General features: G+C 49.6%; 45 protein-coding genes, 1 tRNA gene and 1 pseudogene. 21 read left to right on the top strand and 26 right to left on the bottom strand.

The window, feature by feature from the left end; translation table 11 throughout:
* Positions 1-481 precede the first annotated feature (481 nt).
* The 6 genes from rimP (at position 482) to rpsO (ending at position 6,955) form a co-directional block, all read left to right on the top strand.
* Positions 482-940: a ribosome maturation factor RimP gene (gene rimP / locus J0A65_RS09695; RefSeq protein WP_206593971.1), complete on the top strand. Its 459-nt coding sequence runs from the start codon at positions 482-484 to the stop codon at positions 938-940.
* A 68-nt stretch (positions 941-1,008) separates the two neighbouring features.
* The gene (gene nusA / locus J0A65_RS09700; RefSeq protein WP_206593972.1) at positions 1,009-2,502 is read left to right on the top strand and encodes a transcription termination factor NusA; all 1,494 of its coding nucleotides are present in this window, start codon (positions 1,009-1,011) and stop codon (positions 2,500-2,502) included.
* 23 nt (positions 2,503-2,525) lie between these two features.
* Entirely contained in the window at positions 2,526-5,135 is a 2,610-nt protein-coding gene (gene infB / locus J0A65_RS09705; RefSeq protein ID WP_206593973.1) for a translation initiation factor IF-2, read from the top strand.
* Between the two features lie 103 nt (positions 5,136-5,238).
* Positions 5,239-5,649: a 30S ribosome-binding factor RbfA gene (gene rbfA / locus J0A65_RS09710; RefSeq protein WP_206593974.1), complete on the top strand. Its 411-nt coding sequence runs from the start codon at positions 5,239-5,241 to the stop codon at positions 5,647-5,649.
* A complete protein-coding gene (gene truB, locus J0A65_RS09715) occupies positions 5,650-6,582 on the top strand; it encodes a tRNA pseudouridine(55) synthase TruB (protein ID WP_206593975.1) in 933 nt (310 codons plus the stop codon). It abuts the gene before it with no gap.
* A 103-nt stretch (positions 6,583-6,685) separates the two neighbouring features.
* On the top strand, positions 6,686-6,955 hold the full coding sequence (gene rpsO, locus J0A65_RS09720; RefSeq protein ID WP_206593976.1) for a 30S ribosomal protein S15: 270 nt from the start codon (positions 6,686-6,688) through the stop codon (positions 6,953-6,955).
* A gap of 72 nt (positions 6,956-7,027) precedes the next feature.
* Here rpsO and J0A65_RS09725 read toward each other — a convergent pair whose 3' ends face one another.
* From J0A65_RS09725 to J0A65_RS09735, 3 genes are all read right to left on the bottom strand, one after another.
* A complete protein-coding gene (locus J0A65_RS09725) occupies positions 7,028-7,531 on the bottom strand; it encodes a TIGR00645 family protein (protein WP_206593977.1) in 504 nt (167 codons plus the stop codon).
* 111 nt (positions 7,532-7,642) lie between these two features.
* Positions 7,643-8,035, bottom strand: a complete 393-nt coding sequence (locus tag J0A65_RS09730; RefSeq protein ID WP_206593978.1) for a MerC domain-containing protein — start codon at positions 8,033-8,035, stop codon at positions 7,643-7,645.
* 82 nt (positions 8,036-8,117) lie between these two features.
* Positions 8,118-10,628, bottom strand: a complete 2,511-nt coding sequence (locus tag J0A65_RS09735; protein WP_206593979.1) for an EAL domain-containing protein — start codon at positions 10,626-10,628, stop codon at positions 8,118-8,120.
* 256 nt (positions 10,629-10,884) lie between these two features.
* On the opposite strand from J0A65_RS09735, the gene J0A65_RS09740 reads away from it, so the two are divergent.
* The 4 genes from J0A65_RS09740 (at position 10,885) to J0A65_RS09755 (ending at position 15,951) form a co-directional block, all read left to right on the top strand.
* Positions 10,885-13,248, top strand: a complete 2,364-nt coding sequence (locus J0A65_RS09740) for a TonB-dependent receptor (RefSeq protein ID WP_206593980.1) — start codon at positions 10,885-10,887, stop codon at positions 13,246-13,248.
* Between the two features lie 25 nt (positions 13,249-13,273).
* Positions 13,274-14,605, top strand: coding sequence for a YncE family protein (locus J0A65_RS09745; protein ID WP_206593981.1), 1,332 nt, complete (start codon positions 13,274-13,276; stop codon positions 14,603-14,605).
* Between the two features lie 89 nt (positions 14,606-14,694).
* The gene (locus J0A65_RS09750; protein ID WP_206593982.1) at positions 14,695-15,678 is read left to right on the top strand and encodes a CobW family GTP-binding protein; all 984 of its coding nucleotides are present in this window, start codon (positions 14,695-14,697) and stop codon (positions 15,676-15,678) included.
* 27 nt (positions 15,679-15,705) lie between these two features.
* A complete protein-coding gene (locus J0A65_RS09755) occupies positions 15,706-15,951 on the top strand; it encodes a DUF3955 domain-containing protein (RefSeq protein ID WP_206593983.1) in 246 nt (81 codons plus the stop codon).
* A gap of 20 nt (positions 15,952-15,971) precedes the next feature.
* On the opposite strand, the gene J0A65_RS09760 is transcribed toward J0A65_RS09755, so the two are convergent.
* Positions 15,972-16,427, bottom strand: a complete 456-nt coding sequence (locus J0A65_RS09760) for an SRPBCC family protein (protein WP_206593984.1) — start codon at positions 16,425-16,427, stop codon at positions 15,972-15,974.
* A 245-nt stretch (positions 16,428-16,672) separates the two neighbouring features.
* Here J0A65_RS09760 and J0A65_RS09765 point away from each other — a divergent pair, with 245 nt between their 5' ends.
* Positions 16,673-19,060: a Lon protease family protein gene (locus J0A65_RS09765; RefSeq protein WP_206593985.1), complete on the top strand. Its 2,388-nt coding sequence runs from the start codon at positions 16,673-16,675 to the stop codon at positions 19,058-19,060.
* Between the two features lie 97 nt (positions 19,061-19,157).
* On the opposite strand, the gene J0A65_RS09770 is transcribed toward J0A65_RS09765, so the two are convergent.
* The 4 genes from J0A65_RS09770 to J0A65_RS09785 all read right to left on the bottom strand — a co-directional run bounded on the left by J0A65_RS09770 (position 19,158) and on the right by J0A65_RS09785 (position 25,012).
* The gene (locus tag J0A65_RS09770; protein WP_206593986.1) at positions 19,158-20,879 is read right to left on the bottom strand and encodes an amidohydrolase; all 1,722 of its coding nucleotides are present in this window, start codon (positions 20,877-20,879) and stop codon (positions 19,158-19,160) included.
* Positions 20,880-20,969: 90 nt separating this feature from the next.
* Entirely contained in the window at positions 20,970-22,577 is a 1,608-nt protein-coding gene (locus J0A65_RS09775; RefSeq protein ID WP_206593987.1) for a methyl-accepting chemotaxis protein, read from the bottom strand.
* Positions 22,578-22,733: 156 nt separating this feature from the next.
* A complete protein-coding gene (locus tag J0A65_RS09780) occupies positions 22,734-23,351 on the bottom strand; it encodes an HvfX family Cu-binding RiPP maturation protein (protein WP_206593988.1) in 618 nt (205 codons plus the stop codon).
* A 140-nt stretch (positions 23,352-23,491) separates the two neighbouring features.
* Positions 23,492-25,012: a SpoVR family protein gene (locus J0A65_RS09785; protein WP_206593989.1), complete on the bottom strand. Its 1,521-nt coding sequence runs from the start codon at positions 25,010-25,012 to the stop codon at positions 23,492-23,494.
* Positions 25,013-25,235: 223 nt separating this feature from the next.
* On the opposite strand from J0A65_RS09785, the gene J0A65_RS09790 reads away from it, so the two are divergent.
* The 4 genes from J0A65_RS09790 to J0A65_RS09805 all read left to right on the top strand — a co-directional run bounded on the left by J0A65_RS09790 (position 25,236) and on the right by J0A65_RS09805 (position 31,065).
* Positions 25,236-26,150, top strand: coding sequence for a pirin family protein (locus tag J0A65_RS09790; protein WP_206593990.1), 915 nt, complete (start codon positions 25,236-25,238; stop codon positions 26,148-26,150).
* Positions 26,151-26,573: 423 nt separating this feature from the next.
* Positions 26,574-28,646, top strand: coding sequence for a M13 family metallopeptidase (locus J0A65_RS09795; RefSeq protein ID WP_206593991.1), 2,073 nt, complete (start codon positions 26,574-26,576; stop codon positions 28,644-28,646).
* A 106-nt stretch (positions 28,647-28,752) separates the two neighbouring features.
* A complete protein-coding gene (ushA, locus tag J0A65_RS09800) occupies positions 28,753-30,363 on the top strand; it encodes a bifunctional UDP-sugar hydrolase/5'-nucleotidase UshA (protein WP_206593992.1) in 1,611 nt (536 codons plus the stop codon).
* 132 nt (positions 30,364-30,495) lie between these two features.
* The gene (locus J0A65_RS09805; RefSeq protein WP_206593993.1) at positions 30,496-31,065 is read left to right on the top strand and encodes a YkvA family protein; all 570 of its coding nucleotides are present in this window, start codon (positions 30,496-30,498) and stop codon (positions 31,063-31,065) included.
* Between the two features lie 75 nt (positions 31,066-31,140).
* Here J0A65_RS09805 and J0A65_RS09810 read toward each other — a convergent pair whose 3' ends face one another.
* Together J0A65_RS09810 and J0A65_RS09815 are read right to left on the bottom strand one after the other, a co-directional pair.
* Entirely contained in the window at positions 31,141-32,409 is a 1,269-nt protein-coding gene (locus J0A65_RS09810; RefSeq protein WP_206593994.1) for a YeaH/YhbH family protein, read from the bottom strand.
* A gap of 16 nt (positions 32,410-32,425) precedes the next feature.
* Entirely contained in the window at positions 32,426-34,348 is a 1,923-nt protein-coding gene (locus J0A65_RS09815; RefSeq protein ID WP_206593995.1) for a PrkA family serine protein kinase, read from the bottom strand.
* Between the two features lie 299 nt (positions 34,349-34,647).
* Between J0A65_RS09815 and J0A65_RS09820 the strand changes: the two are divergent.
* Positions 34,648-34,895 (top strand): annotated as a pseudogene (locus J0A65_RS09820) (M3 family metallopeptidase); the annotation flags it as partial.
* Between the two features lie 100 nt (positions 34,896-34,995).
* Here the strand turns inward: J0A65_RS09820 and J0A65_RS09825 are convergent.
* The gene (locus J0A65_RS09825; protein WP_206593996.1) at positions 34,996-35,334 is read right to left on the bottom strand and encodes a DUF805 domain-containing protein; all 339 of its coding nucleotides are present in this window, start codon (positions 35,332-35,334) and stop codon (positions 34,996-34,998) included.
* 78 nt (positions 35,335-35,412) lie between these two features.
* On the opposite strand from J0A65_RS09825, the gene zapE reads away from it, so the two are divergent.
* On the top strand, positions 35,413-36,546 hold the full coding sequence (gene zapE, locus J0A65_RS09830) for a cell division protein ZapE (protein WP_206593997.1): 1,134 nt from the start codon (positions 35,413-35,415) through the stop codon (positions 36,544-36,546).
* A gap of 53 nt (positions 36,547-36,599) precedes the next feature.
* Positions 36,600-37,268 carry a glutathione S-transferase gene (locus J0A65_RS09835; RefSeq protein WP_206593998.1) on the top strand — a complete coding sequence of 223 codons (669 nt, stop codon included), beginning with the start codon at positions 36,600-36,602 and terminating at the stop codon, positions 37,266-37,268.
* A gap of 11 nt (positions 37,269-37,279) precedes the next feature.
* Here J0A65_RS09835 and J0A65_RS09840 read toward each other — a convergent pair whose 3' ends face one another.
* Positions 37,280-38,719, bottom strand: coding sequence for an aminotransferase-like domain-containing protein (locus J0A65_RS09840; RefSeq protein WP_206593999.1), 1,440 nt, complete (start codon positions 38,717-38,719; stop codon positions 37,280-37,282).
* A gap of 93 nt (positions 38,720-38,812) precedes the next feature.
* Here J0A65_RS09840 and J0A65_RS09845 point away from each other — a divergent pair, with 93 nt between their 5' ends.
* A complete protein-coding gene (locus J0A65_RS09845) occupies positions 38,813-39,742 on the top strand; it encodes a DMT family transporter (protein ID WP_206594000.1) in 930 nt (309 codons plus the stop codon).
* 68 nt (positions 39,743-39,810) lie between these two features.
* Positions 39,811-40,938: an HD-GYP domain-containing protein gene (locus J0A65_RS09850; RefSeq protein ID WP_232849844.1), complete on the top strand. Its 1,128-nt coding sequence runs from the start codon at positions 39,811-39,813 to the stop codon at positions 40,936-40,938.
* Here the strand turns inward: J0A65_RS09850 and lnt are convergent.
* From lnt to J0A65_RS09905, 11 genes are all read right to left on the bottom strand, one after another.
* Entirely contained in the window at positions 40,935-42,494 is a 1,560-nt protein-coding gene (lnt, locus tag J0A65_RS09855) for an apolipoprotein N-acyltransferase (protein WP_206594001.1), read from the bottom strand. The genes J0A65_RS09850 and lnt overlap by 4 nt on opposite strands.
* Positions 42,469-43,347 (bottom strand): CNNM family magnesium/cobalt transport protein CorC, encoded by an 879-nt coding sequence (gene corC, locus J0A65_RS09860; protein ID WP_206594002.1) that lies wholly within the window; start codon positions 43,345-43,347, stop codon positions 42,469-42,471. The genes lnt and corC overlap by 26 nt, the downstream gene beginning before the upstream one ends.
* Before the next feature lie 32 nt (positions 43,348-43,379).
* Positions 43,380-43,841 carry an rRNA maturation RNase YbeY gene (gene ybeY / locus J0A65_RS09865; RefSeq protein WP_206594003.1) on the bottom strand — a complete coding sequence of 154 codons (462 nt, stop codon included), beginning with the start codon at positions 43,839-43,841 and terminating at the stop codon, positions 43,380-43,382.
* The gene (locus tag J0A65_RS09870) at positions 43,838-44,890 is read right to left on the bottom strand and encodes a PhoH family protein (protein WP_206594004.1); all 1,053 of its coding nucleotides are present in this window, start codon (positions 44,888-44,890) and stop codon (positions 43,838-43,840) included. The genes ybeY and J0A65_RS09870 overlap by 4 nt, the downstream gene beginning before the upstream one ends.
* Positions 44,891-44,904: 14 nt before the next feature.
* Entirely contained in the window at positions 44,905-46,344 is a 1,440-nt protein-coding gene (gene miaB / locus J0A65_RS09875; protein ID WP_206594005.1) for a tRNA (N6-isopentenyl adenosine(37)-C2)-methylthiotransferase MiaB, read from the bottom strand.
* Positions 46,345-46,460: 116 nt separating this feature from the next.
* Positions 46,461-47,312 (bottom strand): DMT family transporter, encoded by an 852-nt coding sequence (locus tag J0A65_RS09880; protein ID WP_206594006.1) that lies wholly within the window; start codon positions 47,310-47,312, stop codon positions 46,461-46,463.
* Between the two features lie 96 nt (positions 47,313-47,408).
* Positions 47,409-49,001: a long-chain fatty acid--CoA ligase gene (locus J0A65_RS09885; RefSeq protein WP_206594007.1), complete on the bottom strand. Its 1,593-nt coding sequence runs from the start codon at positions 48,999-49,001 to the stop codon at positions 47,409-47,411.
* Between the two features lie 35 nt (positions 49,002-49,036).
* On the bottom strand, positions 49,037-51,286 hold the full coding sequence (locus J0A65_RS09890) for a TonB-dependent receptor (RefSeq protein WP_206594008.1): 2,250 nt from the start codon (positions 51,284-51,286) through the stop codon (positions 49,037-49,039).
* Between the two features lie 13 nt (positions 51,287-51,299).
* The gene (locus J0A65_RS09895) at positions 51,300-52,133 is read right to left on the bottom strand and encodes an alpha/beta fold hydrolase (protein ID WP_206594009.1); all 834 of its coding nucleotides are present in this window, start codon (positions 52,131-52,133) and stop codon (positions 51,300-51,302) included.
* A gap of 128 nt (positions 52,134-52,261) precedes the next feature.
* Positions 52,262-52,927: a TetR/AcrR family transcriptional regulator gene (locus tag J0A65_RS09900; protein WP_206594010.1), complete on the bottom strand. Its 666-nt coding sequence runs from the start codon at positions 52,925-52,927 to the stop codon at positions 52,262-52,264.
* Positions 52,928-53,089: 162 nt separating this feature from the next.
* The gene (locus J0A65_RS09905) at positions 53,090-53,380 is read right to left on the bottom strand and encodes a hypothetical protein (protein WP_206594011.1); all 291 of its coding nucleotides are present in this window, start codon (positions 53,378-53,380) and stop codon (positions 53,090-53,092) included.
* Positions 53,381-53,586: 206 nt separating this feature from the next.
* Here J0A65_RS09905 and J0A65_RS09910 point away from each other — a divergent pair, with 206 nt between their 5' ends.
* Positions 53,587-54,747 (top strand): FAD-dependent monooxygenase, encoded by a 1,161-nt coding sequence (locus tag J0A65_RS09910; RefSeq protein ID WP_206594025.1) that lies wholly within the window; start codon positions 53,587-53,589, stop codon positions 54,745-54,747.
* 12 nt (positions 54,748-54,759) lie between these two features.
* On the opposite strand, the gene J0A65_RS09915 is transcribed toward J0A65_RS09910, so the two are convergent.
* The 3 genes from J0A65_RS09915 to J0A65_RS09925 all read right to left on the bottom strand — a co-directional run bounded on the left by J0A65_RS09915 (position 54,760) and on the right by J0A65_RS09925 (position 57,287).
* Positions 54,760-55,383, bottom strand: a complete 624-nt coding sequence (locus J0A65_RS09915) for a DUF3667 domain-containing protein (protein WP_206594012.1) — start codon at positions 55,381-55,383, stop codon at positions 54,760-54,762.
* A gap of 298 nt (positions 55,384-55,681) precedes the next feature.
* Positions 55,682-57,082, bottom strand: coding sequence for an alanine/glycine:cation symporter family protein (locus J0A65_RS09920; RefSeq protein ID WP_206594013.1), 1,401 nt, complete (start codon positions 57,080-57,082; stop codon positions 55,682-55,684).
* Between the two features lie 130 nt (positions 57,083-57,212).
* Positions 57,213-57,287: transfer RNA gene (locus tag J0A65_RS09925), tRNA-Gln, on the bottom strand.
* Positions 57,288-57,378: the final 91 nt, after the last annotated feature.

Genomic DNA, 57,378 nt, shown 5'->3' on the forward strand with positions numbered 1-57,378 from the left:
CGGTTCAAATCCGGCTCCCGCAACCAACTTGAAAAGCCGACAAGTTAACCCTTGTCGGCTTTTCGCTTACTGAATCCTAGGTAGGCTATACCGGCTGGCTAAGCTAATTGGGCTTAACTTGCAAATTGAGGCGGCGAACTTTATACTTTCGCCGTCGAAATCAGGACGGGCTCCCTCTTCATTGAATAGTAACGTCCTGAATTTCAAGGGGATGAAATACATTTTATGTATTTCTCCAGCAAGCTGTGCCTATATGCAGCTTGTTTCATCATCTTGTAACGATGATGCAGAATACTTGGACTAGAATCCAGACCTGACAAGCCCCGTAAATATCGGGGCTTTTTGTTAGTCTTGGTCCTCAACGTTCGCTTTATTCCGTCAATGATGAGTAAAGGTAACGTTGGAATACATAGGTTGTAAGGGGCTTGTCCCCGAATATTGTCTGGGCTTTGCGCCCTTTTTTTGTTTTTGGAGCCTGGCTGTGTCAAAACTGGAACATGCCTTAACCGATATGCTGACCCCTGCTGTTGAAGCACTGGGGTTTGAGCTGCTTGGTATTGAATTTGTGCGCGCCGGAAGGCATTCGACCTTGCGCGTCTATATCGATCACCCAGACGGTATTTCGGTGGATAACTGCGCGGATGTTAGTCATCAGGTCAGTGCTGTTTTAGATGTGGAAGATCCGATTTCTACCGAGTATGACTTGGAAGTGTCGTCTCCCGGCATGGACAGGCCGCTATTTAAGGAAGCTCATTACCTTAGCGTAGTGGGAGAAACTGTGTCTGTGAAGCTGAGAATGCCAATGGACAACAGACGTAATTTCAAAGGAAAGGTGCTTGCTTGTGAAGACGGCACCCTGACCGTGGAAGTGGATGGCGTGTCCTATCAACTGGCCATAGCCAATATTGAAAAAGGTAATCTGGTTCCTAACTTCGACTAACGACAACAGAGTCGAAGTCGGCAGGCTGTTTAACCAGCAACGTGGAAGTATTGTGAGGCAACAGGGCAATGAATAAAGAAATTCTATTAGTGGCTGAGGCTGTATCCAACGAGAAGCAAGTACCCAGGGAAAAGATCTTTGAAGCGTTGGAATATGCTATCGCCAGTGCGACAAAGAAAAAGAATGAAGGCGAAATAGAGGTTAGGGTGAGTATCGATCGCGAAACCGGCGACTTTGATACCTTCCGTCGTTGGAGAGTCATTCCTGATGATCAGCACCAGGATAATCCTTTTGCCGAAATTACGCTGTCTGCAGCGCAAATCGACGAGCCGGAAATTCAGCTTGGCGACTATGTGGAAGAGCAAATCGAGTCCATTGCCTTTGACCGTATTACTACACAAACTGCCAAGCAGGTAATAGTACAGAAAGTACGTGAAGCAGAACGTGCTCAGGTACTGGCCGAATATGAAGACCGTGTTGGGGAATTGGTCACAGGTACGGTTAAAAAAGTTAACCGCGACAACATCATCATTGACCTTGGTAACAACGCCGAAGGTGTGATTTATCGCGAAGATATGCTGCCGCGTGAAACCTTCCGTCCAGGCGACAGGGTACGTGGTCTGCTTTATGTCATTAAGCCTGAAGCACGCGGTGCACAGCTGTTTGTCAGCCGTTCCAAGCCTGAGATGCTGGTTGAACTGTTCCGCATTGAAGTACCGGAAATAGCTGAAGAAGTGCTTGAAATAAAAGCCGCAGCCCGTGACCCAGGTTCGCGAGCCAAAATTGCGGTGAAGACCAACGACAAGCGTTTAGATCCTGTTGGTGCCTGCGTAGGTATGCGTGGTTCTAGGGTACAAGCGGTGTCCGGTGAACTGGGTGGTGAGCGTGTTGATATCGTGCTGTGGGATGAAAATCCAGCGCAATTCGTGATTAATGCCATGGCCCCTGCCGAAGTCGCCGCCATCGTGGTAGATGAAGACAACCGTACTATGGATGTTGCTGTTGAGGCAGACAATCTGGCTCAAGCCATTGGCCGTAGTGGACAAAACGTGCGTCTGGCCAGTCAACTGACGGGTTGGGAACTGAACGTGATGACAGTGGAAGACCTCAATGCTAAGCACGAAGAGGAAAACTCCAAAGTATTGCAGCGCTTTGTAAAAGGCCTGGATATTGACGAAGATTTCGCAGCCGTACTGGTGGAAGAGGGTTTCACGTCACTGGAAGAAATTGCTTATGTACCAGTCGCCGAGCTTCTGGCCATTGATGGCTTTGAAGAGGAGATGGTGGAAGAGTTGCGTGAGCGTGCTCGCGCCGCATTAACTACCCAGGCGCTGGCAAATGAAGAATCACTGGATAATGCAGAACCTAAGGAAGAACTGCTTAACCTGCCTGGCATGGAAAGACACGTGGCCTTTATTCTGGCCAGTCGCGGTATAACCGATCTGGAAGGCCTTGCTGAGCAAGGCGTCGATGAAATCAGTGATATAGAGGAACTGGGCGAAGAGAAAGCAGCTGAATTGATCATGGCTGCCCGTAACATCGTTTGGTTTAGTGAAGAGTAAGGTCAACGGGGGAACTAGCACTCATGGCAGATGTATCCATAGAAAAGCTTGCCGGTGATATTGGCACATCGGTTGACCGCCTGGTTCAGCAATTTGCTGACGCAGGTATTGAAAAGCGCCAGAACGATCAGGTGACGGAAGATGAAAAGCGCGTTTTGCTTGACCATCTGAGTCGTCAGCATGGTGGTGCAGGTACGGCTGAACCGACGCGCATGACACTTAAGCGTCGTACCACCAGTACCTTAAGCATTAATGCTGCGGGTAAGTCCAAGTCAGTAAAAGTCGAAGTGCGTAAAAAACGCACTTACGTAAAACGCAGCGAAACCGAAGAGGCGCGTTTGGCCGAAGAAGAAGCCAAACGTCGTGCTGAAGAAGAAGCGGCGCTTAAAGAAGCCCAACGGATTGCTGAAGAAGAGGCCAGAAAAGCGGCAGAAGAGAAAGCGCGTAAGGAAGCAGAAGCTAAGGCTCGCGCCGAGGCTGAGCGTGCCGAGCGTGAACGTCGTGAAGCTGAGCAGCGTGAGAAAGAAACTAACCTGAGCGATGAAGAGCGTGCTGAGCGCGAAAAAGCTCGCCAGGAAGCTGAACAGATTCGTGTTGCTCAGGAAGAAGAAAGCCAGAAAAAATTGGAAAAAGAAGCCAAGAAAGCAGCCGAAAAAGCTCGCAAGTTGGCTGAAGAGAACGAGCGTCGCTGGAAAGAAGAAGATGAGCGCCGCCGTCGCCGTGAGGCAGAAGAAGTACATTTGCATTCCAATCGTTATGCTCAGGAAGCCGAAGACGAAGAGGATATGCAGTTTGAGCGCGGCGGACGCCGTCGCAAGGCCAAAAAGAAAAAGAACGCTGGTGCTGACTTGATGCATGGCTTCAACAAGCCAGCCCAGCCGGTGGAACGTGTGGTTAAATTAGGCGAAACAATTACCGTTGGCGAACTAGCCAATAAACTGGCTATCAAGGCTACCGAAGTGATCAAAACCATGATGAAAATGGGTGAGATGGTCACTATTAACCAAGTGCTGGACCAAGACACGGCCGTGCTGGTGGTAGAAGAGATGGGCCACAAATACGAGTTGGTTAACGACAATGCGCTTGAAGACGAATTGTTGGCAGAGGATACCACTGCCGACAAGACGACTCGTGCACCGGTTGTCACCATCATGGGTCACGTTGACCATGGTAAAACCTCTTTGTTGGATTATATCCGTCGTGCAAAAGTCGCTGCGGGTGAAGCGGGTGGTATTACTCAGCATATCGGTGCCTACAGCGTAGAAACCGACCTGGGTAAAATTACCTTCTTAGATACTCCTGGACACGCGGCCTTTACCGCCATGCGTGCTCGTGGTGCAACGGCTACGGATATCGTTATTTTGGTGGTGGCTGCCGATGACGGTGTGATGCCACAAACCAAAGAAGCCGTACAGCACGCGAAAGCTGCTGGTGTGCCGCTGATTGTTGCTATCAACAAGATGGACAAAGAAAGTGCCGATCCTGATCGGGTGAAAACTGAATTGTCGCAGTTGGACGTTATTTCTGAAGAGTGGGGCGGTGAGCACCAGTTTGTACCTGTGTCTGCTAAGACTGGTATGGGTGTGGACAATCTGCTGGAAGCGATTTCTGTACAGGCTGAGGTACTGGAATTGAGAGCCGTACCTAAAGGCCCAGCTAAAGGTCTGGTTATCGAATCGCGTCTGGATAAAGGTCGTGGTCCGGTCGCTACCGTACTCGTGCAGCAAGGTGAACTTAAAGCCGGTGACATCCTGTTGTGTGGCTTTGAGTATGGTCGCGTACGTGCGATGCGCGATGAGCATGGTCAGGATGTGAAAGTAGCGGGTCCTTCAACACCGGTTGAAATCCTGGGTCTGTCAGGTGTTCCTGCTGCCGGTGATGATGCTCGTGTGGTTCAGGACGAACGTAAAGCCCGTGAAGTAGCTAGCACCCGTCGTACCAAGCAACGTGAACTGAAGCTGGCCAAACAACAGAAGGCTAAGCTGGAGAACATGTTCGCTGATATGGAAGCCGGTGATGTCAGTGAGCTGAACGTGGTACTGAAAGCAGACGTACAAGGTTCTGTAGAAGCCATCAGTGATTCCTTACTGAAACTGTCTACCGACGAAGTAAAAGTAAACATCGTAGGTAGTGGTGTAGGTGGTATTACCGAAACTGATGCCAGCCTGGCTGCCGCTTCTGGTGCGATTGTTGTTGGTTTCAACGTTCGTGCGGATGCAACGGCGCGTAAGGTGATTGAGAACGAAGAAATCGACCTGCGTTACTACAGCGTTATCTATGACCTGATTGACGAAGTGAAAGGTGCAATGAGCGGTATGCTGGCACCTGAGTTCAAGCAACAGATCATTGGTTTGGCAGAAGTGCGTGACGTCTTCCGTTCACCCAAGTTGGGTGCTATCGCTGGCTGTATGGTCACCGAAGGTATCGTCAAGCGTAGTGCGCCGATTCGCGTATTGCGTGACAACGTCGTGATCTATGAAGGCGAACTGGAGTCCCTGCGTCGCTTCAAAGATGACGTATCTGAAGTGCGTAACGGCATGGAATGTGGTATCGGCGTGAAGAACTACAACGATGTCCGCGTAGGTGACCAGATCGAAGTCTTCGAGACCATCGAGATCAAACGCGAAATCTGATTGCTGTCAGGGGCTTAGCCTCTGTTGTGTCAGAAATATAGGTAACGGGGGCCACCACTATTGGTAACAGGCCTCCGTTGCTGTCTTTACGAGAGTAAAAATCATGGCAAGAGAATTTTCCAGAACAGACCGGGTCGGTCAGCAAATCCATAAAGAAGTTGCCAGTATCTTGCAAAACGAATTTAAGAATCGTGATCCAAGATTGGGTCTGGTAACGGTTTCCGGTGCGGAGGTCTCTCGTGATCTGTCGCACGCCAAAGTGTTTGTGACGTTCTTCGATACGGATGAAGAAAAGATCAAAGAACAGCTGGCCATATTGGATGAGAATAAAGGCTTTGTGCGCACTTTACTGTCTAAGCGTATGAGCATGCGTACGGTACCGGCCATCCGTTTTGTGCAAGACGTGTCTATTACCGAAGGTATGCGTTTATCCAGTTTGCTGACGGATACCATTAATAAAGATAAAGAGCGTGCTCGTCAGGCTGGTAGAGATTTGGACGCAGAGGACAAATAGGTGGCCAGGCGTAAGAAAGGCCGTGATGTTAACGGCATATTCCTACTCAATAAGTCGCTTGGTGGTTCCTCTAATCAAGTGATGCAACAGGTGCGTCGGGTCTTTGCTGCGGCCAAGGCCGGTCACACAGGTGCCCTGGATCCATTGGCCACCGGTATGCTGCCGATTTGTTTAGGCGAAGCGACTAAGTTTTCCCAGTTTTTGCTGGATGCCGACAAAACTTACCGCGTGACCGCCAAACTGGGTATTCGTACCACCACCTCCGATGCCGATGGCGAGATTGTTGAACGTCGCCCTGTTCAGGTCACTGAGCAGCAAGTAGTCGATGCGGTGATGGGATTTAAAGGCAAGAGCAAACAGATCCCGTCTATGTTTTCCGCGTTGAAATATCAGGGTAAACCGCTTTATCACTATGCCCGACAGGGTATTGAGGTACCCCGCGAGGCTCGCGATATCGAAATTTTCGATATTCAGATCAGCCGTTTTGAAACGGATGAAGTGGATATGTTGGTACATTGCTCTAAGGGCACTTATATTCGTTCGTTGGTTGATGATTTGGGCCAGATGTTAGGCTGTGGTGCCTATGTCACTATGCTGGATCGCACCAGAGTGGCTGATTACCCCGTTGAACAAATGATGAGCTTCGATGATCTGCAAAGCTTCGCGGAAAGCTGCACGCAGGACGGGCAAACAGACTTCGACAAGTTGGATGCGTTGTTGCTGCCCATGGATACCGCGGTGGCCAGTTTGCCAACTGTCACTGTGAGCCTGCAAAAACTGGGCTTTTTCAGTAATGGCAATCAGGTTGAAGCCGAGACCGGCCAGTTAAATGGACTGGTGCGTGCTTATGCTGAAGATGACGGACGTTTCCTCGGCGTGGCCGAAGTCGAGCGCCCCGGACGCTTAGCACCCAAGCGGCTGGTGGTCTATTGATGTTATTTTACGCCGCTTGCTATTCTTTGCGGCGTCGCTATAATACCGCCTCTTTCCGACCCGCTGAATTAGTGATCGGCCGGTCTTAACTTAGGAGAAAGATATGTCACTAACTAAAGAAGAAACCGCAAAAATCATCGCTGATTACGGCGTAAAAGAAGGCGATACTGGTTCTCCAGAAGTGCAAGTAGCACTGCTGACTGCCAATATCAACAAGCTGCAAGGTCACTTTGCGGATCATAAGAAAGATCACCATTCTCGTCGCGGTCTGCTGCGCATGGTAAGCCAGCGTCGTAGCATGCTGGATTATCTGAAGAGCAAGAACCAGGACCGTTACCTGGAATTGATCAAGCGTCTGGGTCTGCGTCGTTAATCGCAGCTTCAAGAAGCTAATTAAAAGGCGCCAATCGGCGCCTTTTTTGTCTCTCAAGCAACGCTTTTAGCGTTATTTGTCGGTATATCCTTTACGGGTTAGTTTATCCAGATAGCCCATGGCGAATGCCGATAACACGAAGGTCAGATGAATAATCACATACCAGAACAACTTTTGGTTATCTATGGCCTGTGCATTCATAAAAATTTTCAGCAAATGAATTGAAGAAATGGCGACTATGGAGGCGGCCACTTTATTCTTTAAAGAGCCTGAGTCCAGTTTCCCCAACCAATCCAGTTTTTCGCTGTCACCATCAATATCCAGTCTCGACACGAAGTTCTCATAGCCGGAAAACATTACCATCACAATCAGACCACCGACCAGGACCAGGTCAATCAATGACAACACTACCAGGATAAGATCGGCTTCTTTCATCGACAGGATAATCGGCAGAATATGCAATACTTCCTGAAAGAACTTGATGCCCAGCGCCAGTAAAGCCAGGCTTAACCCCAGGTAGATAGGCGCCATCAACCAGCGCGAAGAGTAGATCAGTTTTTCAACCAGTTTTTCCATAATGGCATTCTCAAGTTGCGATGGCGCACATTATGGAGATAGTTTGTTGCATTGCAATCATCTAGCTCACTAACAGAGCGGATAGGCTTGCAGTTTTTTATGCCGAGTGGGCTAACAAGCTCTGTTGGAAGCCGAATGATAGGGTTGAAGCTGCCGTACTTTGTTAAGCAGATGGCGATTCAATAAATGCGCCACAATCAAAGATGTGCCGCCGCCAAGGCTGAATATCAGCTCCAACTCATCATGGCTGAAAAGCGACAATATCAATAAGGTGATCCCTACAACAGCCATACCCAGAGGTGCCGGACTTTTATGCTGGCAATGTGCCTTGGGTAAGCTAATCATCAATAGCAGCAGTATGGGGATGAACAGGACTAAATGAAACCATTCGGTAGTGAGACTATCGACCAGCAGCCCTGTTGCCCCAAGTGCGACAAGCAATGGCGTAAACAAGCAATGGCAAATGCATAGTGCTGAAGCGAGAGCGCCAAGTATATCTTTCACAGTGAGTCTCAAAAATTAATTGTTATGTGATAATGTATCATTTTTCGGTTGGTGTCAATTCGACTGGGGCAGATGTTATTCGTCAGGTCGTCCAGGCCTGCAGCTTTTCGGCTTCTACGGCAGGACTGTACAAATATCCCTGACCGCAATGGCAGCCTGAATCAAGCAGGAAATCGCGCTGAGCCTGCGATTCAATACCTTCAGCGATAACGTCAAGGTTGAGTGCCTTTGCCATGGCAATTATCGCCAGCGTGATCTGGCTGTCTTCATTATTGTCTGGCAGTTCACAAATAAAACTGCGGTCGATTTTAAGCGTATTGATGGGTAATCGTCGCAGATAGGAGAGGGAAGAGTAGCCTGTTCCAAAGTCGTCAATGGATAACCTAAATCCCAGGTTACGTAAATGTGTAAGCAGTCCCAACGTCGTCTCTGCTTGTTCCGGGATCAGGCAGCTCTCCGTTAACTCCAGTTCTATCTGCTCCGCAGAGACCTGGGTTTGTTCCAGTATCGCTAACAGCCTTTCGCAAAAATCCGGTGCTATGAGCTGTAATACCGAGATATTGATAGAAACCGGTACCTCTGGCAGACGCTTCGTTCGGATGTCGTCACATACGCGTACCAACACCTGCTCGCTAAGTAAGCCTATTAATCCCAGCTTTTCTGCCAGTGGAATAAAATCTTGCGGAGATACCTGTCCAAGACCGGGATCATGCCAGCGCACAAGAGCTTCAACGCCGATGAGTTGGCCAGTTCGAAGGTCAACTTTGGGTTGATACAAAACGCGTAATGTCTGATGTTGCAGGGCCAGACGGAGCCCCTGTTCCAGCCTTAACTCATCGGCTGTCTGTTGGCCTGCACTGGCTTGATAGAAGCAAAATTGGTTACGCCCGGCATTTTTGGCCTGATACATGGCAAGATCAGCATGTTTGATAAGTTGCTCAGAGCTCTGGCCGTCTTTGGGGAACAAGCTGATACCAATACTGGTGGTCAGGAAAAAGTCCTGTCCTTTTATGCGAATAGGGGCATCAAATTTAGCTACCAAACGCTTGGCAAGGCATTCCAATGAGGTAGCTTTGTCTACTTCCGGAATAAGAATAGTAAACTCGTCACCGCCGATGCGGGCTACGGATTCGCCTTCTCTGACCGTCGACATAAGTCTGTGTGCCACTTCTTTTAGAGCGTGATCACCGGCTTGATGACCCAGGGTATCATTGATACGTTTGAACAAATCCAAATCTAAGAATAACACCGCCATGTTGTGATGATGACGGTGTGCATTGGCAATGGCTAAATGCAGCCTGTCCATAAACAGTCTGCGATTAGCCAGCCCGGTTAATTCATCAATGTAGGCTAACTGGTGAATTTGTTTTTCCTGGCGTTTTCGTTCGCTGATATCGCTGAAAATGCCCGCGAACTGGCATATTTCGCCTTGCTCCCCGCGAATCGCAGTAATCGACAGCCATTGTGGGTAGACTTCGCCGTTTTTGCGCTTGTTCCATATCTCGCCCTGCCACAGCCCTTGTGATAACAAGGTTTCCCACATGTTTTTGTAGAATCGTGGCTCATGCAGGCCTGAGCTGAGCAAGTCGGGTTTTTGACCTATGGCCTCATCGGCGCTGTAGCCGGTAAGTAAAGTAAAGCTGGGGTTTACTGATTCAATGACACCCTTTACATCGGTGATCATGATCCCATCCAACGAGGCATCAATGACCTTTTGCGCCAAACGTAGATAATCGGTGGAGGTGCGCAGAGCGGCATCTCTGGCGCGCAGTGCCTGCTTGAGCTGTTCTACATAAGTATGCTCAACGTTAAGCAGGATATCTGAAAAGGAAAGCAGTCCGCACAGCTGGTCTTGTTCATCACAGACAGCCAGATGGCGGAATTTGTTTTCTTTTAGGATCTCAACAGCCTGCAGCAAGGTGCAGCTTTTTTTAACGGTCAATATTGGTTTAAGTGCCAACTCGCTTAATGAGACTTTGGCCGACGCTGTGGCGATAAATTTGACCAGGTCGCGCTCGGTGACTATGCCTTGGGCTTGTCCGTTGGTTTCCACCAAGGCGGCATCGACCCGTTGTTTGCGCATCGCTGCAACTCCTTCAGCCAGCGACTGACTGGCATTTAGCACCAGCGGAGGGCGGTTGATGGTTGAGCCCACATCTCGCAAAGCAAGATAAAACTCAATACGTTGTTGTTTGACTATGTCGGTTTGCGTGAGTAATCCCAGCGGACGGTTTTGCTTATCCGTAACCAACAAACGGCGAATCTGTTTTTGCAGCATTAAACTGGCGGCATCATTCAGCAACATGTCGCCTTGCACCTGGATTACGGGGTAACTCATCAATTCGCTGACTGGGGTTTCGTAATTCTGTGCTGAGTCAAAATCAATGGACTTGGCGTCGGCTTCGGTCCAAATACCGATAATATCCTCATGCTCTTTAACCAAGATACAGCTTACCTGATGGGTTTGCATCATCTGGGCGACGTCACGAATAGGTGTATGTGGTGGGCAGGTAATCAGATTACGACTAGCCAGCTCTGCAACAGTGGGCTCTGTATGACCAAGGTTTAAAAGTGGACCCAAAATGTCCTGCATAGAATTACCGCCTCAACAACACTGACCTTGTAGTCTACTGTAGATCTTTAACTGCATTTTTGATCCAGCACAAGTGGAATAGTGAGGCGACCAATAACAAGATAGTGCGGGTTGAATTTTTGGTATGTTATATTGTATCTTTCGTGTCTGAGAGGTAATTACTCCCTAATGGTGTAATTCTCATCTTGCTGGCTTGGAAGCTGTGCCTTGGGGGAATTATTGGTTTTTATTGATATGATATAACATTGAGGTTGCTATGATGAAGAAACACTTGATAGCCGTCAGTCTATCAAGCTTGTTCAGTGTCACTGCCATTGCGCAGTCATTGCAAGGGCAGGTGGTTGATACCAATGGGCAGCCAGTAAGCGGCGCTAACATTGAACTGCACGGTATTCACGGCACACAGACGGCCGACGCGAATGGCCAGTTTTTTTACCCGCAAGTACGCGAAGGTAAGGTGGAATTACATGTGTCGGCACCCGGCTTTGCACACAAAAGTGTCCGCCTGGATGTACAAAGCCAGGGATTGGCTGACTTACGTATTGTGTTATTGGACACCAGTATAGAAGTGGTGGATGTAACAGCCAGTCCTTTCCATGCATCGGCTATCGAGTCGGCGTTGCCTGTCACTGTGTTAAGTGGCGACAGGTTGCGTAATAAGCAGGCGTCAACTTTGGGCGATACCTTGGCGGGTGAAGTCGGCGTACACAGCAACTTTCATGGTTCGGTCGCCAGCACACCCATTATTCGTGGCCTGGATGGGCCCAGGGTGCTTATCAGTCAAAATGGCTTGGACGCCGGTGATGCGTCCAGAGTAGGCCCTGATCATGCGGTATCAGCTGAAGCCAGCACGGCGACGCAGATTGAGGTCTTGCGCGGACCCGCTACCTTGTTCTATGGAAGCGGTGCCATTGGTGGGGTGGTTAATGTGGTAGATAACCGTGTACCAACGGATAGCCAAACCCGCGGGGAGTGGCTGCTGGAAAGAGAGTCAGTGAATAATCAGAAGCTGGCCTCATTTAACCTCAATACCGGTACCGACCGCGTTGCCATCCATGCAGATGGCTATTGGCGAGAGAGTGACGATTATCATTCTGCCGGTCCAGCCGAGCAGTTTGCTGAGCCAAGTTCATCGTCTCAGGTCAAGAACTCAGCAGCAGAGTCGCAAGGCTATACCCTGGGTGCCAGCTATTTACTGGACAATGGTTACCTTGGTCTGGCGTTTGGCCGATTGGATCGAGAATACGGTATTCCCGGCCATAGTCATGGCGAAGAGGATGTCGCTGTATTTGCCGACATGCAGCAAGACCGGGTCCAGCTTATCAGCGAATTGCGTTTTGAGCAGGGACTGATAAACACGTTAAATCTGAAGATGGCCTACACCGATTATCAGCATGAAGAGATCGAGGAAGGTCTGGTTGGGACAAAGTTTGCCAACGACAGTAAAGAGGCCAGGATTGAGTTTCTGCATAATGAGATCTTAGGTTGGCATGGCGGCCTGAGCCTGCACTACAAACGCAGTGATTTTTCTGCAGTGGGCAACGAAGCCTTCACCCCACCATCTGTTACTGACAGCCTGGCGTTGGCGGTGATGGAAGAGCGGCACTTCGGCCCTGTTTTGGCGCAATTTGGTGCACGTATCGAGAGAACGACCTTAACCACCGATGAACTGCGTTTTCCCTTGGGTGTTGTGCATGATGAGCATGACCACAACGCAGAAACTGGCGATCTGATTATACGTCGTTTTGATGCCGACCATGAATTCGACCCTTACAGTCTGTCTCTGGGGTTGGTATGGGACTTCCAGGAAGGCTACAACCTGGGATTGTCATTGTCCCATTCTCAGCGTGCGCCCTCAGCGTCCGAACTATTGTCTTTTGGTCCGCATATTGGCACCGGCAGTTTTGAAGTCGGTGCACTGTTCCAACTTTATGAAGATGAGGAGGGGCATGCGAGCTTAGGGCTGACAGATAAGGCTATCGATCTGGAAACTGCCAACAATATCGATCTGACGTTGCGTAAGTTTAACGGGGATGTTGGGTTTATCCTCAACGCCTTTTATAACCAGATCGATAACTATTATTACCAGCAGGCCACCTCGCTGTTAGCCGACTCAGGGCATGGTCACGATCACGACCATGACCACGATCATGGGCACGGGGAAGGGGAATTACCTGTCTATCTGTTTGCACAAGATGACGTTCTGCTGCACGGTTTTGAATCTCAGGTGTTTTGGCAGTTTTTACCATCCTGGAAGCTCAGTCTGCAAGGTGACTATGTGCGCGCCAGGTTGCAGGATGGTGGAGATCTTCCCCGCACACCGCCACTGCGTCTTGGCGCCAATCTGAGTTATCAAAGTCAGGCTATTAGTGCTGATGTGGGGCTAACCCGTTACTTCAGCCAGGATAAAACCGCTCAGCTTGAAACTGAGACGGATGGTTACACTTTGCTGGATGCCAATCTGACCTATCACCTGAGCTTGGGAAGTCATGACTTGGCCCTTTATATCAAAGGTCACAATCTCATGGACGAAGAAGCCAGACCTCACACTTCATTCTTAAAACATCTTGCTCCACTGCCTGGACGCTCTGTGGCACTGGGCATCCGTGGATATTTCTGATCAAAGACAACAAAAAGGACACAAAATGAATTTGCAAACCAGACTAAAACATCTGAGCTTGTTTGTGGCAGCTGCCATGTTGGCTGCTTGTGGTGACGCAACCACTGAGATTGTCGAAAAAGAGCCTGTGGTCGTGCCGGGAGATGGCCATGACCATGGTGATGTCAGTGGCGCGGGGCGCCTGCTGGTAACCAGCAAGGGCAGCAATCAGGTAAACCTTTACGAGCTGGAAGACAACAAGTTGTTGGCGACATTGGGCTTAACACATGAACCTGCTTATTTGTATGCCTCTCCAACTAAACGCTACGCCATGCTGGTCGAAAGAAGCGATGATCTGGTTGAGTTTATTGATGGTGGTATCTGGCAAGAAGATCATGGCGACCATCTGCATCCTTATGAGCAAGCCCCGGCCTTGGTCGATTTTACTTTGCCCGGCAGTCGTCCTACCCATGTGACGATGGGTGAAGAACAGATTGCGGTGTTCTTTGATGGGGACGGGCAAAATGGTATCAGTGCGTCCGTCGCCATGTTTAATGAAGCGCATATCAGTGCGGATAACTCGGACTACCCGGTGCATACTTTTGATACTCATATGCACGGTGCAGCTCAGGCCCGAGGGGAGAACGTGTTTGCCACTCTCAGAGATGCCAATACCACCTCAACTCTGCCAGATCGCATTGCACGCTTTCATGCCCATGGCGATCACTTCCACCAGGAGCAGGTCTTCGACACCTTATGTCCCGCCTTACACGGCAGTGCGCAGAATCATGATGCTGTGGCCTTTGCCTGTGCAGACGGGGTTGTGGTGATAAGTGAAGAAAATGCCGAGTATAGTGCCAGTAAAATCCTTAATACTGAGGCGTTCAGCGAAGGCATGCGTATTGGGACATTGAGGGCTCACCTGGAGGGAGAGCAGTTCTTTGGTATAGCCGGTACCACGGTGTTTGTTATTAATCCAGATGCGGGGGAGATGGAGTTGCTTGACTGGCAACCCCACGCAGAGGCTAAGCTGCTTTCCCTGGAAGTCAGTCTGGATGGTGAAAACCTGATTATTCTTGATAGTCAGGGTTACCTGACGCTGCTTAGCGCTCATCAGCATGGTGATGATCTGCACTGGGAACTGGCACATAAATTGGATATTAGTGAGGCTGATGTTGCCTTGATGCCAGAAGGCAGCCGCTTTGAAATGACCCTATCCAATGAGTATGTCTACATTGCCGATCCTATTAAAAAGCATGTGGTCATTGTGGATAGGCACGAGGGCAAGATCAGTGGCGAATTAGCCCTTGGATTTACCCCTAACAAGCTTACCTGGCTGGGCATAGTGGGTGAAGCTGATGGTGGACACGTTCACTAAACCCGCCTGAAAACAGGGCCCGCCTCATTGGGCCCTGTATACCTTGCCCTTTTGACGTCATAATGGCGCAAATCAGCCTGGAATCTGCAATGCAAATCGTACGAGCCGTCCCCACTAATATCATCACTGGGTTTCTTGGCGTGGGTAAATCCACAGCCATTACTTACTTGCTAAAACACAAACCTGCCGATGAAGTGTGGGCTGTGCTAGTCAACGAGTTTGGTGAGATTGGTGTGGATGGTAATTTACTGGGAGCAGGTCAGGAGCCTGGTAAAGTTTTTATCAAGGAAGTGCCGGGAGGATGCATGTGTTGTGCATCAGGTTTGCCCATGCAGATTGCTTTGAATATGCTGCTGGCACGCAGTAAGCCTGACCGCCTGCTGATTGAACCTACTGGCCTGGGGCACCCGGCAGAAGTACTGGCCAGTTTGTCATCTGAGCATTACCGAGGCGTACTGGATATTCAGCATACCCTGACGTTGGTCGATGCTCGAAAGGTGACGGACAGCCGTTATGCTCAGCATGATATTTTCCGCCAGCAATTACAGGTAGCTGATGTGATTGTGGCAAATAAAGTGGATCTGTATGAGTCGGATTCAATAGCAAGGCTGCAAGACTATCTTCGTGACCTGTCTATTGCTTCGCCGCTTCAAGTAACCAGCCAAGGTCAGATTCCTTTTGCCTGGCTGCTGGGCCGAAGTGGCTTTCAGGCATCCCTGTTTTCGCCGCCACAACCTTCATCAACAGAGACTTTTACCGAGTTGCAGATGCCAGCAAGCGGGTTCATCAGCAAACGAGGTCAGGCTGATGGTATGCACAGCTGCGGGTGGGTCTTTGCTCCGTCATATTGCTTTCACTATGAGCGGTTAATGTCGCTGATGATGGGGCTGCAGATGGAGCGGCTCAAAGCCATTATGCATACCAATCGGGGCTGGATGTTGTTCAATCAGGTCGATGGGGTGTTAACCAGCAGTGAACTTAATGACGCCCCTGACAGTCGTATTGAATGTATCAGCAGCCAGCCGGAAGATTGGTCACAACTGGAAATGGCGTTGCAATCACTAAGCTGCTGAGCATCAGGAAAGATAAGGGAGTGCTAGATGAAGAAATCAACAGTTTGGCTGTATATCGGATTAGCTTTGTGGTTGCTGGGCGGTGTGCTTTTAGTCCTTGAACATCATTTTTATCAGTATGTGGATGTTAATGGCGTGCTGCATGAGAGCTTGTTTTTACCTCTTGGTGTGCTGAGTTTTGTACTAGGGGGCTCAGTGCTGAGTGTGACACTGTTATATCGTTTACTGAGTAATCTCAAGACGCATCCCGGTCCCTCTGATACGTCTTGCTAAGATGCAGCGCATTTTGCGCCTTAGTGAGAGGGGGCATTCAGATGGTCAGCTAGGCCTGCCAGTTGCAGTCCTTGCACATAGTCGACAATCGGAGCCAGTTCAGCAAAGCCTTCGGGGGAAAACCCATGTACCTTGTAGGTCAGAATGATCTCTGTCCCTTGTTCGTTAGCCTGAAGCGTCCAATCCAGTGCGCCATACAGGCCCATACCTTGCAAAGGCCCAAGCCCGCCTGACATTCTTAGTAACTTGCCTGGCTCGACAAAGGTGACCTGCATATGCATGGCTTGCTTGCCACCGTCTTTTTCACAAAAACATCCTCCCGCCTGGGGCTCTATACTCAGATTGGCACTTTTGCCCCACCAGGTATGATCCTCCGGCCACCATTTACTGACATCTTGTGTCAGCGCTTGCCAGGTCTTTTCAGTTGTTGAGTTTACCTGGACTCGGTTTTCCAACACAAAGCCATGGTCAGCCACAGCCACCACCTTAGCGCAGAGCGGTGTGCTAAGTAGACAACATAAAAGAGCAAAACAGGGTGATCGCATAAGTTTGTGCCGCTGGAAATATTGTTGTCAGCATAGTGTGGCCGCTTGCTTTTGCCAACTTTGTCACGATTGGTGCAAAAAAACAGCTAATGTTCAGGCTTTTAGCCACAGGAGTTTGACAGTCTGTAGGATTCAGGTTTCACTTGTGCAAGACATTCCTATCATCGCTACGTTTCATGCAAAAAGCCGTCGAACTCAATGCCCTACAACTCACCGCCAAACCCAGCCGCCGCCTGATTAATCAGGCCTTAAGTGATGAGCAGGCACTAAGTGCGACTTTTATCGGTCAGCACCGAGCCCGCGAGGCATTAAATTTTGGCTTGGGGATAGATGCGAAAGGGTACAACCTGTATGTCATGGGTGAGGTGGCGACGGGACGTTTTACCCTGGTGCATGAGTATATTGCCAAGCATGTGAACAGTGCGCCAACGCCGGATGACTGGTGTTACATCAACAACTTTGATGACGAGCGAGAGCCCTTTACGCTGCGTCTGCCTGCCGGTGAGAGCCGCAAGCTGTCAGCGGATCTCAACAGCTTGGTTGATGAGTTGTTGGATACCTTTCCTGCAGCCTTTGATAACCCAGGTTATCAGCGTAAAAAAGCCAATATAAAGCGGCAGTTTGAACAGCGTTATGAGAAAGCCATTGCCGAGGTGGAAGTCTTTGCGCAGCGCAACAGTGTCGCCTTGTACGAAGAAAACGGCACTATTAGTTTCTCACCCATAGTTAATGGTAAGCCGATTACGGATGAAGAGTTTGCAACGGCTTCGGAACAACAGCGCCAACAGTTTTATGAAATCATCGTGCAGTTGGAAGAAAAACTCAGTGAGCAATTGCTGGAGTTACCGCAATGGAAGCGCGAGACCTCTGAGCAGGGGCGTGCACTGACTCGTGAGACTGCAGAGCAGGGCATCAAACCCCTACTTAAAGAACTTGAGCATAAATACTCAGGAGATCTGGGGATCCTGAAGTTTCTGCGCCAGTTGAAACCGCACCTGATTGAGACGGTGATTGAGGTACTGGGCGAGGAAAACAAAGATGAAAAGTCAGAAGACTTTGACCGCCGCACCGTACTGGAAGAGCAGTATTTGCCGAATATTCTGGTCAGCCACGAATTAAATGGTGGGGCACCGGTGGTGTATGAGCCTAATCCAACCTATCAAAATCTGTTTGGTAGGGTGGAATACACTAACGTGCAAGGCTCGGTGTTTACCAACTACCGGATGATTCGACCTGGGGCATTGCACAAAGCCAATGGCGGTTACCTGTTGCTGGACGCCGATAAAATGATTCAGCAACCCTATGTTTGGGAAGCGCTTAAGCTGGTGTTAAAGCGCGGTGAGCTGAAAATGGATATCCAGCAACATGATATCGGCATGGTTAACTCAGTCACCCTTAACCCACAAAGCATCCCGGTAAAAGTTAAAGTGGTGCTGCTAGGCTCCCGCGACCTTTACTACACCTTGCAGGAATATGAAGACGAGTTTCATGAGCTGTTCCGGGTGCTGGTGGACTTTGATCATGAAATTCCGCTGGATAAGGACACCTTGTACGATTTTGTTGGCCGGGTACGTTGTCATGTAAAGGAGATGGGATTAAGAGGGATCTCGGCCAAGGCCATGTACCGTCTGGTGGAATATAGCCTGCGACTGGCTGAACATCAGCACCGCTTATCGGCGCGCTTCGCTGACGTTATTGAGCTTTTACATGAAGCCCAATATTTCTGTGCTAAGCAACATAGTGACGAATTGGACGTTACCCATATTGAAGCCGCTTTGGAGGCGAAAACGCAGCGTAGCGGCCGTATCAGTCAAGCCTTGCTGGACGATATCAAAGAAGGCCAGATCCTGATTGAAACCGACGGTGACGCCGTGGGTAAGGTAAATGGCCTCACAGTACTTGAAATAGGTGACAGTTTATTCGGCACCCCCGCTCGCATTACTTCAACCGTGTATGTGGGCGCTAATGGGGTGGTGGATATTGAGCGAGAAGTAGAGCTTGGGCGTTCTATTCACTCCAAGGGCGTAATGCTGTTAACTGGCTACCTCGGGCATAAATATGCGCAGCTGTTCCCCCTAACCTTGTCCGCCAATATTGCCATTGAACAATCCTATGGTCAGATTGACGGTGACAGTGCCTCTCTGGCTGAATTGGTGGCGCTCTTATCAGCGCTGACCTTAGTGCCGGTTAAGCAAGGGCTGGCGGTGACAGGGTCAATTAACCAATATGGGCAAGTGCAGAGTATTGGCGGCGTGAATGAGAAAATTGAAGGCTTCTTTAAACTCTGTGCGCATCGAGGTCTGACCGGTGAGCAAGGCGTGGTTATCCCTAAATCCAACGAAGTAAATCTAATGCTGGATAAAGAGGTGATACAGGCTGTCAAAGCTGGACATTTCCATATTTATTCGGTAGAGACCGTGGATCAGGCTGCAGAGATTCTGATGGGACGTGAAGCCGGGGCGCTCAGTCCTCGCGCCCGATTCCCCAAAGGCAGCATCAACAGTCTGGCGGTTAACCGGCTGAGCCAGATTGCCAGCATCGTTAATGGTGCCGACGAGGACTAGTGCTGATTTAGAATGGACTGGCTGATTTGCTTGGCCAGAGCCACCAGAGCAGCAATGAAGATACCAGCAGTGTCGGAAACAGATAGCGCATAAATACTTAGTGGTCCTGACCTGAGGCCATTTGGGTGCCAGCGTCGTATACCACCTTGCCATCAATTAAGGTCATGCTGACTTTTGTGTCAGCCACAGTTTGCGGATCTGAGGTATCCGTTAGCTGGCGATCCAAAATCACTATATCCGCATCCATCCCTGATTTTAACTGGCCGCTGTGTGCGGCAATGCCCATCAGTTCGGCAGAATGGCGCGTGTAAGCTTCCAGTAAAGCCGATAAGGGTAAAGCTTCCTGGCTGTTGAGACTGGGACGTGCTGGCTCTTGTAGATTTTGTCTGCTGATAGCCACGGCCATAGCGGCGAAAGGGTTGTAGTCAGAGACGTTCCAGTCGCTGCCTCCGGCGATACTGGCGCCGGCCTTTAGCAAACTGGCGGCTGGATAAATCTGGTTGTGGCGATGCTCTCCCAGATAGGGGGCCAGCGCATCGACACTGTATTCATCTGGCTGTGCCCACAACAGCTGCATAGACGCTAAGACATTAAGCTCTGAAAAGCGGGTAATGTCTTCAGGACTGATGAGCTGTAGATGGGTGATGGAGAAACGCACAACTGGGGAATCCTCTACTGCCCGGGCTTTGGCAAATGCATCCAGGCTCTCACTGATGGCGGCATCACCGATGGCATGAATATGCAGGCTAAAGCCTTCAGCTTGAGCGCGTTGTACAAAGGCATCTAAATCTGTCGGGGGGATATAGAGCTTACCGCGCCAGTTATCACCATGCTCGGAAGCATTTAAGTAAGGCGCATGTAACGCAGCTGACTGAGTGGGGTACTCCATTACACCATCGGCATACAGCTTGATGGTGTCCGCCATCAGGCCACAAGACTCAGCCTGGTTACGCAGCTTATGTAAACGGGCAAACTCCTCGTCGTCCGAGCTTCCCTTACTGCCCAGAGCAAGATTCACTTTAGCCTGCAATTGATGTTGCTGTTTGAGGGCACAAAAGAGCGCTACGCTGTCGGCGTTACTATTAGCCTCCAGAAAACTGGTGATACCATGTTGGTAAAAACCAGCCAGTGCGGCTTGCATGGCTTGTATTTTGTAAGAAAGGTCAGGTTTGGGTAAATGACGGCTGACCAAGGCTGTTGCACCGTCGACTAACATACCTGTGGGCTGCTGCTGTGTATCTTTGACAATACGGCCATCATGCGGCGCTTGCGTATCTGCTGTGATGCCGGCTCGCTTCAATGCCAAACTATTAGCCCAGCCGGTATGACCGTCGGTACTGATGATAAACAGCGGTCGGTCTGGTAAAAGCTGATCCAGCTTTTGTTTATTCAGCGCCAGGCCAACACTGGGCAGGTTTAGCACCTCCAGCCAGTCTCCGGGGTATTGGCTGGCGCACGTCTGGATATGTTCGCCGAGGGTTTTCAGATCCATGGCCTGGTCGTTCAAATTACAGGCAAGTAATGCCAGCGCCCCTTCAATACTGTGAATATGGCTGTCGATCAGGCCGGGCAATACCGTCTGCCCATTCAGGGTAAGCACCACTGTGTCGTCACCAATTAGTGGCTGCACTTGTGTATCAGAACCGACCAACAGGATTTTTCCGTCTTTTATTGCCAGCGCATTGGCCGTTGGCAAGTTAGGATCCTGGGTGAGAATATTGGCGCCCAATATGACTTTGTCGGCACTAATAATGGGGGAATTTGAGTGACCGGCACAGCCCGCCAGCAATAGGAGTGTTGCTACATATCCCAACTTCATTTTTATAATTTCCGTTATCTGATACAGCCAAAATTCACCAGGCTATTGTTATCCTGCCGATAAGTTTTTGGCAAGCGTCAGAACGAAATGTTAGAGCTTAAATTGGGCTTGGATTCCAGATAGGTTAGCAGCCAATCTGGTTAGCTGTGTGGATGCTTGTACAACCTGTTCCTTACCTTCCGATACGTCATCACCTAAGGCTTTGAAGGCTTGAACCTGATGACGTGCCGTCACGGCTTGCTCGGCACAAGTTCGCACTTGTTGTGCCGACTGGTGGCTGATATCCAGCATACTTAAAATGTTCTGCCTGCTTTGTTCCAGCGCATCAACCAGCTCGCCAGTAAGATTTACGCAGTGCTGTGTTTGTTGTTGATTGGATGCCATGCCTGTCACGGCCGATTGAATGGAATCGACTATGGTCGCCAACATGGTATTGATTTGGGTGGTGGAATCCTGTGTACGAATAGACAAGCTGCGTATTTCATCCGCGACGACCGCAAAACCACGACCGCTTTCACCGGCACGAGCTGCCTCAATCGCTGCATTCAGGGCCAGCAAATTGGTCTGAGAGGCGATATCCGCAATAGTATTAACCACGCCGGTTACTTGATTTCCTGCTTGCTGCAAGGTGCTAAGTTTGACGGCACTGGACTCAATGTCGCTGGCCAAGGTGTGAATGCTTTGAGCGGTTTCAGCCAACTGATGTTTATTCAACTGGATCTCCTCTGCGCCGTGATTGGCCTGTTGGGCTGCGAGGTCACAACTTTGTGCACTCTCATGCAGTTTGTTTTCAAGGCTCAGTATGTGTTGGCTTAATCCATCAATGTCTTGTCTTAACTGATGGATATGGCGGGAAGTCAGATTTGCGCTTTGTCCCAGTTGCTGGCTGGAATCTTCGATTTGTTCCACGGCTTGCCTGACTTCCTGAATACCCTGGTGGAATACGCCTAGTAAGCCGTTGACGCTAACAGACATAGTGGTGATCTCTGTACTGCCCTTGGCAGTCAAGCGGTTACTCAGGTCTCGTTGCCGGGCAATTCCATTTAGCTGTTTTGCCAGGTGAACAATAGGCTGCTCAATTTGCCATCTGGCCAGGAGCAAGGCAATCAGCGCTACTACGCCAAGCACCGCGACCAATAACCATACGGCAAACTGCGCTTGTTGCAGCAAGCCGGCTATGTCATGGGCGCTGTCGGTCGCACTCTGGTGAAAGTGCTCGCCAAGTTGGTAGGAGTGTTGAGCTAGCTGATTCGCAGCCTGGTGCAGCTCGGCCAGATGCTGGCGGGCTAAATCCCAATCGACCTGTTGTTTGCTCATGGCTTGGGAGAGCGCTTCTAGTCCAACTAATACTTGGCCAGAGTACTCATTCAGATCGGCAGCGGTTTTCTCTGCTGACTGCAAGCGTTGCTGCAATCCATGTATGTGTTCGCGAAGCAGGGCAACTTTGCTTTCGAATTCATCAGCTGACAATGTCAGGCCATATAATGAATACCCGGCTAACACTAACTCTTTTGTTTGCAGCTGCAATTGAGCGACGTTGTCCAGGGCGGGTAGGGTTTGACCGGTAAAGTCATCCACCTGATGCATTACCCGTTGTGTTGCTTGGCTTAACACCCATGCAGCAACTAGCGTGGCGACTAGCATAGCCAGGTAACCGAGTAAAATTCGCATACGCAAAGAAGCAAGAAGTGCAGCCATCAGGGGTCCTTTTTATTGATTGTCCGGCTTCGCACCGACATTTATTCAGCATTGACCCGCGATCATCTGATTGTCTTTCATTGTTCTTTGGTGAGGGGCTGATATCTTGAGTAAAAGACTGCTCAAATGTCGCCCCTGTTGGTTAAAACACCCTGGTTACTGGTATTCTGTGTGGGGAATTTTCATCTTCTTTGCTATCCAGTAGTCCACACTCAGATAACGACCCGCACCTACAAAAAACAACATTAACAGCATGACAAAATAGGTAATGGAAAACTCAATACCGTTGTTAAGAATAACGAAGCTTCCGCTGCTGGTTAGCCAGTCATAATTACCATATTCCTGCAACAACTGCTTGGCCATGGCGAGTTTGTCGGCAGACTCCAGAACCTGCTGGTTGGCAAACATACCATGGGGATCGGCAATGGCCTGCCAGCCGTTTTGCCAATGCGCGCTAAATGCGGCGAGCAACATGGTAATCATCAAGGGAATGCTGATGTAACGTACGCCAAACCCCAAGAGTAAGCAGGCGGCCCCAAGCAATTCTGTCCAAGTGGCGAGCCATGCCATCAGATAGGGGAAAGGTAAGCCTAAGCCCCATTCATGATTGCCAAACCACGCCACTACATCTTCAAAACCGCTTAGCTTGTTCATGCCGGCCATCCAGAATATGGGGACCAGATAGAGACGAAGGGCCAGGGGGCCGAAAAAATCTAGTTTGCGGGTTTGATTTAAGCCGCGCTGTATTTTTTGGGCATAGGAGAAGATTGGCATTCAGATTCCAGAGTCAATGTAATGCATTAGTTGTTTTGACCCGCCGTTGGCAGAAAAATGTTCAATCAATCTTGGTTTTCTGGGCATTGGCAGGAAGTTTTGCAGGCCAGTCTGCAAAACGCCTGACTAATTCGCCGCTGTCAGGCTTGCTCCAGCTGTTCCGGGCAATGGACAAGCTGATGAATGTCTCCTTGCTCATCTTCCATTTCAAGCTTGACGTCAAATCCCCAAAGTCGATGCAGATGCTTCATTACATCTTTACTGCTATCCGCCAAAGGAATTCGATTGTGCGGAACATAGCGTAGGGTAAGTGCACGGTCTCCCCGGACATTTACGTTGTAGACCTGAATGTTAGGTTCCAGATTACTCAGATTGTACTGGGCCGAGAGTTTTTCCCGCAGAATCTGATAGCCTTCGGCGTTGTGTATAGCCGCTACCTGTAAGTGACTGTCTTTGTCGTCGTCATGAATAGCGAACAAGCGAAAATCGCGCATCAGCTTTGGCGACAAAAACTGGCTGATGAAGCTTTCATCTTTGAAATTCTGCATGGCAAAGTGCAATGTTTGTTGCCAGTCGGAACCGGCAATTTCAGGAAACCATTGTTTATCCTCGGGAGTGGGTTGTTGGCACATACGTTTAATATCCATAAACATATTGAATCCCAGCGCATAGGGATTGATGCCTGAATAGTAGGGACTGTTGTATTCAGGCTGGGCCACCACACTGGTGTGGCTGTGTAAAAACTCCAGCATAAAACGGTCGGTGACTTTTCCCTCATCGTAGAGGTGATGCAGAATATGATAATGCCAAAAGCATGCCCATCCTTCATTCATCACCTGGGTTTGCTTTTGAGGATAGAAGTACTGGGAGATTTTTCTCACAATGCGCACTAATTCCCGTTGCCAGGGTTCAAGCAATGGCGCATTTTTTTCGATGAAATACAGGATGTTTTCTTGGGGTTCTGCGGGAAAACGTTTGCGCTTGGGATCTTGTTCGTTGTCATCGCGCTGAGGCAAGGTTCTCCAAAGTTCATTTACCTGAGATTGCAGATATTTTTCACGGCTTTGCTGGCGCTCCTGCTCCTGACGTAAGGATAATTTTTGGGGGCGCTTGTATCTGTCCACCCCAAAGTTAGATAGCGCGTGGCAGGAATCCAAGGTAGCTTCAACCTCCGCAATGCCGTACTTTTCCTCACAACGTGCCACATAGTTTTTGGCAAACACCAGATAGTCGATAATTGAACTGGCGTCTGTCCAGGTTTTAAATAAATAATTGTTTTTAAAGAAGCTGTTATGGCCATAGCAGGCATGAGCGATAACCAAGGCTTGCATCGTAATGGTATTTTCTTCCATTAAATAGGCGATACAAGGATCTGAGTTGATGACTATTTCATAGGCCAGTCCCATTTGCCCGCGCTTATAGCCTTGCTCGGTTTGAATAAACTTTTTGCCGTATGACCAGTGGGTGTAATTGATGGGCATACCAATGCTCGCATAGGCATCCATCATCTGTTCTGCGGTGATGATTTCAATCTGGTTGGGGTAGGTTTCCAGTTTGTAATGCCTGGCTACGCGGTCAATCTCAGCCAGGTATTGGTCAAGTAGTTCAAAGGTCCAATCGGGACCGTCAGACAGGGTATGGCCTTTACGCCGCTTGGTCATATCACTCCTCCTGAAACGCATCATGTGCTAAAGGCGAATTCACTGGATACCGCATAAAAGAACAATCTGGCGGAAATACATAAACCTATGTTTTGAGTATAGTTCAAGTTCTGGTCTGGCAAGTAAGAGCCAGTCAGGAGCTCGCATAGAGTCAATTATCAACTTTACAGCAGACACCTAGCGAGCCATAACTATGCGAGTCTGCTAAAAAAGAGGAAACGGCATGTCTGATTTAATAAAGGATGAAGGGGAATGTGCTGAACAGAGTCAACCCTGCTCTGGTGTTGAACTGATAGTGTCTCCAAAGGATAAAGACATTGGCGGCTTTTATGTTCGACGCTGTTTGCCGGTTGCCAAGCTGCGTTCGGTGGGGCCCTGGATCTTCTTTGACCACATGGGCCCGGCAGAGTTTAATGCCGGGCAGGGGATAGATGTACGGCCCCATCCTCATATTAATTTGGCAACCGTTACCTACCTGTTTGAAGGCGAGATTTTGCATCGCGACTCATTAGGGAGCTTGCAGGCTATCAAGCCAGGGGATATTAATTTAATGGTGGCGGGTGCTGGGATAGTGCACTCAGAGCGGGAACGACCCGAAGTGCGCGAAACAGCCCACCGCTTGCACGGTTTGCAGCTTTGGCATGCGCTACCCGAAGCATTTGAAGAAACGCCACCCGCTTTTTACCATTATGGTGTCGAAGCCATTCCCAGTGTAACTATTGATGAGGTGCCGGTCAGAGTCATGATGGGAAGGGCCTATGGGGTGGTATCGCCGGTGAAAACCTTCTGTGACACCTTATATCTGGAAGCTTTTCTTAAGGCCGGTCAATGCCTGACATTGCCTTTAGCGCCTGAGCGCGCAGTTTATGTGGCCAAAGGCGGATTAATCATCAATGGCAAAGACGTACCGCAGTGCAGTCTGGCGCTGCTGACTCCTGATTGTCAGATAAAAGTCACCGCCTCGTCCGAGACCCGCCTTGCGTTGATTGGCGGTGAGCCTTTGGGTGAACGTTTTATGTTCTGGAATTTTGCCTCCAGTCGTAAGGAGAGGATTGAGCAGGCTATGGCGGATTGGAAAGCACAGCGATTCGCTAAAGTGCCCGGTGATGAACAGGAGTTTATTCCCTTGCCGGAATAGCCTGTCGTCATAAAAATGCCTGACTTATATCTCGTCTACTCGGCGTTTGACGCAAAATCCGGGTTATTAGCTCAAAGCGCTGGATCTTATGGCTGATGAGTCACAGTATCCATGACGAGCAAACAACCAGCTCTCAATTATTGAGTGCTTCACCTGATGTTCGGTTGACAAGTCACGCACACAAACCTTTTAAGGTGGTTTGCAGCACTGAAATATCTTTCAGGTGCTGATGGAATACCGACAAAATCACCGAACGCAAGCTTTGCTTATGCTCAAATGAAGAAAGATTCGTGTTTCTGGCTTGACACCTAGACCTATGCCGTAATAAATGCAGTGCCTGGCTTCTGCGAGCAATTTGTCTTAAGGTCACAGGTTGGGCTAGAACGGCAAAACAACAATAACGAGAATATAAAAGAGGAACGAATGAAGAAAACACTATTGGCATCATTGATTGCTTCAACTTTTGTGTTAGCCGCGTGCGGCGACAACAAAGCGCCTCAGGTTAGTCAAGCGCCAGCCGAGCAGGTGCAAAAAGGTAAGGCAGAGCTGGGGAGCTTTGGGGTTGATCTTACCGCTCGCAATGAAGCGGTAAAACCTGGCGATGACTTCTTTATGTATGCCAGCGGCACTTGGTATGACAATTTTGAAATGCCCGCAGATAAGACCCGCTATGGTGCTTTTAGCGAACTAGCAGACAAGAGCGAAGCTCAGGTTAAAGAAATTATTGATGAACTGGCTTCTGCCAAAGAGTTAAGCGGTGAGAAAAAACTGATTGCGGATTTTTACCATGCTTATATGGATATGGATGCCATCAATGCCAAAGGGCTCAGTCCAATTCAACCCATTTTGGATGATATTGCCGCTATCGATTCAGTGAAAGCTCTGACCCAGGCATTTGGTAACGCATGGCTGACAGGCACTAATTCGCCAATTAATGGGGGATTGTGGTACAACCGCCTGGATCCCAACAAGTACCAATTGACCCTGGGCGTAGGTGGCTTGGGTTTGCCAGATCGTGATTACTATCTGGAAGACTCTGAGCGTTTCACCAAGATTCGCCAGGCTTATCTGGCCAACATTGCTCAGATGCTGAGTTTTGCCAAGGTAGACAATGCCGAGCAAAAAGCTGAGCAAATTCTGGCACTGGAAACGCGTATCGCTGAAATTCAATGGCCACGTGAAAAGCGCCGTAATCGTGATTTGACCTTGAACCAGTTGGATCGCTCTGAGCTCTCTGATGCCTATCCAAACTATGATTGGAACAGCTACTTCGCGCCAAGCGGCCTGCAAGTACCAAATCTGAATATCAGCCAGCCAGAACCGGTTAAGGCGGTCATCGGTATCATCAACGACACCCCTTTGGATGTGTGGAAGGACTATCTGACCTACCATACCATCAGTGGCAATGCAGACTATCTGCCTGAAGCAGTTTATCAGGCTAATTTTGAGTTCTTTGGTAAAACCTTGAGTGGTCAGCAGGAACCTCGTCCACGCTGGAAGCGCGCGGTGGATGAAATGTCCGGTATCGAATCACTGGGCTTTGCCATAGGTAAAGTGTATGTGGAGAAATACTTCCCTGAAAGCTCCAAACAACAAATGTCCGAGCTGGTGGAGAATCTGCGTACTGCCTTAGGTGAGCGGATTAAAGGCCTGGATTGGATGGGCGAGGAAACTAAAGTCAATGCTCAGGCTAAGCTGGAAGCGTTCCGCCCCAAGATTGGTTACCCGGATAAGTGGCAGTCATTTGATGGCCTGACAATCAATAGCTCAGATGTACTGGCCAACGTGCATAACTTGCGCAAGTTCTTTAATGCTCAGGACGTAGAGAAGGAACTGCAGCCAACGGATCGTGAGCGTTGGGGCATGCCGCCACAACAGGTAAACGCCTATTACAACAGCTCATTCAACGAAATCGTATTCCCGGCGGCGATTTTGCAAGCGCCTTTCTTCGATCCCAATGCTGACCCGGCAGTAAACTACGGCGCCATAGGTGCAGTGATTGGCCATGAAATGGGTCACGGTTTTGATGACCAAGGGTCTAAGTCTGATGCCAAGGGTATTCAGCGCAACTGGTGGACAGACGCTGACCGTGCCGCTTTTGAAGCTAAAGCTGACAGTCTGGCTGCCCAGTACAGTGCTTATGAGCCTATTGAAGGTAACTTTGTAAATGGCCGCAACAGCCTGGGTGAGAACATCGGTGATGTTGGCGGTCTGGCTATGGCTTACCATGCCTATAAGCTCAGCCTCAAAGGTAAGGAAGCGCCGGTTATCGATGGCTTGACAGGGGATCAGCGTTTCTTCCTGGCTTGGGCACAGGTTTGGAAAGAGAAGCGCACTGAACAGAGCATGCTCAATCAGTTACGCGCCGGTACTCACGCACCTGGTCGCTATCGTGCACAAGCACCTCGTAACCACGATGCCTGGTATAAGGCCTTTAATGTGCAGCCTGGTGACGCCTTGTATCTTGCACCAGAAGAGCGTGTGCGCATCTGGTAAAGTCAGTTTGACTGATATGGCCGCCTGATTTCAGGCGGCTTTTTCTTTAGGGCGCGTTGTGACTCGTCCTGATAACCTTAACTGAACTGTGTTTTTTGGATCTGATATGAGACTTTCCCGACTGCGTCTGCTGGTCATTCCCGCTGTTGTCAGTGTGCTTTTGGCTTGTGCTAATCATCAGCCTGAGCCGCCATTGCACTTCACCATACTGCATACCAATGATCACCATGGGCGTTTCTGGCGTAACGAGCAGGGTGAATATGGCATGGCTGCACGTAAAACGCTGATTGAGCAAATTCGTCAGGAAGTGGAAAGTCGCGGGGGCTCAGTGCTGTTGTTCTCTGGTGGTGACATCAATACGGGGGTACCCGAGTCTGACATGCAACAGGCCAAGCCGGATTTTCTGGGGATGCGGCTACTTGGTTATGATGCGATGGCGCTGGGTAACCACGAGTTTGATAATCCCCTTGAGGTTATAGAGCAGCAGCGCCAATGGGCTGGCTTTCCCATGCTATCTGCCAACATCTATGACCGTAAAACTGGGCAACGTCGTTACCAGGCTTATCAGGTGTTTGAGCGACAAGGATTGCGCATTGCCGTGCTTGGTTTGACAACGGAAGACACGGCTAAAATTGGCAATCCTGAATACATTCGTGATTTGGAGTTTCGTGACCCTAAAGCGGAAGCCGTAAGGCTGGTGGCTGAGCTAAAGGTAAAAGAGCAGCCGGATCTGATCATCGTCCTAACCCATATGGGCCATTATGATAATGGCCAGCATGCTATTAATGCGCCAGGGGACGTGACCTTAGCACGCACCTTACCAACCGGCAGTGTTGCCATGGTGATTGGCGGTCACTCACAAGAGCCGCTTTGCATGGAGCGAGAGAACGTTCGACAGGTTGATTACCAGCCGGGCAGCGCGTGCATACCTGATTACCAAAATGGTATCTGGATCATGCAAGCACACGAATGGGGTAAATATGTAGGCCGTGCAGATTTTGTGTTTCAGCAGGGTAAGTTGACCCTGAAGGAGTATCAATTGCTGCCGGTTAACCTCAGAAACACCACCTTACCAGTGATAGCAGAACATAGCGAAATGTTGGAATTGCTGACTCCTTATCAGGAGATCGGTCGTCAACAGTTGTCTGTGACCATAGGTGAGACATTGACACGGCTGGATGGTGACAGAGCCCAAGTGAGATTTGAGCAAACCAACCTGGGACGCCTGATTGGCGCTGCACAGTCACACAAGGTTGGCGCGGATCTGGCGGTCATCAGCGGCGGCGGGATCCGAGACTCCATCGCAGCGGGGCCAATCAGTTATAAAGACGTTCTGAAGGTTCAGCCGTTTGGTAACACCCTGGCTTACGTGGATATGAGTGGACAAGAGCTATACGACTATTTGGCACAGGTGGCCACTAAGCCCATAGATACTGGTGCTTACCCGCAGTTTTTCAGCGTCAGCATGACATTCCACAATAGTCAACCGCAGAAGGTACTTATTGGCGGTGAACCCATACAAATGGAGCGCACATATCGTTTGGCACTCAACAGCTATAACGCTTCAGGAGGTGACGGCTATCCGGTGTTGACCGGTCATGCAGGTTATGTCAATACCGGATTTGTGGATGCTGATGTGTTACGAGAGTTTATTGCAGTACATAGCCCGATAGATGGCAATACCTATCTGCCTGTTGATTCTATACGCCAGCATTGATGGATTTACATTTATTTGGTCCACACAGTGTAAATGCACGGTTGCCTTTGTGTTTGTAAAATGTTCATAATTCAGTGTTAAGGCCCGGTATCCTCCGGGCTGCTTTTTATCGATCACACAGGGAATAATAAGATGGCATTGACAATCAATTTTGATTTGCAGGAACAAGACCTGGATTACTACCGCGATATTATGCAGAAAACGCAGACGGCGGTCAGGGAGCTGGACCGCTCAGAAGTCTTAAATGCTGCACGTAAGCTGGCTGGGGAAGTACGTGAACAGGTGCCTGACTTTGTTGCCAGTCGCTTAAAGCAGTTAGAGCAACTGGTTGATATGGTTGAAGATAATGATTGGGATCTGACAGAGGAAGAAAAGCTGGATGTGCTCAGTGCCCTGGCTTATTTTTCCAAAGCCGAAGACTTGATTGATGACCGCTTGCCGGTATTGGGCTTTCTGGATGATGCCATTATGATTGAACTGGTGGCTCGTGAATTGGCGGATGATCTAAAAGCCTACGATGAGTTTTGCGTCTATCGTCGCCAGGAAATTGAGCGTCGTGGTGAAGAGGCTCATACCACTAAGGCTGACTGGCTGGAAGCTAAGCGCCAGGAACTGCATTCATGGATGCGTCGTCGCCGTGCTGAAAAACGTGGTAGTAGTGGTTCAGCCGGGTTCCGTTCGTTCTTCTCATTTCGTGGCTAAACGTTAACGCCATGCCAAAGAAAAAGGGAGCCAAATCTGCTCCCTTTTTTACACCTCGGCAACAGTAGCCTCTCCTCAGGCCGCTTGCTTTTTAAATAGCTCCCTGAATACCGGGTAGATATCCTCCACGCTACGTATATGTTTCATGGCAAAGTTGTCATTAAACTCGGCCAATGCTTCATATTCGCGCCAGAGACTCTGATGCTGACGCTGGGTTATTTCTATATAAGCATAGTATCGTACCCTGGGCAGTAAGCGATCTTGCAGCAAGCTGCCGCATTGCGGAGAGTCGTCAGCCCAGTTGTCACCATCAGAGGCCTGAGCAGCATAAATATTCCATTCACCTTGTGGGTAACGAGCCTGCACAATCTCATCCATCAATTTAAGGGCACTGGACACGATAGTTCCGCCGGTTTCCTGGGAATAGAAAAACTCTTGTTCATCCACTTCTTTAGCTTGGGTGTGGTGGCGAATGTACACTACCTCAACATTTTTATAAGTGCGGGTTAAAAACAGATACAGCAGAATATAAAAACGTTTGGCCATGTCTTTAGTGGCCTGATCCATGGAGCCAGACACATCCATCAGGCAAAACATAACTGCCTTGCTGGTGGGTAGCGGGCGTTTTTCGAAGTTGCGAAAGCGTAGGTCAATGGTATCCAGAAAAGGTACTCTGGCGATACGGGCTTTAAGCTCCGCGATTTGTTTTTCCAGCCCCAAGATTTCCAGTTGATGATCATGCTTATCGTCTTTGAGCCCTTGCAACTGAGCTTCCAGTTCACGCAGTTCCTTGCGTTTTCCACCTGTTAGTGCAATACGTCTGGCCATTGAGCCGCGTAAAGAGCGCACAATATCCAGATTGCTGGGCACGCCATCGGTTTTAAAGCCCGCGCGGTAGGTTTTGTATTCCACCAGTTTATCCAGCTGGTTTTTCTTTAAGTTAGGCAGCGCCAGGTCTTCAAATAGCAAGTCCAGGTATTCATCCTTGGATATCTGGAAGACGAACTCATCCTGTCCCTCACCGCTGTCTGAGGCCTTACCCTGACCTGAGCCACCGCCCTGACCACCTATTGGACGCTGGATGCGATCGCCTTGAGTAAACTGGTCATTTCCTGGGTGCACCGTATCCCGCACACCGCCCTTGCCGGTATGGAAGATTGGCTCCTTGATATCCCGGGTAGGGATATTGACGCTTTCACCGTTGTCGATGTCCGTTACGCTGCGTCGGGATACTGCATCCGATACCGCTTTTTTTATCTGTTGCTTGTAGCGACGGATAAAACGCTGCCGGTTAACCGTGCTTTTACCTTTGCTATTCGCTCTGCGGTCAATAAAGTGCGCCATACTACTACCTCGGGCTTCAAGATGATTTACGGACGCGTAGATACCATTCACACAATAATCTCACCTGTTTCTTGGTGTAGCCCTTCTCAGTCATGCGTTTGACGAAGTCGTCATGCTTTTTCTGATCATCAGCGCTACTCTTAGCGTTGAAGGAGATAACTGGAAGTAGATCCTCTGTATTGGAGAACATCTTTTTCTCAATGACAGTGCGTAATTTTTCGTAGCTGGTCCAGGCCGGGTTTTTACCTTTATTGTTGGCTCTGGCGCGCAGTACAAAGTTAACAATTTCATTGCGAAAATCTTTGGGGTTACTGATCCCCGCTGGCTTTTCAATTTTCTCCAGTTCGGCATTTAACGCCTCGCGGTCAAACAGCTGACCGGTTTCGGGGTCGCGGTATTCCTGATCCTGGATCCAAAAATCGGCATAGGTCACGTAGCGGTCAAACAAGTTCTGACCATACTCGGAATAAGACTCCAGATATGCGGTCTGGATCTCCTTACCGATAAATTCCACATATTTGGGTACCAGATAGCCTTTCAGGAACTCTTTATATCTGTCAGTAGTGTCCTGTGGGAATTGTTCCCGTTCCACCTGACGTTCCAGCACATAGAAAAGATGCACAGGGTTCGCCGCGACTTCCTGGGGATCAAAGTTGAACACCTTGGAGAGAATTTTAAAGGCAAAGCGGGTGGACAAGCCCTCCATGCCTTCATCTACACCGGCGTAGTCGCGATACTCCTGATAGGATTTGGCTTTGGGATCGGTATCCTTCAGGCTTTCGCCGTCATATACCCGCATTTTTGAGTAGATACTGGAATTTTCCGGCTCTTTGAGTCGCGATAAAACGCTGAACTGAGACAGGATTTCCAATGTACCGGGAGCGCAGGGTGCGCCGGTCAGTTCGCTGTTTTCTAATAGTTTGCGATAGATTTTCTGCTCTTCGCTAACGCGCAGGCAGTAGGGCACTTTGACAATATAAACCCGGTCAAGGAAGGCTTCATTATTCCTGTTATTGCGAAAGGTCATCCATTCCGATTCATTAGAGTGGGCCAGAATAATGCCGTCATAGGGTAGGGCTGAAAAACCTTCGGTCGGATTGTAGTTGCCTTCCTGGGTGGCGGTCAGCAAGGGGTGTAATACCTTGATAGGTGCTTTAAACATCTCTACAAATTCCATCAACCCCTGATTAGCTTTACACAAAGCACCTGAGTAGCTGTAGGCATCCGGGTCGTTTTGGGCAAAAGTTTCCAACTTGCGGATATCCACTTTACCTACCAGGGAGGATATATCCTGGTTGTTGTCATCACCGGGCTCGGTTTTGGCCACACCAATTTGGTCGAGTACCGATGGGTGCATTTTTACCACTCTGAATTTGGAAATATCCCCGTTGTATTCGTGCAGGCGTTTTCTGGCCCAAGGCGACATAATGGTTTTCAGGTAGCGTTTGGGAATGCCATATTCTTTCTGAAGAATGTCGCCATCTTCGTCCGCATTAAATAAGGCTAGAGGATGGTCGTTGACCGGCGAGTCTTTGAGGCAATAGATAGGGACTTTTTGCATCAACTCTTTGAGTTTCTCAGCAAGAGATGATTTACCGCCACCTACAGGGCCGAGTAAATAGAGGATTTGTTTTTTCTCCTCTAATCCCTGCGCCGAATGTTTAAGGTAAGAGACTATCTGTTCGATAGCTTCCTCCATGCCGAAAAAATCAGAGAAAGACGGGTAGCGAGCTATCGTTCGGTTTGAGAAGATTCGGCTTAGCGCAGGATCCTGGGAGGTATCCACCATTTCTGGATCACCGATAGCCAGTAACAGCCGCTCTGCCGCATTGGCATATGCAGTCTTATCCTGTCTGCACAGGTCGAGAAATTCGCTGATACTGTATTCTTCTTCTTTGTGAGCTTCATATCGTTGTTGGTAGTGCTCGAAAATACCCATAACCACCTCCGGGATAATCAACTGGAATCACATGATTGATATAAAAGAGAAGGCCTAGTGTTTCAGCTGCCTTTACCTAAAGGTTAGACGCTATTTTTCGCCTATGTGCTGCAATTTACAGATTTCATTGCAAAAAATTGTATGTGGGCGGGCAAAAACCGCATGCTGACGGGCCAGATTTGCTGCCGGTAAATTGCGCCGGAAACAATTCCTAACTAAAAGCTCGGCATGCAGAACGACCCGAGCGTGGGCAGGAAGGCAAATACGCTATTACTAACACTCGCTCTTCCATGGATCCCTTATTGGAGCGCTGGTTACTGACCGATGAGGTGATTAACAATTATCTCGTGCACCATCAAACCGGTCAGCCCATTCCGGCTGAATTAGTGGTGAAAATTAAGCAGGCAGCGACCTTTAACGAAGGCTTTAAAACCACTGAGTATCTGGCCTCAACCCTTATCGATTTGAAGCTGCATATGGTCGATCCGACAGATATATCGACCCCGATGCCTTTGAGCGGGACACGTTGACGGCCATGGGCATGCCAAGGTGGATGCCTTGATGCAGGATCGCGGTTTTATGCCAGGTAAAAGCGTTAAAATGTGATTTTTTAGGGTTGTAAAAAAGGCCGCGTAAGCGGCCTTTTGTTATTCTGCCAAAGTGGCTTTGGGGTTTGGTCCCCATTGGTTTTCTTCGGCTTGGCTGTCCTGAATCATAAACAACAGTATTACCAGGAAACCAATCAGTGGGATGAGCAATAGCAATGCCCACCAACCGCTGCGACCGGTGTCATGCAGGCGACGAACCATGATGGCAATACTAGGGATGAATATCACCAGCGAGTAAATCATGCCGGGAATGCCACCGAGAAAACTCAGCACCAGTGACACGATAAAGTTAATGAGAAAGACCATCCAGTACTCTTCGCGTCTGGAACGGGTGGAGAAGGTGAAGTAATCAGTGAAAAATTTCTTATACCACTGCATTCTATTTCCTTATTCAACATATTGATTAGAATGAATTTTATATCAGAAAATCGAGACTTCAGCTATTCAGGATTAGTTATGTCGAATGATAAGGATGCTGCCGCTGCCAGACTTGACCTGCCAATGTGTCTGGACAGTGGGCAGCTGTTGGTACAAGCAGAATTGGAGGCCATTGCCGAACACATTAGTCACCAGAGTATTGAACGCATTCAAGGCTTGTATATTTGGGGGAAGGTCGGACGCGGTAAGACCATGCTGATGGATAACTTTGCCAGGCAATTGCCTGCAAAGTGCGTTAGGCGCCAGCATTTCCATGAGTTTATGCGGGATTTGCATCTTAGCTTAGGGCAGATGAGCGGACGGGAAGACCCGCTGAAGCTTATTGCCCGACGTCTGGCTAACACATGTCGGGTGCTCTGTTTTGACGAGTTTTTTGTTTCTGATATCGCCGATGCCATGCTGCTTGGCAGGTTGCTTCAGGAGCTTTTCGCACTCAATGTGGTACTGGTTGCAACCAGCAATTGTGAACCGGCACAGTTATATGCAAATGGCTTGCAGAGGCAGCGATTTTTGCCTGCTATCGCCGCAATTGAGCAGCACTGCCAGATTATGCATCTGGATGGACAGATTGATTACCGTTTGCGTGAGCTTACGTCTGCACCCTGTTACTGGGTATACGATGCCCAGGAGATGACGCTGGCCAATAAGCGCCTGCTAAATGAATACCAACTAAAACGTGAAAACGACATGAGGCTGATGGGGCGGTCTGTTGCTTGTTTGGGAACAAACCGCAATACGGCGGCATTTAGCTTTGCTGAGCTTTGTCAGGGACCGCGAAGTCATTTGGATTACATTGAGCTGTGTGAACGTTTTGACACACTACTGTTGCTGGACGTTCCACCGCTATCAGGGCCGCGACAAGAGCAAATAAAAGCCAGAGGCACCGAAGATGGCGCAGAGGGCTCCGGGCAGACCGGTGAGAGAATTGTGAGTTTGGGCGTTAATGACAATGCGACTCGGCGTTTTATTGCTTTGGTAGATCAGTGTTATGGGGCGAGCGTGAAGCTATTTGTAACGGCTCGTTTGCCCTTGGATTCCTTGTATACGGAGGGAGCGTTGCTGTTTGAGTTCGAGCGTTTGAAAAGCCGTTTGGTGGAGATGGGCTCGAAGGAATACCAAGAGGGTCAGTTATCTCAGTCCACAACTTATTGATCCATCTGGGCTGTTGTACGTAAGTTAAAGACCCATTGTTCAGGATACAGTCTATGCTCACTTTGCATCACTTAAATAACAGCCGTTCGCAGCGGATTCTTTGGTTGCTTGAAGAGCTGCAAGTTCCCTATGAAATTAAAACCTATCAACGTGATACAAAGACCATGCTGGCACCTCCTGCACTGAAAGACGTGCATCCATTGGGCAAATCGCCGCTGATTACCGATGCCGGCCAGCTGTTGGCAGAGTCCGGGGCCATTATCCAGTATTTGTGCGAGCAGTATGGACCCCAATGGATACCGGAAAAAGGTACCCAGGACTATTTGCAGTATCACTATTGGTTGCATTTTGCCGAAGGCAGTTTAATGCCACCCATGTTGTTGAAATTGGTCATGGATAAAATTCGCAGCAATCCAATGCCATTTTTTATCCGTCCCGTGGCAAAAGGCATCGCCTCTAAAGTGATGCAGGCTTTTGTCAGCCCCAATATTCAGAACAATCTGAACTTCATTGAACATTCGTTGGTTGAACGCCAGTGGTTGGCAGGCTCCAGACCAAGTGGCGCTGATGTACAGATGAGTTTTCCTCTTGAAGCTGCGTTGGCTAGGGGCTTAGTACCTGAATACCACACCAATATTCGCCGTTATGTAGAGCGCATTCACGCCCGGCCTGCCTATCAGAGGGCGCTAAAGGCGGGGGGAGACTATGCCTATGCGGGTTAGGTCAGGCCTGCCTAATAGAGTCCTTTACTCAGCCTTCCCAGTGTAGCAACCGCATTTTCCACTTTGTCGGTCCAGGGCAAACCATAACTTAGCCGGATGCAGTGGCGGTATTTATCCGATGGCGCAAATAATGTGCCCGGCATTGAGCTGACACCTGATGGCAATGCTTGTTGAAAGAGCTGATTGCCATCCAGCCTTTTGGGGAGCTCCAGCCACAACACCGCGCCACCGGCCGGGCTGCTGACTCTGGTACCAGCAACAAAGTGCTCGGCGATGCAGGCCAGCATGCGTTCCTTGTTGACGAAGAGCACCTGGCGAAGTTGACGAAGATATCTGTCATATTCGCCGTTGCCAATAAATTCTGACAGACTCCACTGATTGAGTAATGAGGATGAACAGGACAGGGCTCGCTTGAGGCTGGCAGCTTGGCCTGCAAAACCTGGGGCGAGCAACCAGCCGACTCGGTGGCTGGGGGCGGCAGTTTTGGAGAATGAACTACAAGTCAGCACCAAACCCTTTTGGGCATAACGCTGGGCGGGTATTCCCCTAGATTCACCGAAATACAGGTCACCATAAACATCGTCCTCTATGAGGTACACCTGTTTTTCTTCCAACAGCGCCACCAGTTGTTGTTTGGTACTTTCATCAATCAGCGCGCCCATGGGATTGGTAATACTGGATGAAAAAACACAGGCCTTAATGGGATGGCGTTCAAGTGCCTGAACTACATCCTCGACACTGATACCCTCTTGTGAGCAAACCGGAATTTCGTAAGCCAGCATGCCCAGACTCTCGATAAGTTCGAGAATGCCGAAGTAGCAAGGGGACTCAACCGCAATAATGTCACCAGGTTTGGCCACCAGTTTGAGTGCCAGGGTCAAGGCTTCCTGCGCACCGTTTGTGATGACAATCTGACTGGGGTCGACTGTCATATCCATGTCCAGATAACGCCGGGCCAGTTGCCGTCTTAGCGGTTCAAATCCAGCAAAGGGGCCATAACCTATGGCTTCTTCGCCCGCCATGGACATCACGCGTCGCATGATTCTTGCCAGTGCTTTGTTGGTTGGTAGGGCTGCCACTGGGTTGCAAATGCCCAGTGGCACAATGCCCGGCACATGAATGGCATTGTAGGCCTGCTCAATAAGTTGCTGCCTGCTGACCGGTAAGGCTTTGGCCGCTAATCTGGGTTTACGAGGCGTGGCATTGACCGTCAGGCTGGCGCGTAAGAAATAACCCGACTTAGGTCGGGATTCCACCATACCGATACGTTCAAGCTCTTCGTAAGCCTGCTTGACGGTAGGTACACTGATATTCAATGTGCTGGCTAACTGACGCAGTGAAGGAATGCGCTCACCGGCCCGCAAAGTGCCATTTGTCTGCATGTCACGAATAATGTCTGCCACCTGTCGATACAGGTAAGTGTGGTTTTCACGATTGACTAATGGTTGCATAATCTGTGCAGGTCGCTTTTTTACAATCTGTATATGTTCAGTATACAGATAATCTTTATCATAGCTCTCCCTGCAAATAAACCAGGACGTGCAATGAAAAACCTATTCCTTTATGTAACCACTGTGTTGATCTGGGGATCAACCTGGTTGGCGATTGAGTTTCAACTGGGCGTAGTACCGCCAGAGGTTTCCTTGGTTTATCGTTTTGGTCTGGCTGCAATCCTGATGTGGGGGTACTGCTGGTATCGCAAACTGCCCATGCAATTTGGATTGGTTCAGCATGGATTCTTTATGCTGTTGGCACTGTGTAACTTCGGCTTTAACTATTTGGTGCTGTATTGGGCGCAGGCTTATCTGACCTCAGCGCTCGCTTCAATCGCATTTTCCACCATGCTGCTGATGAATATCCTGAATACGCGTTTGTTCTTCGGCCAGCCTATTGCCGGGCGTATTTATCTTGGAGCCCTAATTGGCATCGCTGGAATTGTGCTGCTGTTCTGGCCGGACTTACAGCAACTCGATCTGTCAAATAAGGTCTTGGTCGGGCTGTTGATGGCGCTGGCGGGCACATTGATTGCCTCGTTTGGCAACATGGTCAGCGTACGCAACTCCAGGCGCCAGGTTGGGGTGCTACAGGGCAATGCATGGGGCATGTTGTACGGCACTCTGGTATTAGCCGTTGTGTCGGTATTAACGGGGGCCAGTTTTAGTTTTGACTTCAGGGCGCCTTATATCATTAGCCTGTTGTATCTGGCCATATTCGGTACGGTTGTTGCCTTTGCTTGTTACTTTGTGCTCCTGAAGAACATTGGCCCGCAAAAGGCCAGTTATGTGATTGTCCTGTTTCCGTTGGTTGCGGTGGCGCTGAGCAGTTGGTTTGAAGATTTTCACTGGAATCAATTTACCTTATGGGGATTCTTACTGGTGTTATGCGGTAACGCCTTGGTACTAACTCCTTATGCAAAGATTCGCAGTTGGATGACCTCAAGTCCTCTGTTTATGCAGCGTAAGGTTAGCCAATAGGTTATTGCTGAGCGGGTTTCTAGCTGCTATATCAAATACTGCTGGTTTGGTATTTTGGCAGAAGGACGATGACAGTGATGTTAAGCAATAAGCGTGGCTTTGCTGATAATCAAGATGGTTTGTCAGCGCAACTCAAGCACCTTCACGAGGTGGCGGCGCTCAATTTTAGTTTTCTGAGCCGTATTGCCGTGGCGCTGTACGACAGTAGTACCGATATGGTGCGTACTTTTGTCTACAGCGGCAAGACGTGCGGTCTGAATCACTATCAGGCAAAGCTCAGCGAATGCTATTCGTTGCAGGAACTGGCCCACTCTCATGGCACAAGGGTGGAACAAAACCTCAGTGTATTTGCTGACAGCAAACATCGTCATGCCTATGAAATATTCGAGGCAGGTTATCGCTCCAGTTACACGGTTCCCATGCTGTGGCAAGGTCAGTTACTCGGATTCGTGTTTTTTAACGCTGACCGTATTGATGCCTTCTCCCCCCGTTGTTTATCTGAATTGGATGTTATTGCGCAATTTTTGACCTTGCTGATAGCAACCCAGCAGTCCAATGCCAGAATGCTGCTGGCGACGCTGCGCTCTGCCCGGGATATGACCCATTCCCGGGATCCTGAAACGGCATATCATTTAGAACGTATGTCCCGTTACGCCAGGCTAATTGCTCTGCATACGGCAAATGAGTTTGGCGTAGATGATGATTTTGTTGAACATGTGTATTTATTCTCACCGTTACACGATTTGGGCAAAATCAGTATCCCAGACAGCGTGTTGCTCAAACCGGGCAAGTTGACAGACGCTGAGTTCGAGGTGATGAAAGGGCATACACTGACCGGCGCTGAGATGGTCGATAAGTTGATGGGAAATTTCGGCTTGAGCCATCTTCATCACATATCAGTTTTGCGTAATATCGTGCGCCACCATCATGAAGCGCTGGATGGCAGCGGTTACCCTGATGCTCTGCAAGGGCGGGATATTCCGCTGGAAGCAAGAATCGTGGCGGTGGCCGATGTATTTGATGCCCTGACCAGTAAGCGCCCCTACAAGGAGGCGTGGGACAATGACAGGGCATTTTTAACCTTGCGTGAGATGGCGGGAAGTAAGCTCGATCCCTTCTGTGTTGAAGCCTTAATCGACCAGCGAGCTGAAGTAGAAGAAATTCAGCGGGTTTTCAGGGAAAACCCGTTCGGTTAATTAACCTGTGTGGCGCTTGATTGCTGGGTGGTGTTTCGTTTGGGTAACCAAACTGCCAGCCCTAAACCCATCGCCGCTAATAACCAAGCCCACAGATCCCCAAACTTGGCGTAAGGGGTCTGGCCCTGATAACGGGGAACGCGGCTGACCAGCACGCCCTGCTCAAATTGCGGAAGCTGGTCGAGCACCCGACCATCAGCGTCGATGACTGCCGTAATGCCATTATTGGTGGCCCGTAGTACCGGGATACCGAATTCTTTGGCCCGTACCTGGGCTATTTCCAGATGTTGATGGGGGCCGTGAGAGTGACCAAACCAGGCATCATTACTGACCGTGAGAATATAGTCAGTATGATCATGCAGGTTGGCACGGATTTGATTAGGAAAAGCTATCTCAAAGCAGATGGCCGGGGCCAAGTGAAGCCCATTTGCTTGCAGATTACGTTGTTGAAAATCACCGCGGCTGAACGATGACATCGGCAAATCAAACAATGGCGCTATGCCACGCAACCAATCCTCAAAAGGAATAAATTCGCCAATTGGCAGCAAGTGATGCTTGGCGTAGCGGTTAGCATGTGGATAGCGATAATGGCCTTGTGCTTCGCCATTTTGACTACCCAAAACAATCAGATTATTGAAGGCGTCACGGGTCTCAAAATTGTAGTTAACAATGCCGGTTACTACTGCCGTCTGGTGACTGGCGGCGGTTTCATCCAGTTCCTGCAAATAACGCAGCGCCAGAGGCTCCAGCTTGGGAATGGCCGCTTCCGGCCAGATGATCAGGTCTGCATCCCAGTGGGAGTCGGTCAGTTGCCGATACAGGTTCATGGTGGGTAAATCCTGCTCGGGCACCCAACGCAGAGATTGTTGGATATTGCCTTGCACCATGACCAGTTTGACAGATTGTCCCTTATCCTCAGTCCACTGCTGTTTACCTAAAAGGTAACCGCTGATAAGAAGGACCGCGGTAATCATAAAGGCGGATTTAAAATGACGCTTAGGGACTAGCAAGCCGAGGCTACAGGCTAAGGTCACAAGGAGCACACTGACACCGGTTTCACCTAAAATTGGTAAATAGCCGCCAAGCGGCCCGTGCAGTTGACTGTAACCCAGCGACAGCCAGGGAAAGCCGGTTAGCATCCAGCTTCTGAGCCATTCACAGAAAAGCCAGATAAAACCGATACCTAATGGCCAATACGAAGGGGTAATAAAGCGTACCAGCAGCCATGAGGCGAGAGCGGGGTACAGAGCCAGATACGCACTAAGCAGTAGCATCAGACCTATGGATCCCACCAGAGGCAAGCCACCGAAATCCGCGATACTCACATGTACCCAGCTAATACCGGCACCAAACCAGCCCAGTCCAAAGCTCCAGCCGCTCAGAAAGGCATGTGACCTTCCTTTATTGTTAAGCAGCCAAAAGAAGCCGGCTAACAACAGCGGAGCGATAAACCAGACGCTAAATGGTGCGTATGAGAAGGTTAAACCTGCCCCCAGCAGAAAGCTGAGCAGGCAGGTTGGCAGCAGGCGTTTAGCCGCCTTGATCTTCGGCGTCATCCTTTTTCGGCAGACTCACTTTTAATTGGATCAAACGGCGTTTGTCCGCATTGGTGACGCGAAACTCAATACCATCGATAACCACGAATTCATCACGCATAGGCATGTGCCCAAATGCGCGCAGCACGATACCGCCAATGGTATCGGCTTCTTCTTCGTCAAAACCGGTATTGAAGTAATCGTTAAAGTCCTCCACAGAGGTCAGGGCTTTAACGGAAAATGTGCATTTATTCAGAGGACGGATATCATCCGTTTCATTCTCTTCAACATCATGCTCATCTTCAATTTCACCGACGATCAGTTCAAGAATATCTTCTATCGTCGCCAGACCCGACACACCGCCGTATTCATCCACCACAATCGCCATATGATAGCGTTCCTGGCGGAATTCACGCAGTAGTACATCAACGCGCTTACTTTCCGGAACGATAATAGCCGGGCGTAGGATATCTTTAAGTTTGAAATCTTTTTCGGGGTTGAAGCCGTATTCCAGCAGATCTTTAGCCAGCAGAATTCCCTCGATATGATCTTTGTCTTCGTTGATCACAGGGAAACGTGAATGGGCTGACTCTAATACTACCGGCAGGAACTCTGCGACAGTTTGGTCAATGCCGATGGTTACGATTTGCGCTCTGGGGATCATGATATCCCTGACACGCATTTCACTGATTTCCAGCACCCCTTCGATCATGTCGCGGGTGGCGTTGTCTATGACATCACGTTGCTGGGCTTCGTTGATTACTTCAACCAACTGTTCTCTGTTTTGCGGTTCTCCCGACAGGCTCTGGACTATCTTTTCCAGCCAGCCTTTATTGGAAGAACCGTTGCTAGAGTGGGGACTGTCGTCGCTCATAGGCTCCAATCTTGTATCTCAATGAGGGGGTATCATTCCCGATCCAGGTAAGGATCGTCAATGGCTAATTTTGCCAGGATGCGGATTTCCAGGTTTTCCATCTCCTCGGCATCAATGTCGTCTATATGGTCAAAGCCCAGTAAATGCAAGGTGCCGTGCACGCACATATGTGCCCAGTGATGTAATAGCGGCTTATGTTGTTCCGCCGCTTCCCGTGCAACGACCTGGGCGCAAATCACTAAATCACCCAGTAAACTTAGTTCAATACCAGGCGGTGCTTCAAAGGGAAATGACAGTACGTTGGTCGCATAGTCTTTGCCACGGTACTGATGATTCAATTCGCGGCTTTCGTCTTCATCAACTATGCGCACGGTTATTTCGCCCTCTGCCAGTTGCACTTCCTGCAACACGGCATCAAGCCAACTTTGAATATCTTGCTCTGTGGGTAGCTGAGGCGCGCTGCTGGCTATCTGCAGGTCCAAAATGGCACTCATGGATTGTTTTCATCCTGCTTATTGCGCTCGGCGCGGCGGAGCTCTTCTTCGGCAAGTTTACGTTCTTCCTGTTCACGCTCATGTTCTTCATAGGCCAACACAATGCGGCTAACCACAGGGTGACGCACCACATCGGTGGCATCAAAGAAGTTAAACGAAATATCGTTGACGTCCTTGAGCACTTCAATGGCATGGCGCAGACCACTGCGAGCGCCGCGGGGCAGGTCTACCTGGGTGATATCACCCGTAATGACGGCCTTGGAATTAAAACCGATACGGGTCAGGAACATTTTCATCTGCTCAACCGTAGTATTCTGGCTTTCATCCAGAATGATAAAGGAATCATTCAGGGTACGGCCGCGCATATAGGCAAGTGGAGCGACTTCAATAACATTGCGCTCCAGCAGCTTTTCAACCTTCTCAAAGCCAAGCATTTCGAACAGCGCGTCGTAGAGCGGGCGCAAATAAGGGTCGACTTTCTGTGACAGGTCGCCGGGTAAAAACCCCAGCTTCTCACCGGCTTCCACAGCCGGACGAGTCAACAGAATACGGCGGATTTCCTGACGCTCCAGGGCATCCACTGCGCTGGCAACTGCCAGATAGGTTTTACCTGTACCGGCCGGACCAATGCCGAAGCTGATGTCGTGATTAACAATGTTCTGCACATATTGCGACTGGTGCGGATTACGCGGCTTAATCACGCCTCGTTTGGTTTTAATATGCACTTCTTTGCCGTATTTGCCTGCTTCGGCCTGCTCAATGCATTTGGCTTCCTGAATGGCCAGGTGCACCTTCTCTGCATCCAGTTCCGGAATAGTCCCTTTAACTGGCTGCGTTTCGATATACAACAGTTTCAGTAGCTCCGAGGTGGCCATGGTTTGTTGGGCCTTACCCATTACCTTGAACAGGTTGTCACGGTAACTGATTTCCACCCCAAGGCGGCGCTCAATCTGTTTGATATTGTCATCAAAGGGACCACAAAGGCTAGAAAGCCGTTTGTGGTCATTAGGTTCCAGTACAAGTTCGTTACTGACCAGTTGATTGGGCAAAGATCCTCTCCTGCTTATTGCATACTGATAGGAATGTACTGACCAACACCCAGGGTGTCTGGTTGGTTGGCCTGCTTCTGAATAATACTTTGGGGATTGACACTGACACGCAGCCCCATATCAGCTTCCCGTCTTATTACTTCACCGCGCAGTGAGTTGGCAAACACATCGACGATCTTCACATCGACAAATTCACCAATCATGTCATCGCTGCCGACAAAGTTAACCACCCGGTTATTTTCGGTACGACCGCACAACTCGCCGGCATCTTTTCTGGATGGACCTTCCACCAGTATGCGCTGTTCGGTACCTACCATCTTACGGGCAATATCCATGGCCTGCTGGTTGATACGCTGTTGAAGCAGGTATAAGCGCTGTTTCTTGGTTTCTTCGCTGACATCATCCGGCAAATCTGCGGCCGGTGTGCCTGGACGAGCGCTGTATATAAAGCTGAAGCTCAGGTCATAGCCAATGGTCTGGATAAGATCCATGGTGGCCTGGAAGTCCTCGTCGCTTTCACCTGGAAAACCAATGATGAAATCTGACGACATACTCAGGTCTGGGCGAATTTTCTTCAGGCGACGAATTTTGGATTTGTATTCGATGGCAGTATGACCACGTTTCATCATGGTCAGAATACGATCAGAACCACTTTGTACCGGCAGATGTAAATGATCCACCAGTTCAGGAATGTTGGCATAGGCTTCGATAATGTCGTCGGTAAATTCTACCGGATGCGAGGTGGTGTAGCGGATACGGTCAATGCCATCAATGGCCGCGACTAAATGAAGCAGTTCGGCGAAGGTGCAGATGCTGCCGTCATGATTGACACCACGAAAGGCGTTGACGTTCTGGCCTAACAGGTTTACTTCACGTACCCCTTGTTCAGCAAGCTGGGCGATTTCATAGATAACATCGTCCGCTGGGCGGCTGACTTCTTCACCACGGGTATAAGGTACCACACAGAAGCTGCAATATTTGGAGCAGCCTTCCATGATAGACACAAAGGCACTGGGGCCTTCTGCGCGTGGCTCGGGTAGACGGTCAAACTTCTCGATTTCCGGGAAACTGATATCCACCACCGGCGATTGTGTGCCTTTGACCTGATTAATCATTTCAGGCAGACGGTGCAGGGTTTGTGGGCCGAACACGATATCCACATAAGGTGCCCGATCACGGATATGCTCACCTTCCTGCGATGCCACACAGCCACCCACACCAATAATCAGGTCGGGATTTTTCTTTTTCAGGGTTTTCCAACGGCCCAATTGGTGAAAGACCTTTTCCTGGGCCTTTTCGCGAATCGAGCAGGTGTTGAGCAGGATAACATCGGCCTCTTCGGGATTTTCAGTGGCCTGATATCCATGTGTTGAATCCAGCAGGTCAGCCATTTTCTCCGAGTCGTACTCGTTCATCTGGCAACCCCAGGTTTTGATGAATAATTTCTTGCTCATACTGCTTTAAGTAAAACCCTAATAAGTAAAAAAGAAAGGCCAGGTGCCTTCCTTTAAAAATTTGGTACGTGATTAACCGCGTATTTTACCGCCACTGGCGCCAGGTTGCCAGCTAATCACCATAACCATCTTTGACGAATAGTCAGATTGGCCGCCCAGATGATCAACAAGGTGCCTGCCAGTAAGCCTGCAGAGACAGGTTCCTGCCAGAACCAATAGCCCAGAAACGCGGCAAACAGCACGCTGCTGTATGTCAGCAGGCCAATGCGCACAGGCGAGGCCAGTTGAAAGGCTTTGGTCATCAGTAATTGGCCTATGGCGGCCATCAAGCCCATTAGCAGTAGCCAGGGCCAGGCCGCATTCGGCATAGGTTGCCAGTTGGCCAGCAAGGGGAAGAATGATACCAGTGTAGCCAGGCCGGTAAAGTAGAACACGATGCGTCCAGATGGCTCTGAATCGCTGAGTTTGCGGATGGTACATTTGGTAAAGGCGACAAAGGTTGCACAACAGAGTGCCAGCAGGACAAAGATATTCCAGCCGCCAGATTCTGGACGCAGAACAAAAGCGCAGCCGATAAAACCCAGGCCAATGGCCATCAGGCTTTTCTGACTGATGCGTTCTTTAAGCCAGAAATACGCAATAATCGGCACGATAAAGGGGGCCACAAGAAGGGCCATCATGGCTTGAGCCAGGGGAAGGTTGGCTAGCACATAGAAGAAGCAATACATGCCCAGCAGGCCGGATGTGGAACGCAGCAGATGTAAGCCAAAATGCTCGGTCTTAAGTCCCTGTGGGCCTACTTTACATAGCCAGGGCAGTAAAAACACCAGGGCAAACAGATTGCGGAAGAAAACCAATTGGGATTGATTCAGGCTGTCACTTAAGTGTTTTACCAGCGCGCCAACGCCAGCAAACAGGGCTTCTGCCAAAATCAGGCTCAGGGCGCCGAGCAACATGGGAGAGCGCATAACCATCCTGATAAAAATAAACGCGCGCCATTCTAACAGAGGCGCGCGTGGATGTTATGCGGGGTGCAGAAAAACCTGGTCTTTAGTTAAATATTGTCAGTCGCTTTCTGTATACAGGCTACGTAGCTTCTTCTTGTCTATTTTGCCTGTTGCAGTTAAGGGCAGTGCATCGACAAAGCGCACCTCATCAGGCTTCCACCATTTAGCCACTTTGCCTTCAAACCATTCGAGCAAGGCATGCTCGTCTGCCGCGTCTTTGTCTTTGGCAACCGCTAACAACAAGGGACGCTCATCCCATTGAGGATGGGGCATGGCTATCACTGCTGCTGTAGCGACATTCGGATGACGACAGGCAATTTCTTCCAGCGCCAGTGAACTTATCCATTCACCGCCGGATTTGATCAGATCCTTGGCTCTGTCGGTGATATGCATGTAGCCGTCTGGGTATAAACGTGCCACATCGCCTGTGCTAAACCAGCCGTCGGCCTTAAAGGCATCGGTGTTGGGCTTGCCAATGTAGCCGTTGACAATCCAAGGGCCGCGGATCTGTAAGTCGCCGCTTTGCTCACCATCATTGGCCAGTACCTGGCCATTGTCGTCAACAATTCTCAGTTCTACACCAAATACGGCTTGCCCGGGGCAAAGTCGGTGTTCGCCTTGGCCTGCGCGGTTTACCGTGCCGATGGGGGAGGTCTCGGTCATGCCCCATGCCGGTCTTACTTCACAACCTAAGGCTTCAAGCCCGGCACGCAAGCCTTCGGTGCAGGCGGCCCCCCCAACAATGACGCGTATACCGCCTGTTACTGGTGTTTGCTGGTGATTGACCCAGGCCTGTAACACAGTGGGGACACCGGCAGCCAGGGTGACCTGCTCCTGTTCAATGAGCCTGGACAGCATGGCGCCATCGCCCATAAACCGGCCGGGTAGTACCAGTTTGGCGCCTACCATGGCGCAGGCGTAAGGCAGACCCCAGGCGTTAACATGGAACATTGGCACAACCACCAAGGCGCTGTCCGTTGCCGATAAACCGGCAGAATCAGGCAGAGCGATGGCTAAGCTGTGTAAAACCGTGGAGCGATGGCTATACAACACGCCTTTGGGATCACCGGTAGTACCCGAGGTATAGCAGCAACCACAAGGGGTATTTTCATCCAAAACAGGCCATTCGAATACTTGTGACTGGCCTGCAATCAAGCTTTCATAATCATGCCAAGCTAAATGCTTGTGTGCCTGAAACCAGGCGGGATCCAGTTGCGTGGCATCGCCCAGCACTATAACGCCTTTAAGTTGACTCAGGTTACCCAGGAGTGGCAGTACGAGCGGCACAAACATGGGGTCGACAAATAACCAGCGGCACTTTGCATCCTGGAGAATGTAGGCCAGCTGTTCACTGAACAGCCGGGGGTTGACGGTATGGCAAATAGCCCCCAATCCGGGCACGGCAAAGTAAATCTCCATATGCCGCTGATCATTCCATGCCAGGGTTGACAGACAATCTCCGGGCTGGACCCCTAAACCTTGCAGAGCGTTGGCCAATTGGGCGACCCGCTCGGTCACGCTCTGATAACTGGCGTGATGGATTTCTCCATCAGCGCTAACACTGACAACTTGTTGCTCTGCATGTACACGACGCATATGCAGCAGTATATCACTGACATTTAAAGGCTTATTGGGGACCAGGTTCAGCATCGGGCTCTCCTTGTTTATACTTCTTTTATTATGGTTCAGAACTGGTATGTGGCGCGCAACGTCAGGGTCCGCGGATCTCCATAGTACCCAGTTACTATGGGAAAGCCACTGTCAGTTAAATCGTAACCCGTGGTGCGATATTCCTTGTCGGTCAGGTTCTTAGCTTCCAGCGCCAGACGCCAGTTGCTGTTATCCAGGTTAAGCAAAAGGGTGGCATTTAACAGGCCAAAGGCCGGCTGTTTGAGCAGTGCACTTTGGTTAGTTACAGGTTGTACCTCGTCTCGCCACTGATAGTTGAGGCTGGCTGACAATTCACCCATATCCGTCCAATTCCAACGTTTTTGCAGATTAAGGCTAAACGCCAGTTCAGGGACGTCGGTAAATTCTTTTTGCTTGGCCAGGTTTATTCCGCCACTTAAATATTCCTGATAACTGGCATCCAGATAGGCAGCGTTACCCCATACACGCCAGCCTTTTGCTGGGGTCCAAAGGTATTCAAACTCAATGCCGCGGATACGGCCTTTACCGGCGTTAGTGAAATCACCAAAAAAGCCATCATTGTTGCCGTCATTATCACTGTCGACGCCGGTAAATATGCTCAGTTGGATGTCTTTGTACTGGCTATGGAATAGCGCGAGACTGAGCTGAAGTTGATTGAACAAGGTAGGTTTTATGCCCAGCTCGTAGGTAAGTACGCTTTCTGGATCGTATGCCTCGGCTGAATCAGGGACTTGCAAGGTATTGGCTCGTACATTAAAGCCGCCACTTTTAAAGCCTTTGGCCACCGAGCCGTATATCAGTAAGTCGGCATTAGGTTGGTAGTCCAGTGCCAGGCGCGGAGAAAAATCTGTCCAACTTTCTTTATTGGTAAAGTCTGCGCTGACCAAACCGTTTGGCTGAGTAAAGTTATCATCGCTGAACCCCTGATTCAGTACTTGTGCTTCTTTACTTTCCCGCCCCGCTCGTAGTCCCATGCTCAGTCGCCAACGCTCACTGAATTGCCAACTGGCATCACCGTATAAAGCCACTGTGCGCGTGTCCACTTGCCCACCACTTACGCCATATTGATAGTAAATAGGACCGGGAATTAATGTTGGTGGGGCTAATCCCAGTGCCGCAAACGGCAGCGCAAAACGATTGCGTATTTGTCCGCCGGCTTCGGCTTCCATCAGATACAAGCCGAATACCGCCTGCCATTCATCACCACTGTAGTTAAATTGCAGCTCCTGGCTTAGTTGGCGGTCAAAGTAGTCTGCATCAACATCAGCGATGGGGTAGGGACCGGTATCAAAGTCTATGGCACCCTGGGTATCGCCATCACGCCAGGCTGTCACCGCTTTCATACTCCAGCTGTTGTCGATGTCCCAGGCCAGTGTTAGCGAAGCGCCCTGGCTATTGGTGATATTTTTATCCAGAGTCATACCGTTATCTACATCATAACGGTCGGTGCTGACCGGTAAAGGAGGTTGGCCTTCAAAGTAAAGTTCAAAGCCATTTTCCAGCATGCGCCTGGCCCCACGCACATTGGCATTATCGCGGGTTTTATCCAGTGCAAGTGTCACAGTGGTGTCATCCCCCGCCAGCCACAGCAAGCTGGCCCTGGCAGTTAAGATGTCTTTATTACTGACGTCTTTGCCGGTCAGGCGATTCTCGCCAAAGCCGTCGCGATTAAATGACCCAACTGCGATACTGCCCAGTAGTGTGTCCGGCACTAAGCTCCCGGAAGCCGCGAATTTGCCATCTATCTGTCCATAACTTCCCATCGCCACGTCGGCTTTAAGGCTCAAGCTGTCTTGCGGTTGACGGGTGATATATTTGACTGCACCGCCTACTGTATTACGCCCATATAAGGTGCCTTGGGGGCCGCGCAATACTTCCACGCGTTCCACATCAAGCAGATCCAACAGTGCGCCCTGAGGCCTTGCTAAGTAAACATCGTCGAGATAGATGCCAACGCCAGGCTCAACTCCCCACAGGGGATCGGACTGTCCAACCCCGCGTATATAGACGGTGGCGGTTGAGCTGGTACCCCGTGCTGCATAAATACTCAGAGATGGCACCTGACTTTGCAGATCCACCAGATTATTGATGGCATTGCGTTCTATGGTGGTTTTATCCAGAGCAGAAACCGCCAGCGGAATATCCTGCATGGTTTCGCTGCGTTTACGCGCAGTAACCTGGATCTTCTCTATGACGCTGTCCTGCTCTGTAGCGGGCTGCTCGGCTTGTGTGGGTAACGCGCACAATCCGGCTAGCAGGGTAACTGAGGTACGGAGCTTATGCATGATGTTCTCCAATTTATTGTTGTAGGGTTGGGCCGTCAGGACTTTGTGTTTGCTTCCCTGCTCGGCACTGACTGCCGATAAATTCTGTCAATACCTTATTCAGTGCTTGTGGTTGGTCTATTGGGGTGGCATGACGAGAGTTTTCTATTACGACTAATCTGGCATTGGGCATCAGCCTGATGTATTCAGCTTTGTGGCTGATGGGGGTGTAATCCTGATCGCTACTGATGACCAGGGTGGGTTGCGTAATTTGGGGCAACGAGGACTGAACTGAAAACTGGGATATCGCACGCAGGGCGAGCTGATAACTGGTTTTGTCCATTTTCGCCATACCAGATTCAAAACGCTCTCTAAGGGCTCGCTGGTTGGGCTGAGGAAATAACTTCCGGCCAATGACTCGTCCTAGCGAGCGCATGCCTAGCACGCTGATAATCAATTGTCTGAACATCAGCTGCCAACGTTTCTTGGCTGAATTGGCTAATGCTTGTGGACCGGAATTGATGATGACCAGAGATTGCACTGATTCTTTGGCTTGTAGCGCCAATTCAAAAGCAACCATCCCCCCCATGGAGAAGCCGACGACATGATAGGTTGGCAACTGAAGATGTTCCATTAAGGCTTGTGCATCTTCCGCCAGTTGACGCATAAGGTAAGCCTGCCTGACGGCAGCACTTTGTCCATGCCCACGCAAATCCAACGCGATAACCCGGTTGTTATTGCTCAGCGCGGCTATTTGGTCGAGCCAGTCTTCAGTGCATGATCCTAAGCCATGTAACAGCAGTACTGGCGCACCTTGTCCTACGTCCTGATAGTGCAGGCGAACATTGTCGTGATGAAAGTATTGCATACATCTCCATTAAGGAATCGGTAGTTCGGTTCCGAATTCAATTTATGGAATATTGATTCCGATTTCAAGTGAAAGTGTTAAGTAAATGGAAATAAATTGTTGGATTTTCAGCGTTGGGTTTTGTCGGGCTAGTTTTCTGTGTGGCTGGCTCTGCTCGTCACGCGTAAATAAGCCAGGATTATTTCGGCAAACTCCTGGATCATTTCTTCCTGACTAATCTGTGGCAGGTTACCTGTGACCGTATGTTGATTAAGTGCACCTATCAGAAAATGTATGCAGATTTGCATGGCCTTGGCGGGCTCAGGATGCTGAACTTCCTGAGTATGCAGCTTCAGCACCCCGACAACACGGCTAGCCAAATGCTCATTCAGTTGATGAACCCTATCCCGGAAGTCGGTATCCTTGGAGGCTCTTAATATAAGGGCCCTGAGAACACCTTGCCGACCTTTAGTTAATCCCACCAGACATTCGGATAACGCGAATATAAACTGATGCAAAGGTTTGTTTTGCCAATCTTCAGGGCGTGTAAGCCTGTCCATGGTTGCTATGGTTGACTGGAAAAAGCGCTGAATCAACAACTGGGACAAGGTGTCTTTGTCTTGTAAGACACGATAAAAGGTCCCCACCGACGAGCTGCCCTGTTCGGCAATTTGCGCCACACTGGCGTTTTCAAAGGCGTTCTTTGCCAGCAATTGTTCTCCGGCTGCGAGCATGCGCTCCAATGCATCACGACTGCGTTGCTGAGCAGGCTCGGGAACGGAAATAAACTGGGCAAAAGCAGGGCACTTCAACATAGCGGTTTTATAGGCTTTGCAATATTCAGGATAATAAATGGAATCTGCCTACCATTTAATCATGCATCGTCGTGTTAGCCAAGCGTTGGGCGAATAGAAGTGCGGGAATGAAGAATGCCGCTGAGCATTTAATACAACAATGTCAGCGGCCCAGGGAGAGAGTTAAAGTTGTTCTGGCTGTACCTTTTTACCACTGGTATCGCCGGCTTGAGGTGGATTGGCGGCAATTAGTTGCTCTGCTAACGCACCAATCAACTGATCTTGGATATCGTCTTCCAGTTTGTCTTCAATATCCTGCTTGGTTACCTGATATTGATACGCCATGTAGCTCATGCTGTTGTTCAACTTATAAGTGAACACATAACGAGGGAGGTCCTGATCCTGAGTCAGGGCGCCGTGGCTGCTAAGACTGACAAGCAAGCCGAGAGCGGCAATTAAGGCTATACGATTCATGGTTGTCTCCGGTGGTAGCAGAAGGTGCTTGATATATATGTAGCTGCAGAGAGGCAAAAAGTTGTTTTGCGGATGTAAGAAAGTTTGTCAGTTCGGGCATTTAGCCTTGAGTTGTTACAAGTCAAAGAAAAACCGCTGGTGGTCGACGAAATCACGCGCCCTGTCGTGCTATGCTTGCCGACAAATGGAGCCAAGTGTCTGAGAGTATGCAGAAATACGATGTTGTTGTGGTTGGTGGCAATATGGTTGGCGCAAGTGTTGCGCTAGGATTGGCTCACCAAGGGTATCGGGTTGCAATAATTGAGCCTGCGATGCCAACGCCTTTTGATCCAGAGCAGGCCCCCGACATAAGAGTTTCTGCTATTAGCCTGGCGTCAGAACAACTGTTGGATAGATTGGGCGCTTGGTCCTTTATCAAGGCGATGCGGCATTGTTGTTATCGACGTTTATCTGTCTGGGAAGAACAAGGGCGTACAGATTTTTCCGCCAATGAACTGGACTGTGAGCACTTGGGACACATCATTGAAAACCGCATCGTGCAGTTGGGACTGCATCAAGCGCTGGCAGCGTATCCTGTAAGCTGGTTTAGTGCCGGATTAAAAGGACTCCAGCAAACCCATGAGATGACGGTGGCTGAACTTGATGATGGCACCAAACTGCAGGCCGAGTTGATCATCGGCGCTGATGGTGCTGCCTCTCGGGTTCGGCAATTATCGGGTATTGCGACCCATGGTTGGCAGTATGCCCAGCAAGCTCTGGCGATATCCATCAAAACCGAACAAGCTACGCAAGATATTACCTGGCAGCGTTTTCGGCCCAGCGGTCCATTGGCTTTTCTACCTCTTTACGATGGATACGCATCGTTGGTCTGGTACGACAGTGCTGAGCAAGTAAAGCGCTTGAAGTCTTTGACCTTTAATGAATTGAAAATAGAGATTCAATCCAACTTTCCTGAGCAGTTGGTTGATTTTGATATTCTGGAAACGGCCAGTTTCCCCCTGACACGCATGCATGCCAATAGTTACGTTCAGGGCAGGGTGGTGTTATTAGGCGATGCAGCCCATACCATTAATCCGCTGGCGGGACAGGGCGTTAACTTGGGTTTTAAAGACGTTGCCTGTCTGTTGGACCGGCTTGCAGACAATACCTGGCGCATGGATAAAAGTAAGTTGGATAAACTGCTTAAGCAATATCAGGGCAAGCGCTACAAAGATAACCTGTTGATGATGTCGACCATGGATGTGCTGTATGCCACCTTCAGTAATGATCTTGCGCCAGTAAAGGCTTTACGTAATTTGGGCCTGAGTGTAGCGCAACGAGCGGGGCTCTTAAAGAAACAGGTTACTCGCTACGCCATGGGACTTTAAATTCTAGAACTGCTATTTATCCATCAAAATAGCCCAGACACCTCCAATAAGCCCTGTCGCAATGATGAGCAGGGCAAAGGCGATGATCACCGAAACAACACTTTTAAACCAATCCCAGGCTTTTTTGGGGCCAGGTTGGATGAGTGTCAAAACTGACGAATACACCACAAGATAAATCACCGCCGTAAAGGGCATGCTTTGGGCATGAATACCCAATAACAAACACGTCAGTGACAACAAGCTAAGATGGCCGGAGAGGTACAGGAACAGCACTAAATACTCTATGGTGGAGTAAACAGACTTTGGAAAAAATAGCCTGGCCATCCAGGCATGTAGGAGGGCGGTGAATAATCCCAGGTAGACGACGCCATTGTGAATAAGCATCTGCAGCTTTCCGAAAGCCTTGTCCTGGTTTACCTGGCTCAGAGGCGTGCTGGGATCGGACAGATTGACATCCATCATGGTGGCAACGAACAATGAGGCGGTCATTATCCAGAACGCATAATGCAGAGGGTTGAAGTAACGAACGCGCTTACCTTCGATGTAATCTCTGCAGGTTTGTACTGGCGCCAGAGTTAAACATTTCATGGTATGAAAGAAAGGTGCATTCAGGTTAATTACCCCTTGTTTAAGCATCTCCCAGACAGAGAGGAAATTAAGTCGCTGAGCTTTCTTTTGTCCGCAGTGTGAACAATAAGTGTGGTCTTGAGGTTGGCCGCAATTCAGGCAGGATGTGCTGTTAAAGTCCATGAATTAAGATGTTGAAATACTTAAAGAACTCAGACTTTATCTATATGCCTCTGGCTGGTCAATGTGTATGTTTTTTTTACGGGCAGTTGATACGCAAACAGTTTTCCGATTCTGCCAATTTGGCTTGATAAGGATTACCTGAAGGTTGTTAGACAAGAGATAAAGGCGGCACAAGCCGCCAAGTTTAGCTATCTCGCCATTGCTCGGTACTGCCCTGAATTTCGCAGTTGCCGTTTCGATATTCAGGTGTCTGACCGGCTTTGCGCTGTGCCAGGTAGTCACGGCTGACATTAACGATAGTCGGGGTAAGCCACACTATGGCAATGATGTTAATAACCGTCATCAGGCCCAGCGCCATATCCGCCATGGCCCATACCTGAGGTAGGGAGGCCATGGAGCCCCATAAAATCATGGCCAGGTAACCCGCCGTATAAACACTACGTCCGGCGCGATTATCCAGTTTGAACATATGCAGGTTACTTTCGCCATACGCATAGTTGGCCACCACAGAAGTGAAGGCAAACAGACTGATAGCTGCAGCGACAAAGTCATTACCACCACCACCTAAATGAAAGGCCATCGCATCCTGGGTCAACCGAATACCTTCCATTTGCTCTCCTTGCGAGCCTCCGGCAAGCAAAATTATCATAGCCGTACAGGTACAGAGCACCATGGTATCCAGGAATACCCCCAGCATTTGCACATAACCTTGGCTGGCGGGATGATTCGGGTTTGGTGTAGCGCTGGCAGCGGCATGTGGCACGCTACCTGAGCCAGCCTCATTAGAATACAAGCCACGTTGAATACCATGTTTAAGGGCGGCACCAAAGGCACCCCCCGCAGCCTCCTGCAGACCAAAGGCAGAGGTGATAATGTTATACAGCATGGCTGGCACCTGCTCGATGTTCAGCAATGTAATACCGATAGCGACCAGGACGTAGCTGATACCCATAAATGGCACCATCCATTCAGAGAAGCGAGCAATTCCACGCAGTCCACCGATAACTATCACGCCGGCAAGCATGATAATCACTACACCGGCATGCAAGGTGGGAATACCATAGGCGTGATTTAAGGCATCGGTGATGGAGTTGGCCTGCACGGCACTGAAGATAAAACCATAGCCAAGGAACAAACACAGGGAGAAGGCGATAGCCAGCCAGCGTTTGTTCAGCCCCTGTTGGATGTAATAGGCTGGTCCGCCGCGGTACTCGCCGTTACCGTCTTTTACTTTATAGAGCTGACCTAAAAGGCTCTCAGCAAAGCCGGTTGCCATGCCTAAAAAGGCAATAACCCACATCCAAAATACCGCACCGGCTCCGCCTAGTGAGATAGCGACGGCTACCCCAGCCAAGTTACCTGTACCAACCCGGGCAGATAAACTGGTGCACAGTGCCTGAAAAGAACTAATACCGGCTTTGTCGTGCTGGCCGCTGCCTTTTAACAGGCTGAACATGTGGCGGAACTGGAAAATCTGTACGCCGCCAAGGCGGACACTGAACCAAATACCGGCAAGGATTAGCATGGCGATAAGTAGCCAGCCCCAAAGTACGCCGTTGACGGCGGAAACGATGTCGTGGATCACTGTTGCTCTTTATTCTTATTGGACTTCTGGACGCCTATACTGGCGTTATTGTGGTGTTCTGTCCAGCCGCAGAGGTGTGATAGGGCAGATAAAAAGCAAAAAGCCGGTCAGAGACCGGCTTTTCTTAATATGGCTGGGGTAGCTGGATTTGAACCAACGCATGGCGGGATCAAAACCCGCTGCCTTACCGCTTGGCGATACCCCAAAAGGGTCAAAACTATACCGAGAGAAATTGGCTGGGGTGGCTGGATTTGAACCAACGCATGGCGGGATCAAAACCCGCTGCCTTACCGCTT

Source organism: Bowmanella yangjiangensis, from assembly GCF_017255015.1.
GTDB classification, from domain to species: domain Bacteria; phylum Pseudomonadota; class Gammaproteobacteria; order Enterobacterales; family Alteromonadaceae; genus Bowmanella; species Bowmanella yangjiangensis.

Bases quoted from the DNA above. Each gene is read 5' to 3' on its own strand.
- nusA (WP_206593972.1), top strand. From the start codon at position 1,009: ATGAATAAAGAAATTCTATTAGTGGCTGAGGCTGTATCCAACGAGAAG.
- infB (WP_206593973.1), top strand. From the start codon at position 2,526: ATGGCAGATGTATCCATAGAAAAGCTTGCCGGTGATATTGGCACATCG.
- rbfA (WP_206593974.1), top strand. From the start codon at position 5,239: ATGGCAAGAGAATTTTCCAGAACAGACCGGGTCGGTCAGCAAATCCAT.
- rpsO (WP_206593976.1), top strand. From the start codon at position 6,686: ATGTCACTAACTAAAGAAGAAACCGCAAAAATCATCGCTGATTACGGC.
- J0A65_RS09725 (WP_206593977.1), bottom strand. From the start codon at position 7,531: ATGGAAAAACTGGTTGAAAAACTGATCTACTCTTCGCGCTGGTTGATG.
- J0A65_RS09735 (WP_206593979.1), bottom strand. From the start codon at position 10,628: ATGCAGGACATTTTGGGTCCACTTTTAAACCTTGGTCATACAGAGCCC.
- J0A65_RS09740 (WP_206593980.1), top strand. From the start codon at position 10,885: ATGATGAAGAAACACTTGATAGCCGTCAGTCTATCAAGCTTGTTCAGT.
- J0A65_RS09745 (WP_206593981.1), top strand. From the start codon at position 13,274: ATGAATTTGCAAACCAGACTAAAACATCTGAGCTTGTTTGTGGCAGCT.
- J0A65_RS09750 (WP_206593982.1), top strand. From the start codon at position 14,695: ATGCAAATCGTACGAGCCGTCCCCACTAATATCATCACTGGGTTTCTT.
- J0A65_RS09755 (WP_206593983.1), top strand. From the start codon at position 15,706: ATGAAGAAATCAACAGTTTGGCTGTATATCGGATTAGCTTTGTGGTTG.
- J0A65_RS09765 (WP_206593985.1), top strand. From the start codon at position 16,673: ATGCAAAAAGCCGTCGAACTCAATGCCCTACAACTCACCGCCAAACCC.
- J0A65_RS09770 (WP_206593986.1), bottom strand. From the start codon at position 20,879: ATGAAGTTGGGATATGTAGCAACACTCCTATTGCTGGCGGGCTGTGCC.
- J0A65_RS09775 (WP_206593987.1), bottom strand. From the start codon at position 22,577: ATGGCTGCACTTCTTGCTTCTTTGCGTATGCGAATTTTACTCGGTTAC.
- J0A65_RS09780 (WP_206593988.1), bottom strand. From the start codon at position 23,351: ATGCCAATCTTCTCCTATGCCCAAAAAATACAGCGCGGCTTAAATCAA.
- J0A65_RS09785 (WP_206593989.1), bottom strand. From the start codon at position 25,012: ATGACCAAGCGGCGTAAAGGCCATACCCTGTCTGACGGTCCCGATTGG.
- J0A65_RS09790 (WP_206593990.1), top strand. From the start codon at position 25,236: ATGTCTGATTTAATAAAGGATGAAGGGGAATGTGCTGAACAGAGTCAA.
- J0A65_RS09795 (WP_206593991.1), top strand. From the start codon at position 26,574: ATGAAGAAAACACTATTGGCATCATTGATTGCTTCAACTTTTGTGTTA.
- ushA (WP_206593992.1), top strand. From the start codon at position 28,753: ATGAGACTTTCCCGACTGCGTCTGCTGGTCATTCCCGCTGTTGTCAGT.
- J0A65_RS09805 (WP_206593993.1), top strand. From the start codon at position 30,496: ATGGCATTGACAATCAATTTTGATTTGCAGGAACAAGACCTGGATTAC.
- J0A65_RS09810 (WP_206593994.1), bottom strand. From the start codon at position 32,409: ATGGCGCACTTTATTGACCGCAGAGCGAATAGCAAAGGTAAAAGCACG.
- J0A65_RS09815 (WP_206593995.1), bottom strand. From the start codon at position 34,348: ATGGGTATTTTCGAGCACTACCAACAACGATATGAAGCTCACAAAGAA.
- J0A65_RS09825 (WP_206593996.1), bottom strand. From the start codon at position 35,334: ATGCAGTGGTATAAGAAATTTTTCACTGATTACTTCACCTTCTCCACC.
- zapE (WP_206593997.1), top strand. From the start codon at position 35,413: ATGTCGAATGATAAGGATGCTGCCGCTGCCAGACTTGACCTGCCAATG.
- J0A65_RS09835 (WP_206593998.1), top strand. From the start codon at position 36,600: ATGCTCACTTTGCATCACTTAAATAACAGCCGTTCGCAGCGGATTCTT.
- J0A65_RS09840 (WP_206593999.1), bottom strand. From the start codon at position 38,719: ATGCAACCATTAGTCAATCGTGAAAACCACACTTACCTGTATCGACAG.
- J0A65_RS09845 (WP_206594000.1), top strand. From the start codon at position 38,813: ATGAAAAACCTATTCCTTTATGTAACCACTGTGTTGATCTGGGGATCA.
- J0A65_RS09850 (WP_232849844.1), top strand. From the start codon at position 39,811: ATGACAGTGATGTTAAGCAATAAGCGTGGCTTTGCTGATAATCAAGAT.
- lnt (WP_206594001.1), bottom strand. From the start codon at position 42,494: ATGACGCCGAAGATCAAGGCGGCTAAACGCCTGCTGCCAACCTGCCTG.
- corC (WP_206594002.1), bottom strand. From the start codon at position 43,347: ATGAGCGACGACAGTCCCCACTCTAGCAACGGTTCTTCCAATAAAGGC.
- ybeY (WP_206594003.1), bottom strand. From the start codon at position 43,841: ATGAGTGCCATTTTGGACCTGCAGATAGCCAGCAGCGCGCCTCAGCTA.
- miaB (WP_206594005.1), bottom strand. From the start codon at position 46,344: ATGAGCAAGAAATTATTCATCAAAACCTGGGGTTGCCAGATGAACGAG.
- J0A65_RS09880 (WP_206594006.1), bottom strand. From the start codon at position 47,312: ATGCGCTCTCCCATGTTGCTCGGCGCCCTGAGCCTGATTTTGGCAGAA.
- J0A65_RS09885 (WP_206594007.1), bottom strand. From the start codon at position 49,001: ATGCTGAACCTGGTCCCCAATAAGCCTTTAAATGTCAGTGATATACTG.
- J0A65_RS09890 (WP_206594008.1), bottom strand. From the start codon at position 51,286: ATGCATAAGCTCCGTACCTCAGTTACCCTGCTAGCCGGATTGTGCGCG.
- J0A65_RS09895 (WP_206594009.1), bottom strand. From the start codon at position 52,133: ATGCAATACTTTCATCACGACAATGTTCGCCTGCACTATCAGGACGTA.
- J0A65_RS09900 (WP_206594010.1), bottom strand. From the start codon at position 52,927: ATGTTGAAGTGCCCTGCTTTTGCCCAGTTTATTTCCGTTCCCGAGCCT.
- J0A65_RS09905 (WP_206594011.1), bottom strand. From the start codon at position 53,380: ATGAATCGTATAGCCTTAATTGCCGCTCTCGGCTTGCTTGTCAGTCTT.
- J0A65_RS09910 (WP_206594025.1), top strand. From the start codon at position 53,587: ATGCAGAAATACGATGTTGTTGTGGTTGGTGGCAATATGGTTGGCGCA.
- J0A65_RS09915 (WP_206594012.1), bottom strand. From the start codon at position 55,383: ATGCTTAAACAAGGGGTAATTAACCTGAATGCACCTTTCTTTCATACC.